This window comes from Paenibacillus motobuensis (assembly GCF_039521865.1).
In the GTDB taxonomy this organism is placed as follows: Bacteria; Bacillota; Bacilli; order Paenibacillales; family Paenibacillaceae; genus Fontibacillus; species Fontibacillus motobuensis.
The window spans coordinates 57,672-112,900 of record NZ_BAAACX010000009.1 but is presented as its reverse complement, the minus strand read 5'-3'; the positions used below and the strand labels follow the sequence as shown (position 1 = coordinate 112,900).

Annotated in this window: 71 protein-coding genes, 1 pseudogene and 1 other annotated feature (2 of these 73 cut by a window edge); of the genes and pseudogenes, 5 read left to right on the top strand and 67 right to left on the bottom strand. The window is 45.8% G+C overall.

Annotated elements, in window-relative coordinates:
• Nucleotides 1–22, bottom strand: a binding site (T-box leader) (it extends 213 nt beyond the left edge of the window).
• 461 nt (nucleotides 23–483) lie between these two features.
• The 10 genes and pseudogenes from ABD014_RS11170 to ABD014_RS11125 all read right to left on the bottom strand — a co-directional run.
• Nucleotides 484–1,397 (bottom strand): annotated as a pseudogene (locus tag ABD014_RS11170) (alpha/beta hydrolase family protein); the annotation flags it as partial.
• A gap of 229 nt (nucleotides 1,398–1,626) precedes the next feature.
• Nucleotides 1,627–2,577: a LacI family DNA-binding transcriptional regulator gene (locus ABD014_RS11165; protein ID WP_343860966.1), complete on the bottom strand. Its 951-nt coding sequence runs from the start codon at nucleotides 2,575–2,577 to the stop codon at nucleotides 1,627–1,629.
• Between the two features lie 150 nt (nucleotides 2,578–2,727).
• A complete protein-coding gene (locus tag ABD014_RS11160) occupies nucleotides 2,728–3,345 on the bottom strand; it encodes an NUDIX hydrolase (RefSeq protein WP_343860964.1) in 618 nt (205 codons plus the stop codon).
• A 354-nt stretch (nucleotides 3,346–3,699) separates the two neighbouring features.
• A complete protein-coding gene (locus ABD014_RS11155) occupies nucleotides 3,700–4,866 on the bottom strand; it encodes an NAD(P)/FAD-dependent oxidoreductase (protein ID WP_343860962.1) in 1,167 nt (388 codons plus the stop codon).
• A gap of 5 nt (nucleotides 4,867–4,871) precedes the next feature.
• Nucleotides 4,872–5,603: a methyltransferase domain-containing protein gene (locus tag ABD014_RS11150; protein WP_343860960.1), complete on the bottom strand. Its 732-nt coding sequence runs from the start codon at nucleotides 5,601–5,603 to the stop codon at nucleotides 4,872–4,874.
• Nucleotides 5,593–6,747, bottom strand: coding sequence for a type III polyketide synthase (locus ABD014_RS11145; protein ID WP_343860958.1), 1,155 nt, complete (start codon nucleotides 6,745–6,747; stop codon nucleotides 5,593–5,595). The genes ABD014_RS11150 and ABD014_RS11145 overlap by 11 nt, the downstream gene beginning before the upstream one ends.
• Before the next feature lie 180 nt (nucleotides 6,748–6,927).
• Entirely contained in the window at nucleotides 6,928–7,839 is a 912-nt protein-coding gene (locus ABD014_RS11140; protein WP_343860956.1) for an NAD(P)/FAD-dependent oxidoreductase, read from the bottom strand.
• Nucleotides 7,840–7,885: 46 nt separating this feature from the next.
• Entirely contained in the window at nucleotides 7,886–8,008 is a 123-nt protein-coding gene (locus tag ABD014_RS11135) for a hypothetical protein (protein WP_343860954.1), read from the bottom strand.
• A 267-nt stretch (nucleotides 8,009–8,275) separates the two neighbouring features.
• Nucleotides 8,276–8,677, bottom strand: a complete 402-nt coding sequence (locus ABD014_RS11130; protein WP_343860952.1) for an Rrf2 family transcriptional regulator — start codon at nucleotides 8,675–8,677, stop codon at nucleotides 8,276–8,278.
• Nucleotides 8,678–8,795: 118 nt separating this feature from the next.
• Entirely contained in the window at nucleotides 8,796–8,927 is a 132-nt protein-coding gene (locus ABD014_RS11125; RefSeq protein WP_343860950.1) for a hypothetical protein, read from the bottom strand.
• Nucleotides 8,928–9,165: 238 nt separating this feature from the next.
• Here ABD014_RS11125 and ABD014_RS11120 point away from each other — a divergent pair, with 238 nt between their 5' ends.
• Nucleotides 9,166–9,375 carry a hypothetical protein gene (locus tag ABD014_RS11120; RefSeq protein ID WP_343860948.1) on the top strand — a complete coding sequence of 70 codons (210 nt, stop codon included), beginning with the start codon at nucleotides 9,166–9,168 and terminating at the stop codon, nucleotides 9,373–9,375.
• On the opposite strand, the gene ABD014_RS11115 is transcribed toward ABD014_RS11120, so the two are convergent.
• From ABD014_RS11115 to ABD014_RS11095, 5 genes are all read right to left on the bottom strand, one after another.
• Entirely contained in the window at nucleotides 9,368–10,504 is a 1,137-nt protein-coding gene (locus ABD014_RS11115; RefSeq protein WP_343860946.1) for a Ger(x)C family spore germination protein, read from the bottom strand. The genes ABD014_RS11120 and ABD014_RS11115 overlap by 8 nt on opposite strands.
• On the bottom strand, nucleotides 10,501–11,589 hold the full coding sequence (locus tag ABD014_RS11110) for a GerAB/ArcD/ProY family transporter (protein ID WP_343860944.1): 1,089 nt from the start codon (nucleotides 11,587–11,589) through the stop codon (nucleotides 10,501–10,503). Before ABD014_RS11110 ends, ABD014_RS11115 begins: the two co-directional genes overlap by 4 nt.
• Nucleotides 11,590–11,594: 5 nt before the next feature.
• On the bottom strand, nucleotides 11,595–13,001 hold the full coding sequence (locus ABD014_RS11105) for a spore germination protein (RefSeq protein WP_343860942.1): 1,407 nt from the start codon (nucleotides 12,999–13,001) through the stop codon (nucleotides 11,595–11,597).
• 366 nt (nucleotides 13,002–13,367) lie between these two features.
• Nucleotides 13,368–13,685: a YerC/YecD family TrpR-related protein gene (locus tag ABD014_RS11100; protein WP_343860940.1), complete on the bottom strand. Its 318-nt coding sequence runs from the start codon at nucleotides 13,683–13,685 to the stop codon at nucleotides 13,368–13,370.
• A 313-nt stretch (nucleotides 13,686–13,998) separates the two neighbouring features.
• Nucleotides 13,999–14,328: a YolD-like family protein gene (locus tag ABD014_RS11095; RefSeq protein WP_343860938.1), complete on the bottom strand. Its 330-nt coding sequence runs from the start codon at nucleotides 14,326–14,328 to the stop codon at nucleotides 13,999–14,001.
• A gap of 502 nt (nucleotides 14,329–14,830) precedes the next feature.
• On the opposite strand from ABD014_RS11095, the gene ABD014_RS11090 reads away from it, so the two are divergent.
• Nucleotides 14,831–16,078 (top strand): Kelch repeat-containing protein, encoded by a 1,248-nt coding sequence (locus ABD014_RS11090; protein ID WP_343860936.1) that lies wholly within the window; start codon nucleotides 14,831–14,833, stop codon nucleotides 16,076–16,078.
• Nucleotides 16,079–16,329: 251 nt separating this feature from the next.
• Nucleotides 16,330–16,794: a hypothetical protein gene (locus ABD014_RS11085; protein WP_343860934.1), complete on the top strand. Its 465-nt coding sequence runs from the start codon at nucleotides 16,330–16,332 to the stop codon at nucleotides 16,792–16,794.
• Nucleotides 16,795–16,870: 76 nt separating this feature from the next.
• Here ABD014_RS11085 and ABD014_RS11080 read toward each other — a convergent pair whose 3' ends face one another.
• The 35 genes from ABD014_RS11080 to ABD014_RS10910 all read right to left on the bottom strand — a co-directional run bounded on the left by ABD014_RS11080 (nucleotide 16,871) and on the right by ABD014_RS10910 (nucleotide 44,383).
• Nucleotides 16,871–17,092, bottom strand: a complete 222-nt coding sequence (locus ABD014_RS11080) for a phage holin (RefSeq protein WP_343860932.1) — start codon at nucleotides 17,090–17,092, stop codon at nucleotides 16,871–16,873.
• A 1-nt stretch (nucleotide 17,093) separates the two neighbouring features.
• Nucleotides 17,094–18,002 (bottom strand): glycoside hydrolase family 25 protein, encoded by a 909-nt coding sequence (locus tag ABD014_RS11075; RefSeq protein ID WP_343860930.1) that lies wholly within the window; start codon nucleotides 18,000–18,002, stop codon nucleotides 17,094–17,096.
• A gap of 1 nt (nucleotide 18,003) precedes the next feature.
• Complete coding sequence (locus ABD014_RS11070; protein ID WP_343860928.1) at nucleotides 18,004–18,264, bottom strand: hemolysin XhlA family protein; 261 nt, start codon at nucleotides 18,262–18,264, stop codon at nucleotides 18,004–18,006.
• Nucleotides 18,265–18,351: 87 nt separating this feature from the next.
• A complete protein-coding gene (locus ABD014_RS11065) occupies nucleotides 18,352–18,816 on the bottom strand; it encodes a hypothetical protein (protein ID WP_343860926.1) in 465 nt (154 codons plus the stop codon).
• 120 nt (nucleotides 18,817–18,936) lie between these two features.
• Nucleotides 18,937–19,221, bottom strand: coding sequence for a hypothetical protein (locus ABD014_RS11060; protein WP_343860924.1), 285 nt, complete (start codon nucleotides 19,219–19,221; stop codon nucleotides 18,937–18,939).
• Between the two features lie 52 nt (nucleotides 19,222–19,273).
• Nucleotides 19,274–20,542, bottom strand: coding sequence for a phage tail protein (locus ABD014_RS11055; RefSeq protein ID WP_343860922.1), 1,269 nt, complete (start codon nucleotides 20,540–20,542; stop codon nucleotides 19,274–19,276).
• Entirely contained in the window at nucleotides 20,523–21,110 is a 588-nt protein-coding gene (locus ABD014_RS11050) for a YmfQ family protein (RefSeq protein WP_343860920.1), read from the bottom strand. The genes ABD014_RS11055 and ABD014_RS11050 overlap by 20 nt, the downstream gene beginning before the upstream one ends.
• Nucleotides 21,103–22,221, bottom strand: a complete 1,119-nt coding sequence (locus ABD014_RS11045) for a baseplate J/gp47 family protein (protein WP_343860917.1) — start codon at nucleotides 22,219–22,221, stop codon at nucleotides 21,103–21,105. The genes ABD014_RS11050 and ABD014_RS11045 overlap by 8 nt, the downstream gene beginning before the upstream one ends.
• Nucleotides 22,221–22,679: a DUF2634 domain-containing protein gene (locus ABD014_RS11040; protein ID WP_343860915.1), complete on the bottom strand. Its 459-nt coding sequence runs from the start codon at nucleotides 22,677–22,679 to the stop codon at nucleotides 22,221–22,223. Before ABD014_RS11040 ends, ABD014_RS11045 begins: the two co-directional genes overlap by 1 nt.
• Nucleotides 22,672–23,079 (bottom strand): hypothetical protein, encoded by a 408-nt coding sequence (locus ABD014_RS11035; protein ID WP_379340580.1) that lies wholly within the window; start codon nucleotides 23,077–23,079, stop codon nucleotides 22,672–22,674. The genes ABD014_RS11040 and ABD014_RS11035 overlap by 8 nt, the downstream gene beginning before the upstream one ends.
• A gap of 1 nt (nucleotide 23,080) precedes the next feature.
• Nucleotides 23,081–24,211: an XkdQ/YqbQ family protein gene (locus tag ABD014_RS11030; RefSeq protein ID WP_343860911.1), complete on the bottom strand. Its 1,131-nt coding sequence runs from the start codon at nucleotides 24,209–24,211 to the stop codon at nucleotides 23,081–23,083.
• Nucleotides 24,208–24,861, bottom strand: coding sequence for a LysM peptidoglycan-binding domain-containing protein (locus ABD014_RS11025; protein WP_343860909.1), 654 nt, complete (start codon nucleotides 24,859–24,861; stop codon nucleotides 24,208–24,210). Before ABD014_RS11025 ends, ABD014_RS11030 begins: the two co-directional genes overlap by 4 nt.
• A 17-nt stretch (nucleotides 24,862–24,878) precedes the next feature.
• Nucleotides 24,879–27,422, bottom strand: coding sequence for a tape measure protein (locus ABD014_RS11020; protein WP_343860907.1), 2,544 nt, complete (start codon nucleotides 27,420–27,422; stop codon nucleotides 24,879–24,881).
• A 180-nt stretch (nucleotides 27,423–27,602) separates the two neighbouring features.
• Entirely contained in the window at nucleotides 27,603–28,034 is a 432-nt protein-coding gene (locus ABD014_RS11015; protein WP_343860905.1) for a phage tail assembly chaperone, read from the bottom strand.
• A gap of 23 nt (nucleotides 28,035–28,057) precedes the next feature.
• Entirely contained in the window at nucleotides 28,058–28,468 is a 411-nt protein-coding gene (locus ABD014_RS11010) for a phage tail tube protein (protein ID WP_379340582.1), read from the bottom strand.
• A gap of 25 nt (nucleotides 28,469–28,493) precedes the next feature.
• On the bottom strand, nucleotides 28,494–29,951 hold the full coding sequence (locus ABD014_RS11005; RefSeq protein ID WP_343860900.1) for a phage tail sheath family protein: 1,458 nt from the start codon (nucleotides 29,949–29,951) through the stop codon (nucleotides 28,494–28,496).
• Nucleotides 29,952–30,143, bottom strand: coding sequence for a YqzN/YkzM domain-containing protein (locus ABD014_RS11000; protein WP_343860898.1), 192 nt, complete (start codon nucleotides 30,141–30,143; stop codon nucleotides 29,952–29,954).
• A 9-nt stretch (nucleotides 30,144–30,152) separates the two neighbouring features.
• Entirely contained in the window at nucleotides 30,153–30,989 is an 837-nt protein-coding gene (locus ABD014_RS10995; RefSeq protein ID WP_343860896.1) for a hypothetical protein, read from the bottom strand.
• A complete protein-coding gene (locus tag ABD014_RS10990; RefSeq protein ID WP_343860894.1) occupies nucleotides 30,986–31,492 on the bottom strand; it encodes a hypothetical protein in 507 nt (168 codons plus the stop codon). The genes ABD014_RS10995 and ABD014_RS10990 overlap by 4 nt, the downstream gene beginning before the upstream one ends.
• 1 nt (nucleotide 31,493) lies before the next feature.
• Complete coding sequence (locus tag ABD014_RS10985; protein ID WP_343860892.1) at nucleotides 31,494–31,883, bottom strand: hypothetical protein; 390 nt, start codon at nucleotides 31,881–31,883, stop codon at nucleotides 31,494–31,496.
• The gene (locus ABD014_RS10980) at nucleotides 31,883–32,239 is read right to left on the bottom strand and encodes a hypothetical protein (protein WP_343860890.1); all 357 of its coding nucleotides are present in this window, start codon (nucleotides 32,237–32,239) and stop codon (nucleotides 31,883–31,885) included. Before ABD014_RS10980 ends, ABD014_RS10985 begins: the two co-directional genes overlap by 1 nt.
• 12 nt (nucleotides 32,240–32,251) lie before the next feature.
• Nucleotides 32,252–33,316, bottom strand: coding sequence for a hypothetical protein (locus ABD014_RS10975; RefSeq protein WP_343860888.1), 1,065 nt, complete (start codon nucleotides 33,314–33,316; stop codon nucleotides 32,252–32,254).
• A gap of 15 nt (nucleotides 33,317–33,331) precedes the next feature.
• Nucleotides 33,332–33,727, bottom strand: a complete 396-nt coding sequence (locus ABD014_RS10970; protein WP_343860885.1) for a DUF2190 family protein — start codon at nucleotides 33,725–33,727, stop codon at nucleotides 33,332–33,334.
• Between the two features lie 25 nt (nucleotides 33,728–33,752).
• A complete protein-coding gene (locus ABD014_RS10965; protein ID WP_343860883.1) occupies nucleotides 33,753–34,934 on the bottom strand; it encodes a hypothetical protein in 1,182 nt (393 codons plus the stop codon).
• Nucleotides 34,897–35,310 (bottom strand): hypothetical protein, encoded by a 414-nt coding sequence (locus tag ABD014_RS10960; protein ID WP_343860881.1) that lies wholly within the window; start codon nucleotides 35,308–35,310, stop codon nucleotides 34,897–34,899. Before ABD014_RS10960 ends, ABD014_RS10965 begins: the two co-directional genes overlap by 38 nt.
• Before the next feature lie 47 nt (nucleotides 35,311–35,357).
• Nucleotides 35,358–35,495: a hypothetical protein gene (locus tag ABD014_RS10955; protein WP_343860879.1), complete on the bottom strand. Its 138-nt coding sequence runs from the start codon at nucleotides 35,493–35,495 to the stop codon at nucleotides 35,358–35,360.
• A gap of 60 nt (nucleotides 35,496–35,555) precedes the next feature.
• Nucleotides 35,556–36,572 carry a retron-type reverse transcriptase gene (locus ABD014_RS10950; RefSeq protein WP_343860877.1) on the bottom strand — a complete coding sequence of 339 codons (1,017 nt, stop codon included), beginning with the start codon at nucleotides 36,570–36,572 and terminating at the stop codon, nucleotides 35,556–35,558.
• A 3-nt stretch (nucleotides 36,573–36,575) separates the two neighbouring features.
• A complete protein-coding gene (locus ABD014_RS10945; RefSeq protein WP_343860875.1) occupies nucleotides 36,576–38,072 on the bottom strand; it encodes a phage portal protein in 1,497 nt (498 codons plus the stop codon).
• Complete coding sequence (locus ABD014_RS10940) at nucleotides 38,065–39,372, bottom strand: PBSX family phage terminase large subunit (protein WP_343860873.1); 1,308 nt, start codon at nucleotides 39,370–39,372, stop codon at nucleotides 38,065–38,067. The genes ABD014_RS10945 and ABD014_RS10940 overlap by 8 nt, the downstream gene beginning before the upstream one ends.
• Entirely contained in the window at nucleotides 39,359–40,255 is an 897-nt protein-coding gene (gene terS / locus ABD014_RS10935; protein ID WP_343860871.1) for a phage terminase small subunit, read from the bottom strand. Before terS ends, ABD014_RS10940 begins: the two co-directional genes overlap by 14 nt.
• A 291-nt stretch (nucleotides 40,256–40,546) precedes the next feature.
• Nucleotides 40,547–40,765 carry an acylphosphatase gene (locus ABD014_RS10930; protein ID WP_343860869.1) on the bottom strand — a complete coding sequence of 73 codons (219 nt, stop codon included), beginning with the start codon at nucleotides 40,763–40,765 and terminating at the stop codon, nucleotides 40,547–40,549.
• A gap of 136 nt (nucleotides 40,766–40,901) precedes the next feature.
• Nucleotides 40,902–42,200 carry a site-specific DNA-methyltransferase gene (locus ABD014_RS10925; protein WP_343860867.1) on the bottom strand — a complete coding sequence of 433 codons (1,299 nt, stop codon included), beginning with the start codon at nucleotides 42,198–42,200 and terminating at the stop codon, nucleotides 40,902–40,904.
• 43 nt (nucleotides 42,201–42,243) lie between these two features.
• Nucleotides 42,244–42,795, bottom strand: a complete 552-nt coding sequence (locus ABD014_RS10920; RefSeq protein WP_343860865.1) for a hypothetical protein — start codon at nucleotides 42,793–42,795, stop codon at nucleotides 42,244–42,246.
• Between the two features lie 280 nt (nucleotides 42,796–43,075).
• Nucleotides 43,076–43,423 (bottom strand): hypothetical protein, encoded by a 348-nt coding sequence (locus ABD014_RS10915; protein ID WP_343860863.1) that lies wholly within the window; start codon nucleotides 43,421–43,423, stop codon nucleotides 43,076–43,078.
• Between the two features lie 750 nt (nucleotides 43,424–44,173).
• The gene (locus tag ABD014_RS10910; RefSeq protein ID WP_343860861.1) at nucleotides 44,174–44,383 is read right to left on the bottom strand and encodes a hypothetical protein; all 210 of its coding nucleotides are present in this window, start codon (nucleotides 44,381–44,383) and stop codon (nucleotides 44,174–44,176) included.
• Between the two features lie 309 nt (nucleotides 44,384–44,692).
• Here ABD014_RS10910 and ABD014_RS10905 point away from each other — a divergent pair, with 309 nt between their 5' ends.
• Entirely contained in the window at nucleotides 44,693–44,941 is a 249-nt protein-coding gene (locus ABD014_RS10905) for a hypothetical protein (RefSeq protein WP_343860859.1), read from the top strand.
• Between the two features lie 92 nt (nucleotides 44,942–45,033).
• Here ABD014_RS10905 and ABD014_RS10900 read toward each other — a convergent pair whose 3' ends face one another.
• Both ABD014_RS10900 and ABD014_RS10895 read right to left on the bottom strand, forming a co-directional pair.
• Nucleotides 45,034–45,747 carry a restriction endonuclease gene (locus tag ABD014_RS10900; protein ID WP_343860857.1) on the bottom strand — a complete coding sequence of 238 codons (714 nt, stop codon included), beginning with the start codon at nucleotides 45,745–45,747 and terminating at the stop codon, nucleotides 45,034–45,036.
• Between the two features lie 171 nt (nucleotides 45,748–45,918).
• A complete protein-coding gene (locus ABD014_RS10895) occupies nucleotides 45,919–46,413 on the bottom strand; it encodes a hypothetical protein (protein ID WP_343860855.1) in 495 nt (164 codons plus the stop codon).
• Between the two features lie 114 nt (nucleotides 46,414–46,527).
• On the opposite strand from ABD014_RS10895, the gene ABD014_RS10890 reads away from it, so the two are divergent.
• Nucleotides 46,528–47,220, top strand: coding sequence for a Cthe_2314 family HEPN domain-containing protein (locus ABD014_RS10890; protein WP_343860853.1), 693 nt, complete (start codon nucleotides 46,528–46,530; stop codon nucleotides 47,218–47,220).
• Here ABD014_RS10890 and ABD014_RS10885 read toward each other — a convergent pair.
• The 15 genes from ABD014_RS10885 to ABD014_RS10815 form a co-directional block, all read right to left on the bottom strand.
• Complete coding sequence (locus ABD014_RS10885) at nucleotides 47,207–47,686, bottom strand: ASCH domain-containing protein (RefSeq protein ID WP_343860851.1); 480 nt, start codon at nucleotides 47,684–47,686, stop codon at nucleotides 47,207–47,209. The genes ABD014_RS10890 and ABD014_RS10885 overlap by 14 nt on opposite strands.
• Entirely contained in the window at nucleotides 47,683–48,048 is a 366-nt protein-coding gene (locus ABD014_RS10880; protein ID WP_343860849.1) for a LexA family protein, read from the bottom strand. The genes ABD014_RS10885 and ABD014_RS10880 overlap by 4 nt, the downstream gene beginning before the upstream one ends.
• A 23-nt stretch (nucleotides 48,049–48,071) precedes the next feature.
• Complete coding sequence (locus ABD014_RS10875) at nucleotides 48,072–48,854, bottom strand: HNH endonuclease signature motif containing protein (protein ID WP_343860847.1); 783 nt, start codon at nucleotides 48,852–48,854, stop codon at nucleotides 48,072–48,074.
• A complete protein-coding gene (locus tag ABD014_RS10870; RefSeq protein ID WP_343860845.1) occupies nucleotides 48,854–49,090 on the bottom strand; it encodes a hypothetical protein in 237 nt (78 codons plus the stop codon). Before ABD014_RS10870 ends, ABD014_RS10875 begins: the two co-directional genes overlap by 1 nt.
• 74 nt (nucleotides 49,091–49,164) lie before the next feature.
• Nucleotides 49,165–49,956: a hypothetical protein gene (locus ABD014_RS10865; RefSeq protein WP_343860843.1), complete on the bottom strand. Its 792-nt coding sequence runs from the start codon at nucleotides 49,954–49,956 to the stop codon at nucleotides 49,165–49,167.
• 27 nt (nucleotides 49,957–49,983) lie between these two features.
• Nucleotides 49,984–50,400: a RusA family crossover junction endodeoxyribonuclease gene (locus ABD014_RS10860; RefSeq protein ID WP_343860841.1), complete on the bottom strand. Its 417-nt coding sequence runs from the start codon at nucleotides 50,398–50,400 to the stop codon at nucleotides 49,984–49,986.
• 119 nt (nucleotides 50,401–50,519) lie between these two features.
• Complete coding sequence (locus ABD014_RS10855) at nucleotides 50,520–50,708, bottom strand: hypothetical protein (RefSeq protein WP_343860839.1); 189 nt, start codon at nucleotides 50,706–50,708, stop codon at nucleotides 50,520–50,522.
• Nucleotides 50,708–50,875: a DUF6906 family protein gene (locus ABD014_RS10850; RefSeq protein ID WP_343860837.1), complete on the bottom strand. Its 168-nt coding sequence runs from the start codon at nucleotides 50,873–50,875 to the stop codon at nucleotides 50,708–50,710. Before ABD014_RS10850 ends, ABD014_RS10855 begins: the two co-directional genes overlap by 1 nt.
• A gap of 12 nt (nucleotides 50,876–50,887) precedes the next feature.
• Nucleotides 50,888–52,309, bottom strand: a complete 1,422-nt coding sequence (gene dnaB / locus ABD014_RS10845; protein WP_343860835.1) for a replicative DNA helicase — start codon at nucleotides 52,307–52,309, stop codon at nucleotides 50,888–50,890.
• Nucleotides 52,287–52,622, bottom strand: a complete 336-nt coding sequence (locus ABD014_RS10840; protein WP_343860831.1) for a replicative helicase loader/inhibitor — start codon at nucleotides 52,620–52,622, stop codon at nucleotides 52,287–52,289. The genes dnaB and ABD014_RS10840 overlap by 23 nt, the downstream gene beginning before the upstream one ends.
• Entirely contained in the window at nucleotides 52,615–53,490 is an 876-nt protein-coding gene (locus ABD014_RS10835; RefSeq protein WP_343860829.1) for an HTH domain-containing protein, read from the bottom strand. The genes ABD014_RS10840 and ABD014_RS10835 overlap by 8 nt, the downstream gene beginning before the upstream one ends.
• A 21-nt stretch (nucleotides 53,491–53,511) precedes the next feature.
• Nucleotides 53,512–53,793, bottom strand: coding sequence for a hypothetical protein (locus ABD014_RS10830; RefSeq protein WP_343860827.1), 282 nt, complete (start codon nucleotides 53,791–53,793; stop codon nucleotides 53,512–53,514).
• Nucleotides 53,790–54,017: a hypothetical protein gene (locus tag ABD014_RS10825; protein WP_343860825.1), complete on the bottom strand. Its 228-nt coding sequence runs from the start codon at nucleotides 54,015–54,017 to the stop codon at nucleotides 53,790–53,792. Before ABD014_RS10825 ends, ABD014_RS10830 begins: the two co-directional genes overlap by 4 nt.
• Before the next feature lie 184 nt (nucleotides 54,018–54,201).
• A complete protein-coding gene (locus ABD014_RS10820) occupies nucleotides 54,202–54,909 on the bottom strand; it encodes an MBL fold metallo-hydrolase (RefSeq protein ID WP_343860822.1) in 708 nt (235 codons plus the stop codon).
• Nucleotides 54,906–55,229, bottom strand: partial view of a recombinational DNA repair protein (RecE pathway) gene (locus ABD014_RS10815; RefSeq protein ID WP_343860820.1) — the 3' portion only. Its footprint extends 720 nt past the window's final position; the window shows 324 of its 1,044 coding nt (coding positions 721–1,044); the start codon falls outside the window, past its right edge; it ends in the stop codon at nucleotides 54,906–54,908. Before ABD014_RS10815 ends, ABD014_RS10820 begins: the two co-directional genes overlap by 4 nt.

Here is a 55,229-nt window from a genome sequence, read left to right as displayed (position 1 = left end):
TTGTCCTCTTCATCGCATTTGGTAATTATTAATTAAAGTTCAATATAAGATATTCAGTAATATTCTGTCAATAACTCAACAACAACAGCTCACATTATTAAACAATGCTGCCCGTTAGTTCAATAAAAAGGAAGCTCCCGGCCTTCGCTTGGGCTACGTCCTCCTCATTATATTTCATTTCCAATTAGTAATTAAAGAACGTACGCGGGTAGCATGTAGTTCTTTAACAGAGGACTGATTTTAACCTAAGAATTAAGAAAATTCTTTATTTTCTTTTGCCAGATAATCAACGGGGTGTGTCGAACTTTCCTTGGTTCGACAGGAGAATTAGTAGAATTGGAAGGGAAAATGATGCTTTAGTATGATTTAGCAGAGAGACAATCTTAAACGCTTACTATCAAGAGGTGCTACCCCATCCGTTTTGTATAATTTCCTGAATAATAGCATAGTAACTATTCTCTAGCAACTCTTACCTTATTTGCTCTACGGCTTCAAATATTTATCCAAAAACTTGATCATTGTATGTAGAAATCGATTAAGTTCTCTTCGTTGGTGAAGCCATGTCCTTCATCATCCTTGACCATATACTCCACTTGCACGCCGCGTTTTTTGAGTGCTTCGACAATTTGGTCGGATTCTGCTTTGTTTACCCGCGGATCATTCGCCCCTTGAGCCACGAATAATGGAGTTACGATCTTATCGACGTGGAACACCGGCGAAACTTGCTTCAGCATTTCTTTGTCCTTTTCGACATCGCCGACACGTTCGTTTAAGAGATTTCTCATGGTCTCCCAATACGGTGGGATCGATCCCAAGAACGAGAACATATTCGATACACCTACATAATCAACAGCAGCAGCATACAATCCCGGCGTTTTCGTAATGCCTGTCAAGGTTGCGTATCCGCCAAACGAACCGCCATAAATACCAACTCGTTTCGGATTAGCAATCCCTTGCTGAATCGCCCACTTCACACCGTCAGTAATATCATCTTGAATTTTCAATCCCCATTGTTTATTTCCTGCATCCCTAGAGGACTTCCCATACCCCATTGATGCACGGAAATTCATTTGAAGTACGGCATACCCGCGGTTTGCGAGCAATTGTACTTCCGGGTTGAAGCCCCACATATCACGTGTCCACGGCCCACCATGCGGATTAATGATCAGCGGCAGATTTTGAGGCTTTTTATTTTTCGGTAATGTTAAGTAACCGTAAATCGTTAATCCATCTCTGCTCTTGTAAGAGATCGGATACATATCAGCCATCTGATCTGGTTTAAGCCACGGACTCAGATTACCTAAGGATGTTAACTCACCCGATACGCTATCGTAAAAATAATACATCCCGTAAGTCTTGTCATTCGAAACACTAACGATCAGCTTCGTCATATCCTCGATATGTTAGGAACTATATCGTTTGAAGTTGCTTGTAACTTGAGTCATAGAGTTCCTAGAATTTTCAAATAACAAGCTAAAGGCAAAATAATTATCTTGATCTTGCTGGTGCTATACCTGATTCAACAAATCTGCCAGTTAGCACAACTCGGCTGCCGATCATGCCGACAGCCGCGTTTCGCTCCCGCCGTCCCACCCTTAATAGATTGTGAAGAACTAGGCGAATTAGTTATGTAGTATGCCGTACAATAATTTGATATGGAATCTCTATCTTATCCTTAGATCTGTTAATTGTTAGATCAAAAGCTTGTTCTCCCACTTTCACTAATTGATGATCAACCGTTGATAAGCTCAACCCAATTCCAACAGGCTGGTTTTCTTGGCCGATAATCGCCAGATCCTCCGGGACTCTCAGCTGTAGGCTTCTCGCGTGCTGATAGATGCCTGACGCAACCTCGTCGCCGTTCGCGTAAACTGCAGTTGGTCTTGAATCTAAATGAAGCAGTTGTTGAGCAGCTCTTATCCCGTCATCAATGCTGTAGCAGTCCTTGATATGGTATTTCGACGGCAGGTCGCCAAAGATATTCTGATACGCTTTTATCGTCAGCTTCGTACTATTGCTCTCTTCTCCTCTTGCTGTTGTAAAAGCGACTTGGGAATGCCCTTTATCCTTTAACAATTGAAATGTATTTACATAAGATTCATATCGATCCATGTAGGCACAGCCAATCTCAGGATGATCCGAAAACTCGCAGGCCACGATTGTCCCATATTTGGTATAGGGTAGAATCGCATCCCAAGTGTTCGAACGAGAGGTAATGATGATTCCATCCAGTTGTTTATTTTTCAGCATATTTAAGTAACTGAGCTCTTTATCCGGATCGTACTTGGTAGGCAGAATCACCACGGTATAATCAAGCTCAACCGATCGGTTAAGTACGCCATGAAGCAATTGATCAAATGCTTGATTGTTGTTGTACGGCATGATCACACCGATACTTCTTGTTTCCTTGCGAATTAAATCGACAGCTAATCGGTTAGGGGTGTAGTCCAGTTCATCAATCACACGTTGTACAGCTGCTCGCTTCAAATCCGACACGTAAGGATGTTGATTCAACACCCTTGAAACCGTCGATACGGATACGCCGGCACGCTTTGCGATTTCTTTAATGTTTGCCATCGTCACCTTCTCCTATTTCTACTTCTACCTCTTACATCTGGCCTTTGGATCCGTGCCAAGCAAATCTATTATACTGAAAGCGAAAAAACCGCTGTTACAGGACTAACCAAAGCGATCAATATGGCCAATTCCCGGTTGTCCGATTATCGATTAGTCACACTCCACTTGTCCTTTCTTCTTGCTAAGACTAAAAGCCATTCTTATCTGGGATTCTGTATTCCTTTCAATAGATAGTTCATCAGGTAGATTATTTTCGTAAAAGAATTTAACTTCACTTGTTTCTGTACCTATCGCAGCTTGCCCACCAACAATTTCACACTGTATAAAAAGCTTATAAACATGATAAGGTGAAGGAGGATGTGGATGGAGTTTTTTGTCATGTACTGCTAACAGTCTTATAGCCCTCACATCAAATCCAGACTCCTCTTTTGCTTCCTTTACTGCTACTTCACTTGGAGATAGACCAATATCAGCCCACCCGCCAGGTAGAGCCCACTTCCCATCCATTTTTTCTCTTACCATGAGTATTTGATCATCTTTAAATATTACAGCTCTAATATCTACTTTGGGTGTGGCATAGCCAGTTTCATTTGCAAACAGGTCTTTGATTAGTTTCATTTCTGTACTTGTATACTTTGCCATCATTTCTACGCTGATATCACGTATCTGCTGAAATCTTTCTAAATCATATGGATCTTTTGAGTAGGTTAACCCCGCCTGTGCTATAGACTGTAGATGCTTTGCCCATTCAAGCCACTTATCTTCCAATTTTACCACCCTCAATATTTATGATATCGCAAATTTAAAGCAGGCGAATCGCCGGCTCTCTCCACGCTCTTTGGCGTCGCTTTAGCCGACCATCCCCATATATTCACACTCTTATAGCGTTTTATACCGACCTCCATCAACATTATTTGTGAGGATCTCCTCTTTGAATAATAAAGTATGAAATCCATTTCAGGTCAATATGACGTACAGTTGGTGTGATAACTAATTTCATTTGAACAAATTGATAAAAATGACATGTGTAAATGTCTTAAGCAACAAAAAAACCTCTCCCAAGTTCAACAAACTTAGAAGAGGCCATATAGAGGCGTATATCGTTCAATTGTATTTCAATCATCACTTCGTATAAAATTCCTGCGGTTCTAACGGCTTCAATCTTGTCGCTTGAACTAAACCGTTTGCCAGCAGAGGCGCAAATCGGGCAGCGCTTGGCAGAAGCTGCTGAACAGTAGGCTTGCTCATGAGCCATTGCAGCAGGCTACCCCATCTTAGAGGGCTGGCGAATTCCTGCCGGATCGCTTGCGTATAGCGTTGTTCCCATTCCAGCAAAGAAATGCTTCCCCGCAAAAAACTGTCCGCGAGCGGAGCGCATAATGCAGCCGAGCGCAGCGCCATTGACATCCCGTCGCCGCAAAGAGGAGCGATCATCGCGGAAGCGTCGCCTAGCCGAGGTAGCCCGTCCCATGGCGCTGGCTTATGCTGGAGATAGACGGGAGCAATGGCAGCTTGTGTATCGCGAACGGGCACAGCTGTTGCAAGCCGCTCGGCTAGTTTTTGGTTGCGCTGAATCGCCGCTTCCAGAATGGACAACACCGATTTGCCCGCCTTCGCAAATTCGCTACGATTAAGCAGCGCCGCAGCATTCACGCTGCCATCCTCGACCGGGCATAGTCCTAAATATCCACCGTGGAAGAAATACATCTCAATCACCGGCTCCATCTTTACGGCATAATGGGTTTTAACGCCAATGTAGGTTTGCTGGCACGAAGCGGCTGCATCCGGACGATGTCCATTCATTCGCATCCGCGAATTCGCTCCCCAGGCCGCAATGATAGACCTGGCATGGAACAGGTTCGAATCCGTTCCCTGCTTCGTTCGAACGGTATAACCTTTTCCATGCTGCTCAATTCCAGTAATCGTGGTCGATAAGTGCAGCTGTGCCCCAGTCTGCATCGCGGCTGTATGCAACGCCTCATCCATTGCATATCGGCTAAGTCCCCAGGCAACGCCAGGGATCGGAAGCTCGATTTTTCCACCCTGCTCGAAGATGAGCTGAGCCCGTTCAATCCGCGTCGGATGAAGCGACACAACCGTCTCGATTAATCCTAGAGCGTGCAGAGTGCTCTGGGCTTCTGGCGAAAGGAATTCCCCGCATACCTTATGACGCGGGAAGGCCCGCCGGTCGATCAAGGCCGTCTCCCACTGCTTCTCCGCGAGTGCCTTAGTGATACAACTTCCTGAGATGCCTCCCCCGAGAACGACGACATCCACATCATGCTCCAATTCGATCAGCTCCGTCCGCTTAAATATGAATCAGGCTTACCGATCACGACTGCATAACGGAACAACGGCCTCCAGGAGTACATGATCTGATTGATCCCCATTGCCTGCTTTAGGCGCTTCCAATCCTGCGAGCGGAAGCCTTTGGCCACGGACAAAGGGCCGTCATTCAAGATATACCTGTTCGATGAAATAGTCCGTGTCGCAAGCCATACCGCCATCCAAGCGATCCAGTGCCGATGGATATCATTCACGACAACGCCAAGCCGGGCCGCCCGCAGCATGCTTGCAACGGCATGGGGCAGCTCTTCCTCTGAAAAATGATGCAGAAGCTGTGTGCCTGTCACGATATCCGCTCTCGCCTCAGGGAGCGTAAACAAATTGCCGCGCATGACTTGAACCCGCGGCTCATCAAGGTACAATTGACGCGCTTCGGCACAAGCTTCTTCTGTCATATCGACCAGTGTGATCATCAAGGTAATGCCTTGCCGCGATGCCCACTGCAGAACGCGCCGATTCACGTCACCGGAGCCTGCACCGACGTCTGTAATGGACAACTGCTTCGGCTTGCCCGCCTCCCGCCACAATTGCTTAATTCCATATAGGGTTGGCGCGCTTGCCGCGAACAGCCGATTCAAGCGGCGAAGCTCCCGTAGTGCCTCACGAAGCTCCTCACCGCCATTTGTTAAATCGTCCATGAGCTCAGCCGCCGATGCCCGCCGATGAAGCTTAGGAAACATAATGCGCATTCTCCGTGCGGCGCTTGGATGGCACGCTGGAAGCAACATAAGTAATTTTGATCATCTCCGCCGTCAAACCTGGGCCGAAGGCTAACGCAAGTCCGGATGCCCGCTCCGTACCTTGCTCCTGCAGCTGTTCCCTCATCTTCTTCATGACGAACAAAATTGTGGCGGAGGACACATTTCCAATGTCTCGCAGGACACTGAGACTTGGCGCAACCTGTTCATCTCTCAGACCATATCTCGATTGCAGCGCTTCGACAATGCCTTTGCCTCCCGGATGAATCGCCCATAATTCGGAATGCTCGTCACCACCGAGATGCGCTACTTCGGCTGGAACATGTTCGCGAATCAATCTCGGAATATTCGGGGATAGATATAGGTCAAACCCATCATTGCCGATCTCCCAAATCATTTCATCAGCTCCCCCAGGCAGCAGTACCGATCTATCATCACCAAGCTGGTAAACATGCTGATGCTGCGAAGATGCCGCGCCGATTACGCAAGCCGAAGCCCCATCGCCGAAGAAAGAAGCGCCGAACAAAGCTTCCCGATCCCCGGAAGGCTGAATATGGAGGGTGCACAATTCCACACACACAATCAATACGTTCGTCTTCGGATCTCCAGACACCAGCTGCTTCGACAAACATATCGCCTTCATTCCGGCAGCGCATCCGATGAAGGTGAGCGGGATTCGCATGACCGAGGGCACAAGCCCTAGCTCTCGAATCAAGGCCGCATCGATGCCTGGAAGGAATTGCCCGGTACAGCTAACCGTGATCAGATGCGTGATCTGCTTGGCATCCATCTTCGCATCAGCTAAGGCCGCTCTCGCCGCAGATATAGCGAGGGGGACGGATTCTCGCTTATAGACCGCCATCCGTTCTGCCGTCGACGGCACTTTCGAACGATCTTCTTGCGGCATATAACGGCATACCGATGCTTCTTGCAGCAGATCCGGTTCGCATGTATACCGGCTCTCGACACCGCATTGCTTGAATATTCTTCTGGCCCAACGGGCTGAATCCGGGCTATTGCTCAGCGCATCAACAATCCGGCGTGCCGTATCAGCCTGATCCATTCGATAAGGCGGCAACGCGGTACCGATTCCTGTAATAGCAATCATTGGTCTTACAGCTGCCATAGCATCATTTCCTCCTTAATATACGTTAACGACTTCAACTCTGCGGTACTTTAAGTTCATTCCAAAGCCGTTCTCTTCAGCTTACCCATCTTTTGGACATGACAAAACCCAGCCCGTTCGGACTGGGTTTACCTAAAGGAGATATTTGTTTCCCCGACTACTAGCCGATGGTTGGATCATTCATTGTGTTTTCTGCCAAGCTTCCTGATTTAATTCTCCATTTATGGCTGCCGCAGCTACAGCCCCTGATGCGGCTGCCGCAATAGATTGATGCATTAGTGAAGATGCGTCACCCGCTGCATAAACGCCAGGGACACTGGATTTTCCAAATTCGTCGATTGCAATTACCCCCGTGTCCGATATGCGGCAGCCAAGGGACTGCGGAAATTCCGTTCCCGGGACCAGTTCCGACTTGAAGAAGATTCCCGTGCACGGAATTACTGTCCCATCTTCAAGCGCAACATGGTTCACCATACCCTCGCTGGATACAATGGCACGAATCGGCGTATCGAATAGCGGAATATGATGATCCCGCAATTCATCGCGTTCAGCCTCGCTCAATTCATCGGGGCCATTCGTGCATACGACAAACCGCTTCGTCCACCCCGACAACAATGGAGCGAAATGCATGAGTGCCGCTCCTCTGCTAATGACAACCAGAGGCTCATCTCTTAATTCCCAACCATCGCAATACGGGCAAACAAACGCACTCTTTCCGTAGACCTCGGCCAATCCCGGAATTTCAAGCTTGCGATCCTTCATGCCTACGGCAAACAGCAGCTTTTTGCTGACGATCTTCAGCCCTGTGGCCGTCTCCAGCAAGAAGTATCCGTCCTCACCCGAAATCGACACAACGGTATCTTCCACATGGGAAACCGAAGGATAAACGCGCAGCTGCTCCTTTGCAATACGTCGGAATTCACTCGGGCTAATTCCGTCCCGCGTCAAAAACCCGTGCGCCTCCCGGGTCACAGCATTGCGGGGACGTCCCTCATCAATGACAATCGTCTGTTTCCTCGCGCGTCCCAGTGTAAGTCCGGCGCTCAAACCGGCGGGACCTCCCCCGATAATTGCTACATCAACTTTATTCATGAATGTTAACCCTCCTCGTTAGTATGCTATTCGATATTTATAGTGACTACAGGCTAGATACGGCCTTCTCTGTCGTACATATGCTGATTTTGCAGATGGACAAGCACTTTGCCGAACCGGCCTCCTTGCCGGATTTCCACTTGTTCACCGCGATATCTAGCCAGTTCATAATCCGTCTGGCCCTTCGCCTACCTTCTTCGCTGAACCCTTTTCTTAAAATTTTTATGACTCAATTGGAAATCAACCCGGATACCGGAACCAATATGCCGAGGGTCTATAAGTAACCTGTTGTCAGCCATTGGGCTGTTGCGGCGGTGATATGAAACTGGCTGTGCTTCTGTTGTTACTGCTTTTATAATTCACTCTCCCAGTAATAATTCGATAATACAGATTTTAAAGATACTAGTTGTCTTTAATTAACTTAAAAAAAGAAATATCAGATGACTATATTATGCTCCCGCACAAGATCAGACATTTTCTGATTTCTCAACTGTTCTTCCATCTTCTCTTCTGCCGATAACACCACCTTTTGAATCGGGCATCCTGGTCCATGATCGAAACTGCAATCGAACAAGGAAGCCGAACCTTCAATCGCATGAATAATATCTAGGAACGAAATATCTTCCCAATTTCGTTTGAGTCGATAGCCGCCATTCACCCCCGTTATCGATTCAATCATGCCCGCCTTCACCAACTTGGTCAGTATTTTGGACAAATAGGTTGGAGACACTTTTTGTCGTTCAGCCAATTGCTGTACACCTATTGGTTTTTGGGGAGTCGCCACAGTAAGAAAGAGCATCGTATGAAGGGCGTAATCGGTAGCCTTGGAGAACTTCATTCATAATCACCTCAAACACAGACTTAATGAATCTATAATAACTATTATGTTTCATTACGTCAATTCTAATCCAAGAACCATAACGCTTCAATGCGTTGCTTCCCTACGTTCTCTTTTTTCAGTTGGGATCATCAATCGATATTCCCTTTAAAATCAGCTTGATCGCATTGACATGCAGGGCTGCATATTCGTCCCCGCTTAATTTTGGCATCGTTAGGCAAAGCTGCGTTGCTCCAGCCAATGTGGACATTACCCAAAACTCAACGTTTCGATATCTAGTTGGTTGCCATTAATGAATAAATCGGCAAATATTTTTAGTACGCAATACAAATTCTATTTCTCTATGTTTTGCAGCATCTAGGTAATATGTTGCAACTTCCTCAAAATCCACGCCCCAAAAGGGGTATGACCTAGCAAAGATTAGGGTTATACCTTCTTCTTCGGGGAATGCTAATTCTGAACTATCCTTAGGAAGAGGTATCTTGTAGATGACTATGGTAACCAGATTTATCGAATCGCATTCCTCCTATTACATGGCGGCTCTGCTGGTGGGAATCGGTCTCTTTTTAAGATTTCGTTATTTCATCAGCTATGCGGACAGAAAATTATCTTACGATGCCGCATTTGCAAAATATGGAGGCTACGCCTGCCTTCTGCTCTCCTGTGTCGTTATCATCGTCAAATTGATCGTTATTTGACATGACCTATTCGGCGTATAGACGTCTCTACTTGAACACTTACGTCTACGGTTCGAAATATATTATCCCATTCTTGTTCATGCTGCTTCCAATAAGCATACTTGTGCCGGCGTAATTCCTCGCCGAACTCAAAGATATCAAGCCCATACTCATTTTGAAGTTTTTGTATAATAAGATTCGCGTCGTGACGAATTTCATTATTCAGCATTTGCTCAATCTTTCTTAGATCTTCGGGGGTCGGATTCAGGGAGAGACCATCCTCACCAATATTTCCTTCCGCAATAATCCGTACCGTAAAGTAAGGCTTTCCATTTCGAATATGAGGTTTAATGATGGAACGCATATTTTTCACTTCAAACGTAGTGAAATGTTGATTCCCTTTTTCGTTAACTATCAGGTAATTCCCGGCTTGTACCGTTCCGACGACCCATTGGTGCGATCTCACATCATTGCTTTCCAGCCAGCCTGCGAACTTGTCTTTATTGAATAGCGCGCCTCCTTGCATAATGACATGATCTACCCGAGGATCCACTTTTATCAACAGACTATTACGATTCGCCCTGTAATTGACCGAAAAAGCGCCAACTGTTGAATTTTGAGGCATCTTTGAGGTTTTGTTGACCGATTCCTGAGTTAGCTTGCTCAAATAAACCCCAGGTACGGGGATTAATTTATGGTTGATGTCCAGAATATCCTTCGCTTTGCCAGGTGTCACAACGAGATTCGTCTTTCTGCGGAGTTCATGGTCCCGGAGGAACAGATCCATCGGAGCTGAGATTCCATCTTTTGCGAGCTCTTCACTGATTACGATCACTTGCAAATGCTCATAGAAAGGAACTCTGGCAACCTTGGTGGCCATCGAGCGCATACAATCAAAAATGGAGCCGCCCGTAACACTGACATTCCAGACTGGCTTTACGTCGGACGGGGGGCTCTTTCCGGATAAAGCTTTCGGTTCTGCGACCTGAATTGTCAATTCATACAGCCTCTTCCCATCTTTCTTCATTTCTTTGTCAATCGCTACTGCGAGTACAAAAATCCGATTCTCGATCTCTACCCGATCCCAGCAACCTGTGAGGAAAAAAACTAGCAGCAAGGCAATAATCGTCTTTAGAAAGCGATATTTCAAAGCCGTCTCCTCCTTCTGTTCACACCATACCCCAACCATAATACGGCGATGGCTAGAATATTAAGCGAAGCGCCGAACGCCCCGACCGCTTGGCTCCACATTTCAACCTGCAGTACATTTTGAGGCAGCACCGCTAGCAAATAGATGACTGGAATCAGCAAAATAGAAATGACGCGGTGTTCCTGAAGTCCGAGCAATTTGGCTAGAACCAGGCTGGCACAATAATGCAGCAGAAGCATAGTTGTCAAAGCGAATGGTACCCAACTGATCATCATGATCGATTCCAGGCGCTCTACGAAACTTCCTTGGAATTGAATGTTTTTCGCGATGGTCAGTGTCGGGAAATTCACATAAGCCACTTCCTTGGCGCCCAGTGCGCTCACACAGGCAATCACAATAAACACATAAATGAATATGATCGTACTGAACGCACCGAAAATGACACGGCTGGATTTTTTGGGCGTCTTCATAAAGGGCAGCAGAAACAATATCGTTTCAAATCCCAAAAATGAAAACGACGTGGAGGGTAAACTAGCAACGACCGGCCAGATCCCGTCTCCGAGAATCGGCAGATTATTCCCCAGATCCGCATCGCTGAACGTAAGAAGCAGTACAAGGACCAGCAAAAAGAAAGCGATCGGCTGAATAAACTGATTGAAGCGGGCGATCGCGTTGATTCCGTGCGTAATGATATAAGTACTGGTCAAGAAAGTACTGAGTATAACCACTTCAACTGGCGTATCATCCAACAGAAACAGCTTGGTAACGTCGGCTGAAATACGGGTGACCGTACTGGCAAATACTATGAAGTAAATAACGAACAGAAGGCATAGCATGATGCCCATAGGTTTGCCTATGAGTAACGGACTGTACTCAATCAGGCTTTTCTCTGGAAAGCGTTCACCGATCTTCGCCATCAATAGAGCCGAGCAGGCAGCTAGTATTCCGCTAGCGATAATTACGATCCATCCATCCACGCTGGCCTGGTTAGCAACTTGCTGCGGCAAGGATAATATTCCGACACCTACCATAGAGGAAAATAACAAGAATCCCATTTGTATATTTGTAATTTTGTCCTTAATCATCGGCATTACCACCCCTTTTTACGTTGGTCCAGCTTCAATCGCTGTTCTTTCAAAGGCTTGAGTACAGATGGACGTTTTTTCAGTAAAGGGAGCGGAGCGCGGATTACGGAATCTTTCCAATCTGCGGTATGGAAAGGGGCAAATGGAGACAAGTAATTTACTCCAAATGATTTTAGCGAGATGAGGTGTGCAATGATGATCATAACACCCAAGATCAACCCTAGAAGACCCAAGACACTCACGAAAACCATGAGCGGAAAACGCAGCAGGCGTATCGCAATCGCCCCGTTATAGGATGGAATCATGAAGGAACAAATCGCAGTTAGTGCCACAACGATAACCATGATAGGACTTACGATTCCCGCTTCCACGGCGGCCTGGCCGATCACCAGTCCGCCGACGATTCCAATCGTCTGTCCGATGAAGCCAGGCAGGCGCAAACCTGCTTCCCGCAACAATTCCAATGTGGCCTCCATTAGAAGTGCCTCAACAAAAGCGGGAAAAGGAGCATCGGCCCGCGAAGCGGCGATCGAAAGCGTCAGTTGGGTCGGAATCATACCGGGATGATAGGACAGGAGAGCAATATAGAGCCCAGGTAAAATTAAAGCGATAACCGAACCTATGATGCGGATGACTCGGATAGCCGACCCAACGAGCCAGCGTTCGGAATAATCGTCCATAGCCTGAAACAACATAGAGAAAGTAAGAGGTACCATCAACACAATAGGAGTTCCATCCACGACGATGGCAATTCTTCCTTCTGCAATGGCTGAGACCACTCTTACCGGTTGTTCCGTATATTGGACTTGAGGAAATGGAGAATACCAGCTGTCCTCAATCCATTGCTCGATCGTTCCGCTATCCAGCAGCTCGTCAATTTGGATTGATTTTATTCGCTGCTCAACTTCTTTTAGAATTTCAGGATTTACGATACCGTCGACATATACCAAGGCCACCTTTGTCTTGCTGTGTGTGCCGATGCGGGATATCCTTACCTGCAGACGGGTATCGGGATACCTTCTGCGAATGAGAGAAAGGTTGGTAGAAATGGATTCGACGAATCCGTCTCTGGGGCCGCGAAGAGTATGCTCGCTGGTCGGTTCTACGATGGAACGGTTTTGAATGCCTTCTCCAGAGAGTGGATAGGCAAATTCACTCTGATTAGTCAGCACGAGAACACTGCCGTTAAACAATGCCTCCAGCGCTTGTTCCAATTCGTCCAAAGCATGCTTTGGAACGGTATCAAACCTAGCTTCATGAAATAGTGAAGGAATGATTTGTTCTTGTACGTAGACATCATTCACAAGTCCTTCTATATAAACCAGAATCATTATTTCGTCATGAATCTCAATTTTGCGAAATACGATATCAGAATTCTGTTCAAGCAAAGCGCGTAGTTTCGTTTCCCACATAATGCTCCTCCCATGAAATGAGATAACAGTTAGTATGTCGCACGGAATGGAAATGTATTCAAAAAACAACTTTGCTTCTGATTATGCTCTTTTAGTTAAGATGATCAGTGGTAAGATTGTTATTCAGGAGCTGTCTCATAGACATGACGGCATCCAAGAACTCCTGGAACGAGATCTTCAAATAGCAATAAAAAAGTCGAACACGATTCGTATAGAATCGTGTTCGACTTTCCTCATTTTACCGCTAATTTTCACCTATAAGAAATAAATCACCTAAAATATCCGATTATACCAAAATTATATATTTTGGAAGCGCTTTATCCTGTTTGCAATATTAAAAAAATTCCTCATACTAATTTCCGCTGCTTAATCTGTCTTCTTGTTGGACTCAGGGTTGTTCTGCATACGGCTGAACATCAGTTCATAGCTGTTATTTCCGTGGTACAGAGATCGCTTCACACGCGAGATGGTAGCTGTGCTCGCTCCTGCATCCGATTCAATCTTACTGTACGTATTATTGTTATACAGCATTTTTGCAACTTGAAAACGTTGAACTAATGTCTTTATTTCATTAACAGTACATAAATCATCAAAGAAAGCATAGCACTCCTCTTTTGTCTCTAAAGTTAGGATGCCTTCTACAAATTCATCCAATGCTTTACCTTTTAATTCATCAATAAGCATTAATAGTCCCTCCTCGAGTCATGACAAGTTCCCTCTCTATGTATAACATAAGGCATAATCATTCGACAAGTTTCGTCAAATGCCATTTATCGTTATTTTATTATGCGTCACCCCGAATAAATTCTATTTTTGTATCGCCAACTTTCATATTCTACCGCAGAAAACGTGATTTTTTTGTGATTTTTTTGTGATCATTTGAATATTCATAATATCCTCTTTTGGGGACATCACTATTCATATTAATCCAAGCTAATCTAAATCACCCACTAGCCAATTTAAGGCCAGTGGGCTTTTTCATGTGAGTTGCTTGTACTTATAAATATACACCCAAAATGTCAACTATCCTAATCCACTGCCAATCCCCTGGAGAAGTGGCCATCTTAATTTCTCGACGATAAGCCTGGATTGCTGTCACGATCCCGCTGATCTCAACGTCGTCAAATTCATCAAATAAGCGGAGTGTAATTCGCTTGTGCTCATGAAACGATTCAGACAGCACTAGCTGGATCTGCTCTAATTCTTGAGTATCCAAGATCGGCTTTGTCTTCCTCTTACTCTCATGATCCTGCCGCTCAATTGCTCTTTTATGTTCCGGCAGGATAAAGCTTCTTTCCCAGAAGCCACCTTCAAGTAAACCAGCCATAGTCATCCCCCTTAGTACTTAGTCCAGTAGTCTAAATTACTTGATATTACTGGTTTGGGTTTAGGCATAGATGTATCCCTCTCCCACCCCTCCAGGATGACAATGGTATCAAGTCGGGGATTGTCTGGCCAGAAAATATACCTCTCCTGTACTAACACATCCAGAGCGGACTTAATATCCTGGTATTGTCGGCCTGTCGTGCGTTCTAATTCTGGTTTTGTTGGCATACGATTACGTTGACTCGAAAAATTATACAGGATCCGAAGCACCTTTCGTTCAAGATCGCTTAACATACCATCATCTCCATATAAGAACATATGTTTGTATTATATGCCTGGTGTGTGACTTTTATCAATATGAAAAAAAGACCACTCTTATTGAGTGAATCTTTACAAATTTATATTTCACAACATTAAATCACATATATAGGCATTATTGTTTGGACAATCCATGGGTTTATTTGTATTCTTCTTAGTGCAAATAATTTATAAGGAGAATACGTATGAAAAAAATATTTCTATCTATTATTTCATGTTTAGTTGTCGTTTTTAGTCTTGGAACGAATGTTTTTGCAGAAAGCGAAGTTGATAATCATTGGATAATGAAGAACGACCTTCCTTCGCCGCTTGCAGGTTCAGCAGTAGCAGAAGCAAATGGGAAGATTTATGTATTTGGAGGTATATCAGGTTCATTAACTGATATAAAAAGAACTGTTTATGAATACGATCCGATCAATGATTCATGGATCCAAAAAAATGATATGCCAGTTACTGCGGCAGCATCTACCGCCTCAACAGTAGATGGGAAAATATATGTGTTTGGTGGCTATACAGGTAATATATATACTATGACAGGAGGCTCTGTATTAAATAGCGCTTATATCTATGATCCTCAGACAGACACGTGGGAAAAGAAACAAAATATGCCAGTTACGAAAGCATGGGCAAGTGCAGTCTCATATGAAGATGATATCTACATAGTAGGTGGAATAATAGATTCAAAAGCTACGACTGTTGCTAGTGTTGAAGTGTATAACACTAAAACAGATTCATGGGCTACCAGAGCAAGCATGCCTTCTGCTCTACATGCGGTTGGCCTAGCCGTCTATAACGACAAAATATATGCAGTCGGAGGTGGTAATGGAATAACTTCATATAAAAATGTTCGTGAATATGATCCAAAATCTAATTTATGGGCCGATAAGGCTAATTTGATAAATGCTAAGGATGGATCAGGTACAGTTTCTTTTAATGGGGTAATATATAGTATTGGTGGTGGAACAACGAGTGGTGATTCACTTGGAAGTGTAGAAGTATACAATCCAATTACGGATACATGGAAGGAAGCACCAAATTTAAATGTAGCCCGCTCTGCATTCGGTACAGTAGTTGTAAACGGGAAAATATATGTTGTAGGAGGAGCCATATTCAATCCTTTTAAACCAACAAAGACAGTTGAGGAATTCACGTCTACAAGCGTACCAACAAATCCTACTGATCCAGAACCATCTGGTGACCGCGCAATTCTTACGATCATCATGACAACAGGTTTAGAAAAAGAATTCGACCTTTCGATGGAAGAAGTAAAAGCCTTTATTAACTGGTATGACGCTAAAGAAAACGGCATAGGGCCGGCTCAATATGGTATTGACAAGCATAATAACAATAAAGGGCCTTTTAGCAAAAGGGTTGACTATGTAATTTTTAAAAATATACTATCGTTTGAAGTAGATGAATATACAACGGAATAATTAAATGGAAGCCCGCCAACCAAAAGGTTAGCGGGCTTTCTACCGGTACTTCCGGATTGCATAACGGAAAATCCGTATATGTATTTCCAATATATCACTGTCGCTAACCACAAACAATATATTCCATGAATTTACATCATTTTGCCGCATTTCCCTAAATTAATCCATTTTTTATATATACAAAGCTAAATATATATGCTATGGTTTTTGTAGGTTGGCCGACCTAGTAGAATATTGGGAGGTTTTGAGGAATGAAGAAAAAGAAGGGGATAAAGATCTCCATCATGACCTTGCTCACAGTATTTTTATTATTGATTGGCTCAACATCAGTTTTTGCAGCTGTAATAAATTACGAGAGTGAACCTAATGATGGATTTACTACCGCAAATACAATGATTCATCTCAGTTATGGCGAAAATTATGGAAAGATAAGCAGTTATTCTGATATAGACAATTGGAAGTTCTATACTAAATCTAGTCGCAATCACTATGTTGGTATTGTACTTCCTGAGAATACAAAGTATACCTTTACAGTTTATGAATATAGTGCAACAGGTTATAAATTAATAACTTCATCAAATAATTGGGTAATGCTTCCTGGAGATAACACAACAACTGGACTTTCAAGAGAATATTATGTAGTTGTAAGTGCACCTAATGGGTCATATATTTCACCGGAATACTATCATTTATATTTTTATGATGATCTTCCCTAAAGATATGAATAGAACCTGAATGAGTAATAAAGAAAGCCCACCGACCATATAGGTTAGTGGGCTTTAATGTACGAACTTAAAGGTTATACCCAGAACTATTCGGCTTTGTTGGATTGGAGATAATCCCGAGTGTAGCAAGCAATCCAAGCAACACATCTGTTACAGCCAAGATATCATTCTTCATAACATCCGTTAGGTCAAACGCGCCAGTCAAATGACCAATGAGCTGAATGAGCAGCAGCCCCTGAGATACGATACTGATCCATAGTGCATAATTCCGCCATCTTTTCTTGTTCATATTATTGACCTCCTTGTTCGATGCGTTGCAATCTTTCTTCCAGATCACCAATTCTTTCAGAGGTACCTGCAAACAGTTTGAGGAAATTCGCTCTTAGTCTATTGACCACGATCGCTGTCTCTTCTCTTGTTATTGCCGCTCCGGGTCTCTTTCCATCGAAATAACCATTCGCCTTGGCTTCCGCCCAGTCTTTTGCAGCCCAATCACTGACTTGATTCACATCGCGCTCGCTCGCTTTCGGCTCCTCCTTCTTAGGACCGTATTTATTCCTTAGCTCAGCCTCGGTACCATCAAATTCATTCAGATCCACCTGTCCATTAATCCCGCCCACGATTCTCGAACCATTAGGCAGCGTGCCTCCGCTTTGACCGTCGCTATATTGCCAGAACTCCCATCGCTTCCATCCCGAGGCATCGGCGGGCGTCTGAGTGCTATATCGTGCTATCCAGAGTGGGTATTGGCTCAGTCCACTGAAGTTGCCAATGAACGCCGGATAGGTGTATAAGATCGGTGTAACACCAGTCAATCGTTCAATTTCACCTAGAAAAGCCTTCGCTACCGCAGTAGCCCCAACTGCGCTTAAGCTGTCGGACTTCGATTCGTAGTCCAGAACAGGAGGTAGGTCGAACTTGACCCCAGCGAATTGAATAGCATTGTAAAACATCCTGGCTGCAGCCTTAGCAGCATCTGGTGTGGTGACCTTATTGTCTAAATAGTGGTAGGCCCCAATCAGCAGCCCCGCTGCTTTAGCTCCCTTAGCGTTTTCAAGAAACATCTTGTCCACGCTGTTCTGAGTAGCCTTGATAAAAGCGAATGAGATCCCGTTTGCCGCCACCTTCGCCCAATCGATCTTGCCGTTCCAGTGTGATACGTCGATGCCCTGTGCATTGCCCTTTGTACGTGTTTGCATGCTAAGCCCCTCCTTGCAGTTTAATTACTGTTAAAATAGCCCCGACGACAATTGTAATGATCGACGCCGCAATAGTGCGCCATAGCCACTTCTGGGCGTCCTCGATCTTGTCCAGCCTGTGATGGGCCGATCGCGCTGAGGATAACGCCTCTACCGCCGTCTCATTGGCCGTGATCGCTCTATCAAGCTTCTCGTCCATGTTGTCCACCTTCGTTTCTACTATTGCTAACCGCTGAATTACTTCAGTTTGTCCCCCGTCCATATCCCTACCCCCTTACAAATAAATAGCCCCCGGTAAACAGAGGGCATAACAAAAAGCACCCCGCATGAGGTGCTTGTCTAGATTATTCTAATTGAAATTATAAATTCGGAAAATGAAAGTATATTGCATTAGAGCAAATTCAGTAGAATCTATTACATAGTATACTGATGCCCCGGGTGGAATTAAAATATTGTCAATAATTTGTGCGTTTCCAGGCCCGTAATTCTCGGCATAAACTCTGCCCGCATTAACAGAAGGGCTATAATTAATTTCCATTCCAAGACGATAATTAGCGACTTTGCTATCAGGCATAAAATAACCTGCTACAAGTTTGTATTCGCTCGTATTATTAGTCCACTTGAACCAATCCTTATCAGCGCTATCGGAAAGAAAAAGATTGAATTCTGAATTACCAACAAGGGTTATGGCGCTTTCCTTGGTATCTCCAATGCCTACCGCTGTAGGTGTTATCTCGCTAGCAAATGCAGATGACGACAATGTGAGTAACAACAAAGTTGTGAAAAGAACCGTTAAAACCTTTTTGAGTTTCATGGTCTTCCACCCTTCAAGATTTTTGGAACCGGCCGATTCGACTCTATTATACACAATATCCTAAATGTTGTAAATTAATTACTAGATTTAGTTGATTTTTGATATGAAAATACCCGCTACCTACGATGCGAATTCTTCTTCGACTTCTTCATAATTTTGCTCCAGATATTCGAGGTCACAAACCCCAATCTGGCCATTATTGTCCTTATAAATAAACTGACCTAAATTAACCACGGATACGCTTTTGGCATCCCTTATCAATCCTGCTCGCACCGTGCCATTAGGAGCATACTCGATATTTACTGACATTCCTGTAAATGCAATGATTGACTGAATCGTCTCTTTATCAGAGTCGGCGAATTCAATTGCCTCAACCTGATCCTTACTTTTAAATGTTCTAATCATCTTCAACACCCTTCACTTCATCTACATATTTCTATATTTCGTCTATTTGGTACTAAGCGTAATACAAAGTTCCATTTATGTGCCCAAAATCTGCTGGAAGGTCATATGTTGTTCCCGATGCCGTTAGCTGCGCACCGAAAACAAACTTAACCTCTGTGTTATCACTTAGCGTATCAGTAAGTACCCACCCCGCCCCGCCGCCAGATAGTTCTGTATATCCCAGCGCGGGGAAAAGAGCGTAAGTAAATCTTGCCAGATAACTTGCGTACATCCCAACGCTTACATTATAAATATATGCGTAGTTTGACGCCTTATCTTTTAGTGCGAAGTAGGACCGCCACTGCTCGTGCCTCATTAAGTAAAAAGATGAAGTGCTATCTGGTTTAAAGCTTACAAAACTAACTCCCGCCGGAAAGGTAAAAATCACCTCATCCCGATTATTTTGGGACGATGGAATTTTTGCGCTTGTAAAGTTTATATGGATAGACCCTTTTATGCTAACAGGTATCTGTCCAATCTTAGTTGCCAACTGTGCAGGAGTATCATTAGCTGATGCAGATACACCCTTATTTGTTATCTGCGTTGCTATAGCAGTCTTATCCGTTGTCGTTAGGCGTTCCAGCACCCCAGTAACTCCAAAAATAGTCTTATCCTTTGGCAAGTTATCTGCAATTAGATTTGGATCACCTTTTACCAAACCAGACCCGTTATGATACCCCGCTGCAATAGTCTGATTAGCCGTCCCGGGTGTAATTGTCTTGGCCCCCTGATTAGGCATTGTGCCTGTCAGTCCAGATGCAGATACATTACTAAACGTCTTCCCTGCTAATACATCACTAATTGCCGCATTACCGGTCGCTTTAATTACAGTGGCCATCTTACTAATAAGCGTGTCCCAACTATCATTCGTGGATGCCGTTACTCCTAAGGCAACAAGCGCGGCAACCACTTCAGCTTTCCGCTCATTGCCAGCTTGAAAAGCCTGGTCAGCCTTGGACTGAGCCGCCGTTGCCGCCGTATTTGCTGCATTCGCCGTTATCTGTGCCGCCGACGCTGCTTCAACAGCTACTTTGACAGCTTTAGGCGTAGCAGCCTTATCCTCTTCTGGGCTGTCTATAGCACTGGACAGCTGAGTAATGCCAGCTTGTGTCAAAGACGCAGGTGGGATATCGAGATCCTGTAGTTCTTCCTTAACCTCCCCTACCGCCTCATCGATCTTATCCCAGTTATCATTAAGCATCGTTTGAATATTAAATGTGTCGTCACCATCAGTCACAGGGTCTTTCTTTAATAAATTGAGATTAGGTGTATTGCTGGCCAACTGGACCACCTCCTGCAAATTTACTTAATGGCGTCTGCTCCATTTGATTGAGCGTCATTACACCATGAATGTCTCGAATGAGAAGATAGCTGAATTCATATTCAACCTTCAAATGCGCCGGCTTAATTTCCTCGATCACCATCTTCAGATCATCAAGATTCGGTGGAATGCCGATTGTATCAATAAATTTCACCGTGAAGCTCCACTCTGCAGGTTGAAATGTAACATCAACAGTTCCGCCATTGTATGCCTCAGCCACGTTCTTTACTAGCCGGCCAGAAAACTTCCCGGCACCACGAAGCTTTGATTCCACAACAGCCCGGCGTTGTTCTATTGGTTTCCCTGGTTCCGTTGCAATGCCGAGTTCCATTTCCCATCTGTCCAGTCCCCAAGTCGCTGTTCGGACGAAGAATTGATCTAGTGTTTCATTCAGAGCTTGGTATAGTCCGTCTAGCTCCGCGCCTTTAGCATTTAGATCTGCACGAATAACCCGTGAGTTCTCGTAATAAGCTGGCATATAAGAGAACATTTCTTTGCCCATGGGACTGCTAATTTTAAACTCACTCATACACTTCCACCGCCCCAAGAACAGCAACCTGACCTGGATTGATCTGAATATTGGTGTCAGCCACTCCATTGACGGTGAGATCCGAATAATCAATGATTGGTGGAATATCTAGTAGCACAGCTGCAATACGAGTAAACCGGACAAGCGGATCTGAAAAAGCGAGCTGCTTCAGATAGGCAGTGACCCCGCTCTCGATCTGAGCTTTAACCTCGTTAAGTGTTGGGCCAATCGCTAAAGTGAGCTGTACAGATATATTAACAGGTACTTCTTCTGCAGCCATGATCGTCACGATCGAACCCGCAGGCGCTTGCCCTTCACCTTGGCCATCCATTGTTGGATCAATATACATCTGTGCATTCTGGACGATCTCAGGACTTGCCGCACGCTTGTCCATGTCTAACAAGTAGATGCCTACGGTTCCGGGGCCTTTCCAAAGTGGCGAAACCTGAACACCACCTACCCCCGGCACTTCGTTTGCCCATTGGATATACTGTGCCTTATTACCACTCGTTCCTTGGTTGCGTACTCGGGAATAGAATCGCTCAAGAAGTGACTCGTCCGACTCAATATCCGCCCCACCCGTGACGGGTTCAAGATTTGTCACAGCCGAGATCCCACTAATCGGTGTAGACATAACATCGATTACCCCAGCAGGAACATTCCCGGCTTTCCCCGGAACAACTGCTCGAATTGGTGCTACACCTACACCTTCATCATTCAATGTAACCTCGGCAGCTGTTACATACTCTATCGATGATTCGCCAGACACTTCATCTGCAGGTGTGGCCACCCCCGTTCCAACGGGTACGGTTTTCCCAGGTGCCCCTGTAAACTGCACATTCCCGACTGCAGCAACAGCAGCCCGCCGGATCACCCCATGTTCTGCTACTCGGAGATCGAGATATTCCCCAAATGTCGTACTTGCAAACCCACGCTCAAGTACTTGCTGAGCCCAAATGGCTGCTTCAGACAAAAGGAATGCAACCGGTGCCTGGGCATCCCAAATAAAAGAGCCCTCGGATTTGTCTATATCCGCGGGCACTCGATCCAGCATGCGCTGCATAATTTCGTCTTCTGACTGCTCCTGCAAAAATAACGGAAGATTTGTCATTAGATCTCCACCCTACCTTCGATAGTCTCCGTCTCTTCCCGAACATTTTGAATCCTACATGAAAAATAACAACCGTCGCCAGACCAGGCAAAAACAAACCCATCGACATTGGCCGTCCGTGGATCTACAGTTAATGTCTCGGTGACGATCCGCTGGATCTCGCTCTCAATGACGGCCCTGCTGTATCCTCTGCCAATTAAATCGTCGAATTCTTCGCCATGCTCCCTGGAATATATCAGATGCCGATATCGAGGCGTTCGGATGGCCTTCTCGCACCACATTACCCAAGCTGCCGTTTCATCAACTGCAGCTACCTTACGTGTTGGAGTCATTACGAAATCACCGGCAGTAAAATCAAACCGCCAACTTCGCCCAAACGGTACTTCCTCCTCCAGCTCGTCTTCAGCCCGTGTCTGGGTCCAGTCGTCCTCAATTTGCTCTGGAAATAGATTAGCCACCGCTATTCACCACCCTACACATAACCACGAAGTCAGCTCCACCGTTAGTCGGGATCACTAGTACTCTTTCACCAGGCATCAAACCGTCCGCTAAGTTAACCCGGACCTCTTCAATCAAGGTAGGTTCAAAATCAAACCGAGTACGCTGCGAGGGGGTACCGACAGGCTCGTCCTCTGCATCAGGTTGAACGGTTGTCCCTACCAACCAAAATGCCGGCAAATGAAGGGTTGTGAGAAAATCAGCAACCAGGTAGTCCTGGATCTCATCCTTAAAAGTATCGAGCTTCAGTCCAGTCTCTGTTATTGTCCCAAGCTCTGCAGGAACACCAGAAAGGGCATCGCCAGCCCCTTTCGCTATCTGGTCTCTTAGTCCCCTTGCGATCGCCTGAAACGGATCCATATCAGCCATAGTTCAGGAAATACCTCCTTCTCACGTAATCTTGTGATGCTAAATTAAGCATCATATGACCGGGCTCACCAAGATCATGGCTAACACTTGTTACGATTAGGCTCATTTTGTTATAGATCACGGCGTCGCCGGCACGAATGATATTAAGATCAGGGCCAGAAACGGTGAACGTCTCCTGCACACCGCTTAGCATTGATTCTCCAAGTTTCTTGGCCGCCGCTGGCGTTTTAACGTCTTCATCCTGGACCATGCGCTGCAAAGTACCAAATTTATCGGTCTGGCCAGTTGTGATAGCCAGTATTTTGCTGGGTAGCTCAACCTTGGAATCAGCTTTGACCTTCGGCTTTTTACCTTTTTTCTTCGATTTCTTATCTACCTTGCCGCCATATAGCCTGCCGATCTCTTCGAGCGTCATTCCCTCAGGAATTTCAACATTACCACTACCGGCTTTCTTTTTAGATTTCTTCTTCTCTTTCCGGTCTTCTGTCCCGATCACCTTAACCTTGGTGATCGTCCCATCAAGAGTACGGCTTTGAGTGGTCTCTTCAATGGCCTCCAAGACGTAAACATCCTTATTGCTTCCAACCTTAAATAGCTCAAGACCTGCCGGGGTCATTCGTGGAATGTACATATCCCCTCCGGATTTAACCGTCTCCTGCAGATCAGCATTAATCATGTTATAAATCGGACGCGCACGGTAAACGGCCTTCTTAAGCTTCGTCCTGGTATCCGGCACCGTCGAAAGCTTAATCCCCCAGTCAGAAGCATACTTCTTAAGCCGCTGGCTTGCCGTTTGCCCTGAAGGTAATAGATACTCATCCTCAGACTTGGCTAAGTAAATGGTGCGGTCGTACACGGTCACTGTCATGTGTTTAGTCTCTCTGTTGGTACTATCACAATCCCATACAACACCTGGGTTTAGTAGATAGACCATACTGTTCTTACCATACGGGATACCGCTAACCCGGATGGGCTGGCCAGGCTGCAGATCCGGAAAGTCAGAAGTGACCTTCAAACGAATGTCAGCTTGGTACGAAATTTGATCCAGGGAATCTTTCAGAGAGATGCTCTCGATCAACTCCCGTAAATAGTATTTATCCTGATAAACTACCTCGTAGCTCATGTTGGCATCACCAGCTTCATTCCAGGCTTGATCTTGTTCGGATCCTTACCAATCGTCTTCTTATTCAAGTTATAGATCGATTGCCACTTGCTACTATTCCCCAGCTCCATCTTAGCAATCTTCGATAGGCTATCTCCTGACTTAACCGTATAGGTTTTGGAAGGTTTTTTGGTATCGGTGCGAGAAGTCGTTGCTTTCTTAGCAGCTGTCGTTTTCGATGCTGCTGCAGCAAGTTTGGTATGGACCTTCATCTGCCTCCACGTACGAGCTGTAAGGTCAAAGTATATGTCCCCCGGCTCGCCGCCTTTATAGGTCGTATCATGGGCCGAGATAAGCACCAATACATTAACCGGGCTATCCGTAATGATTAACCTAACTGGTTGCTTGCTGGCCGTCATCTTCGTCAGCATCTGCATCGCTTCGATAGGGTCCGGAATATCAGGACTATTACAATAACCCGGATCATGCTCAATGGGAAAAAAAGAAGAGAAGGTGATCTCCTTCACCCTCTCCCCACTCGGAAAATCGAACTCACCCAAAGATAGGATGTTGACTGTTTCGATTCCCTTGCTACGAGATATCTTTATTTCCTCTGGATTCACAGGAAATATGAATTCATTCCCCGCCGAATCAATCAAGTGGATCTTCATTTCAGGCGTTCGACCTCCTATTTAAGATTTTGTTCCGCTGACGTAAGCGACAATCTGATTTTGTGCCCTACTTGGTTTATTACTTCTTCAATAGGCAAGACTTCTTCCTTAGTAACATTCATATTGACCAAGCCGGGTGACATGGTCACATTAACTGTAACCTGCTGCTTCAACTCACTAAGAGGATCGACGATTCGGGAGATCTGTTCCTCTGGAATTTGAATAGGCTGAGGTTCATTCGTAGCTGAAGGAAACGTCGACAAATTAGGAAGCAAGCCCTTATCATACGTCAGAACGGGTTGGTATACATCTGTGAACTTATTGAACTCGGAACTTGCAAAATCACTGATAGTTGGTTGCTTCGTCAACGATTCAGGTTGTCCAAATATATCCGTCATGTCAACCCCAGCGATTTCAGTATTAGCGACCCAATTCCAAAACTTCTTCTTCATGTCATACCATTTAGGCTTGTCATTATCTACCCAAGCCCAATCAGTTGTTTCTTCGGGCTTCGGTAAATTAGATGCAATGGACTCCTTGCGCTGAGTGTTCCTTTCTCGTAACTCTGTAACTTTATCTAGGCCGCGGTTCATTACTTCTCCAGCAGCGATTCCAGCCCCTGCAGATAAAAGAGCAGCACCGCCGTATATTATTGAAGCTGATAACCCAAGTGCTCCTGCAGCAGTTTCGGCAGCTGCAGCTGCGGTTGCTGTACTCGCTGCCGTGGTAGCGGCAGTTGAAGCTGCCGTTCCTGCTGCTGCAGCTCTTGTTCCTGACGGCAATAACTTTCCTAGCCATCCGAATGTATTCGTAAACCAACCTACTACTGCGCCAACTCCGGCAAGTGCAAGTGCATCGAATGTAACTGCTTTGGCAGTATTGCCCCACGAAGGATCAGTCACTGCATCCTTATTTACATTCCACGCTGTTTCACCGAGCTTTTTAGCAATTTGCCCAGCATCAAAAGCGTCGAAGAAAGACTTAAAAAATGCTTCACCAGCAGTTCTTCCAGCACTAACATAAACGGATTCATCCCCGCCTCCGCTCTCATCAAACAGGCCAAGTGCGCCTAAAACGAATCCCTTTAATCCACCGCCTAAGGCTGTGCCGATCTTGGCTGATATATCAGCAATTTTCTGTTCTCCACCACTAGACCACCACTCTGATAAAGGTTGAGTTATAATCCGATCCCAAGCAATTCCGATCTTCCCGAAAAAATCGGCATTCTGAAAGGCTGGATCATTAGCAAGGTCGGTGAGAATTTTAAAAGCTCGTTGTCCCTTATCCAAGATAAAGGTCGAGACGTTCTTACCAGCGGCTTCAAACCACTCACCAATCGATGCAATGGTTTCCTTGTTTTCGCCGCGCCACTCACGAAACTTTTTAAGTGCTGGGCCAAGTGAGCTCTCAATACCATAACCCCAACGCTTAATCACGTTTTGGGTGAAGAATGATTTTGTGCCAAGCAAGAGGTTCTGAAGGTTGCCGGACATGTCTTCCATCATGCCATCGAACTTACCGAACGCCTGAGTAACAAGCGGCCACGTCTTGTCGATCTTCAAGCCGGAATCGGCCAAAGCTTCAATACCGGCTCTGGCATCCCCGCCGATCGCTCCCATCTCCTGCAGACGAGATGTCATTTCACCTACTGGACGGCCAGACTTAAGAGCGTCATAGAGTCGCCCAACCCACAAAGCAACATCACCGAATTCTTGCTTGGTTCCAGCGGCAATGTCACCGACCATCTTCAAGCCTTCGCCAGTAGAAAGTGCATTACCAGTAAAGACCTGCAGAACACGAGAAGCTTCATAAATATCTTCCCGTTTGTAAGGAGTTTTTCCAGCAAAAGCAGTTAACTCCTGAACACGCTGCGCCGCTGCTTCTGCGCTTCCGAGCATGACTTTAAATGCAGACGTAATACCTTGCTCCTGCATAACCATGTCGAGTCCGACGGTAGTAACACCAGCGACGCCACCGCCAACACCTAACAAAGCTAAAGGACTAGTCAGAGCGCTAGTGATTTTTTTGATTACTCCCGTTGCCATATCCTTAACTCTGACAACTATGTTATAAGGCTTACGGGCCATAGCGCTTAATGTGCTAGATACTTTATTGGCAGCGCTGGACACCTTATCAACCAACTTAGCTTCTGGCTTGGCTTTTGTTTGGTTGATCCTCTCAACTCTGCTCTTGATTTTACTGGCTGGTGATGCCGTCTTATCAACGAGATCAACTTCTGGATTAGCCTGAGTAGTATCGAGCGTGGCTAATTTGCTTATGACCTTCTTAGTTGGCGTTGCTGTTTTGTCGGCAAGCACCACTTCTGGGTTCGCGACTGTCTGATCCACTTCGGCAAGCTTAGAAATTACCTTTTTTGCCGGGGTCGAGGTTTTATCAGTTAAGATGACCTCCGGTGCGATCTTGGTTTTGCCTAGTGCTTTCGTTCGACGTTCTGTCTGTTCCAGTAGCTTATCCAGAGCTCGTACTGTCCGCTCGGCATCTTCCGCCCCCGTTGTATCAATGACAAGGTCAAGGCGATAAAACTCTTTGTTATCTGCCACGCTTACCACCTCTCCGATCTCCGGACGTAGTAGGCGATTTATTCATCGTCTCAATCTCATGTAGGGTAAAAGCCATCAACAAAGTACGCTCCCCCTTGGGTAAAGACCAAAAAGCCCCGGGACGCAAATGATGCCGTACCCACATGTGGTACAGCATCGTCGTCGTGCCCCCGGAGCGTATTAGTTTTTTACATCAGCGATGTCAACACCAAATCCGGAAAGCTCCAGAACTTTATCGCCTACGGCATCGAGTTCGCCGGCCAGAAGCATTCGTCGGACAACTTCCTCACCACCGGACAACTTCAAGTGACTCGTCAAACGATCGTCACCCCAGCCACTGAGCTCCAAGCCCTTCACTTCCAGAGTAGCGGTCGCTTCTTTGATCAACGCAGCATTGAACAGCTCACTATCAACCTTCTCGATAGCCTGCCCTTTAGTAGTCTTCCGGACCGTGCAACGCTCACGAATTGCGTCTACCTTGCTGGAAGTCAGCCCGCGTAGCGTAATACGCAAAGACAGCCGTTTAATAAAAACAGTCTCTTCCGGCAGATTTGTCGCCGTCTCGAAGAGACTGTCCAGGATTTCCTGTTCATTCAAATGTTCATTTGCCATTGTATATATTCATCCTCTCAAGTTTAGATTTCAATAGGGTCAAGCAGCTCATAATCTTCAAAAGTGAATGGCGTTTCCTCCCCCACTTCTTCGCCTGCAGTCCAGTTTGCAAGTTGTATCCTGTCAGGCATACAACGCATCAAACGGATACGCTCAAAACCGTATGCTTCGGGGTCGTCAAGCTTAGAGATAATATCGAATTTGCTGAAATCGCGCTGAATCATCTTTGACGATACTTTGTACCCGCTGATAGTGCCGGTTCCCCGTTTAGCACCAATTTTAAACTGCACCCAGCCATGACCAACCAGGTTGAGCTCTCGCTTATCAATCTCCACATTAGCTTCCAGATGGTTTATGTTCGTTTGCCATTCACCATCGATAAACGCCTGGGCGAATGTACCGAGTATCGCCCTGGTAGGATCCATTCCTGTCATTTCTGCCATTATTCCTCACTCCCTTCTATTCAACGTAAAACGTCCCGAAGATTTGTTCCATTACATCGGTCAGACGAGCGTTCCAGCGTAAGAATACCTGGTCAGGTTCCGGCTTCTTGGCCGGAGAAGAGCCATAATAATCCGGATCAAGTACAACGTCGTACCCTGTTCCCTCAATCACATTACTCTGAGCCAAAGTTCGCATGTACTCCTTGCAGGCACCGATCAAAGCAAGGCGGCCTTCCTCCGTGTTGTTAACCTTACCGATATAGACATCTTCAGCCGTCCGCTGCAGATCTCCATTGATAGCATCCATGACTCTGATAGTCCGGATCTTCTTCCAACTGTTATTCTGATCGACTTGCAAGGTCGTCAGCGTGTTCATTCCCCGTAGTACCTTGACCTTGCGGCCGTCGTGGATAAGCAAGAATACACCGCCGCGAATGGCCTTCTCTTGCTCAGAACGTGTCCAACGCCGAGTTACGTCATCAAATGGTGACTCGGCATAAGTTGTGGATTGACTAAGAGACTGACCCGCGATCAAGCCAGCAACCCATGACGCCACTTGTGCCGAATTGTATTCCTTATCCGCTAAGATAGCGCCGGAACCCACATTGACTATGCCTTCGTGATTACAGCCCGCACTGCGGTTCACAGCCTTGCTGACTGCATCGGTAGCCTTATCATCCGCTGCCGTACCGCCCAATGTAGCGATTACACCCTTGCCCTCGCTGCGTACGCGTTTAACCCAGGCTACAACACTGGATCTCAATGCTGGCTCTGTAACCCCATCGAGTGTCAGCACATGGAATTCTTGTCCCTCAAACGCAGCGAGCGCGGCCACATAGTCGGCATTTTTGATGCCTTCTATGCCGCTGTCCCCACTGGTAAACGATTCTCCGGATACATCTGCCAGTGTACCGTCGGCCAACTTTGTGGCAACAATCCATTTGTTATCTGCATCTTCATTAATCATTTGGACTGCAGTAGCAACGTTACCGTCGCCAATCGAGAAGGTACAGAGTAATTTCGCCCCTTCATACAACTTCAGTTCCTTAGTGCCAGCTACCGCAAGGCTATCCGCGATCGTCACTTTAAAATGATTGCCCCGATCTCCAGGATACTTAGCTGTAAGCTTTAATGCAGCAGTTGAATCCGTGTTGTTAACCGAAACGGTTGCTTCGGCTGTTGAATCTGATGCGATCCGGTAAGCAAGCAACGTCTTCGGGCCGCCCAAAAGGGTTAAGTAAAGCGTCGTAAATGCCGTAGCGCCGTCGCTATCACTCTCTGAAAACATCTCTTTGATAGCGGCCTCGTCTGAAACCTCCACAAACTGCCCAACCGGTCCCCAATGCGCTTTAACAGCAGCAACAACAATGCCGCGAGCTCCAGGTTGGATCGCTGTACCAGCAGCTGCCACAAAATTCATATAAAGACCGGGTAAGACCGGCATATCTGTCGGACTCCAATTTCCACCTGCCACTTAGTTCACCTTCCTTTCTAAAAATGACTTGACGAGGCTTTTCGCCTCAGTTACCGAGAGTTCCGAAGCTTTAACCCCATGTAAGGCCCCGACCAAAACTTCCGGACGGACAGAAAAAAGAGCCTCAGCGTTGGCCATAAGCTCTTTAATGGGATACTTCGATTCAATTTTCTTTTCTGGCTTATCCGCCATAGAAATCACCTACTTAATATTTGGTTTGTAACTCACGGACCGGATCAAAGGAACATCTTCCTGAGGACGAGCAACCATCCGAGATAGTGTCACGGTAATCTGACCCTCTCGGAGCCCATCGGCCCCAATGTTCGCCTTGGGATCCACTACTGTCAGATAACGCCGATCGGCAAGATCGAATGGGATCTTAATGGCGCTGCCTAATGCCGCTACTAAGGAAAATACCGCCGAATGTTCCGGCTGCTTCTCATTCCCAAGGACATGAGCAGTAAATCGCTTAGTGACCTGATAACTCGAAAAGGATAACGCCTTAACATCAACGTTAGTCACACGCCACATCACAGACGGGCGTACATAACCGATTGGCCAATATCCGTTGTATACGGTCCAGTTATTATCTATCACACTTGTTGTCCAGTCCGCCAGAGCCGGCACCCAAGGATCGCTTGTGATCTGACCATCGGTCCCGACCGGCTGCAAGGCCATGACAGCAAACTGCATGCCGCGAGTAATCGCATCCCATTCTTCGTCAACTACATCTTGTCCGGAGGACCCGAGGTAAACGCATGAAAAGACCTCGCCGGTCTCTGTTGTGAGCATCTGCTTGTCTAGAGCGGAGATGATTTTCTTCTCTAGCGAATCTACCTTTTCAAAGGTCGACCGGGAAACGTATGGCCATATCTCCACGATCCGGCGAAAGCCGATCCATGGAGACTCTTCGCTATCCTCGCCCTGAAGAACAATAGCATATGGCTTTGGACTGCTTTCCTCTGCTGAATGGGGTTCGAAAACATCCTTCAGTTCAGGGATAGCAGCTAGAAGTTTTTCACGAATGGCGTTTCTCATGGCGTCAACCACCATTTGATGAGTTTATCCCTCAATTTTATTCTGTACTTCTTCGCAGTCGGCAGAACAATTGCGCGCTTCTTTGTCCCAGGATGGTTAACGGATCTACCTAAAATTACGAATTTTCCGTCCTTAGATAACTTAGGCAACTGCTTTGATTTATGATCATTCACCGGTCCGCGCTTATCTTTATTCCATGTTTCTATAGGGATAGCAAGAACTTTCTTGTTATTTGCTCTGATCTTATGTGGAGGCGTTCCTTCCTCCAAATAATTCCCGTACCTTACACCATGAGCTAAATACACAAGAACTTTTTCTTTATTCTTAATCTCAATCCCCGTGTGAAGAGCACCTCTCGCTCCAGCTCCACCTAGTCGATCCTTCCACGGTGCGTTTAATTTCATGTACCCTTCTGCTTCCCTAGCCACATTGTCTGCAACAGCGTAAATCCCTGCTTGCTTCCGCTTCATGTACTCAATAGCACCTTGTCCAAAATCCCCCATATCACTTCACCCTTTCGAGATCTGCTTGAAAACCAACCGTCACTCCCTGCACAACCTGTGGTTGCACGGAAACGACTTCGAACGTCTCGCCTAAAGCTTCGAAACGATCCGTTACATTGGGACCCGCTTTAATGTCGGCATGTTCGTCGGCCAGCAGGCTGTACATTTTATCTGTCTGCTTCGTGCCGGCCAGAACGGATATGTTCTGCGGTATCTGAGAGCGAGAAACAAAAATCCGGACGGTAACGGGAGGAAGATCCTTTTCGTTCTCCTCGTACCCGCCACCCTTTCGTATCTTCTCCTTGCGGTGGATGGTGATAGTCGTCGGGTTCTGCGATATATTCCAGGCAATGTGTTTACGTCGTGTAGCAACAAAGTCCGTTATCAGCATCACAGTACCCTCGGTGGACAAACCTTAATCATAAACCCAGTAGCATTCTTACCAGCTGCAGCAGTCTCCATGTCGGCATATTGTTTGGCCATGGCAAGCGCATGACTAAGCCGGTCTTTCAAGGATGTAAGATCGTACTTCTCGGTACCGGCTGAATAGCTCTCAATATCACCCTGAAGTAATCCCGCTTTTTCCATCCATCCGACAGAAGCAGCGCCGTGTAGACTGTCCGCCTCCGTCAGCAGCAGATCGATCTCTGCGTCGAGGAATCTCGTATCCGCTTCAGTGCCGTCGGCCGGGATTACCTCATTCAATAGCTTTCTCAGCCGGACACGAAGCGCAATGGTAGGTTCCATCCATATCCCTCCCTAAGCTTTGCCCGGGAAAGTGATCTCCTGGACGTTCTCGTCAATTGCAGCAAAGACCCCGCGCCATACGTCGCCAACGACCTGCGCTTCAACCAAACGGGTCAGGTCACCCATGGTCGCCTGGATTTGCAGGGCTTGCTTGACGAGCTCCTTGAATCCACGCTTAGGGCGGATTAAATATGCTTTTCCGGCAGGAACACCCGGATAGGTATGGGTCTTTTTACTGACTACGGCTTCCCATCCATCGTAATAGATAATATCCGTAATCCCAGATAATGCCCGGTACGGCGTCGCCTGAATTGTAAAACTGGACAGTGCATCATCAATGTCTTCCTTGTCAGCCGGATTTGCTAAGAGAATGTTCCCCGGGCGCTTGGCCGTCCGGGCATCCCGCAGCGCAGCTCGCAACGTCTCCCGCATACTTAAAATGAAGTGAGAACCGGTTGCATTTGTAAGGGTTTTTCCCAACTCATCCACGTATACAGGCGTCGTCTTATTCCCCGCCTTATAGTTGTACTTGATGATCGGACCAAGATGTAAATGGTTCAGCAACGCATTATGTGCTTCCCCAAACGCCTTATTGAGCAGTTCAAAGTTAAATGTTTGGTTGAAAAGCTGCATTTCCTTCGTGTACTCGAAGCCTGCGGTATATCCTTTGATTCTGGCGATCGGACCTTCCTCAGCCTGTAGGCTGCCGAATTTGACTTCTTCGCCCTCCAAATGTTCAAGGAAAATCACGGTTCCGTACTGCGCCCATTTTGCCTCGAACTCCTTAGGAAAGTTCGGATCCGGCATATGGTCATAGATCGGTCCATAAAGGGTTGGAACCTCTTCTTTTCCCAATTCAACATCCAGAACGACCTTCTGGATGAGTTCCTTCCTGCTGTTTTCGGATGTAAGCATCTCACCAATCGGCTTATCAAGCTCATAAGTCTCCATCTCGCCGTTTACTATCCTCTTCGTCACTTCTTCCTGCCGACCATCTAACAGAAAAGGAACCTTCATCTCGATGGTTCCTTGGCGACGTTTCTCTTTAATTGTCTCAACGCTGTGTACTCTTGCCATTGATTATCAGCCTCCTTATAGTTGCGGTCCCAACAGGAACCAAATTACGTTATTAGCGTCTTTGGCAGCAGTGACGCGACCAACAAGACGGTTGTCAGTGGCGGTCTCGGTCAGTTGGTTCTTGGCCGCATCCCAATAGATTGGCGTACCAACTGTAAATGCCTGTGTTTTTTCGATTTGGTCAGCTTCAAATTCCGCCTGCTCGATGTTAAGGATAGCCTCATCTGTTTCCCCTGTCGTTGTACTGACTGATTGCATAGCAGCTCCAAAGAAACCGTCAAGCAAGTAGAATTTTTGAGCTTCGATAGTTGTTTTAGCCGGAACTGTTACACGAACAGACTTACCGTCACTGACTTTAGCGCGATATGATTGATATGTGGTGCTTGGCACCGATTGACCTTTGTAAGGCATATAAACCCTCCTCAATTTGATTAATTTAGAATGATGCTCGTTTAACCCGCATGTTTTTTGGAGCATCCGTTTTACCACTGCTTGATCCCGTGCCTGCAGGTTTATCCGTGTGAATGGCATCGACCATGCCTTTAACCACCGGATCCGCTAGGAAGGCGTCCATCTCGCCGGCAATCTGTTCCTTGGTCGCATCAGGAGCAATCCCCTTCGAATGATAGGCCCACAGCTTGCCGAGTGCCGTTTCAGGATTCTGCAGATCCTTCCGGACCGCCTCAGATGTTACTTTTGTCGTCATCATTTCACCGACGATTGCATCCCTGCCGGCTCCAGCTTCCTTGTCAGCTGCTGCCTTTAAGGATTTGAACAATGCATCAACATCCATTTCACCGCTAACACCCAGGATTGTCTGTGCCTTACTGGCAATATCCAAAGCGCGCTGAACTTGTTTAGCAAACTCCGGTGTCAGCTCTGCAATTACCTGGTCATCCGTCAACCCCATTTCCCCGGCAAGGGTACCAATCGTAAAACCTTTCATGCCATGCTTCTTCTTAATTTCTGTTATAACTGTAGCCCATTCCACTTGCTCATCATCTCCCTTCATTTCTCCTGATGGGCCTTCCCCATCTAAATCCCACATCTCACCGCTGGCAGCAACAATTCTTGTCGGCATACCCATGCGGTCAAGTGGCGTCCAATCAATGCTAAGAGGATCATATCCGACAACCTGCGTCTCGCCAGAAACATTTTTTAGAGCTGGGCGTCCGTAGATGCTTACCTGCTTGATCCGCTTGCCCTTGATCCAGCGTTTCAAATCCTCTTCCTTCTTGTCGACAATCCCGCGGAAATACGCTGCAGCTTCCGTCATTTTGGCCCCGATCCAGTGAGTTGCCGGATCGATAAACTGGTTTGATACGTCTTCTGGGCGCTGATGCCCCTTAAATCCGGCCAGCGTACGCGTATTGACGGTGTCGACAATGTCCTTAAGTGCCTTATGGGTGTAATTCCAGCCGCGCTTCGACTTGCCGACTGGGACTTCAACGACCACTTCCAGAGGATCACTGTCGCCTTGTTTGAGCAAGTCAACATCCACCCCGGGCGCGGCAGGAATATCATTCACGCTCATTTCTCCCGAGATACCCGCGAACAATCTGAATAAGTTCTTATCTTCCTCAGCTGCCATCTCCCCGTAAATCCGTGAGCTCCACATTTTCTCGTTCACCCCCTCTCCGTGCTAAATAAACGAGTCCTCGACTGATCGCTTCGATTGCCTGCTCCTCTGGAGTCTCATTCCCACCTTGATCATGTAATGCAGCAAAATGTAAATGTAATAACTCATGAACCAACGTCAGTTCCATGTCATGACGTTCGATTGTCTCCGGAGGATAGTCAATAGGGTCAAGTATGTTTATGGCTGCCATACGCTTTGATAGTTGCCATGAACACTCGCCACATACGCCCTCTAGCGTCATATCGCGATCCCGCTTGATCTTTGTAATAACTATCCAATCCTGCAGCCTGAGAATCTTTTGCCACCCTGCGCATTTCGCTCGTAGCTCCTCCTCAGTTAAAATAACTTCCTGCAATCACCTCACTCCTTTCGGACAAAAGAAAAGACGCCATAATCTGGCGCCTACTCTTCATCATTTTTATTTGTATCTTTACCACCATCCAGCAGCTGCAGCTTTTCCCTGGTCTGTTCCTTGCGCATCTCCCGAAGTTCTTCCTCGGTCGGAATCAAAGGGATCTCAATCTCGATACCACCATCCATGGTCATGCCTCCTAAAATAGCAATCTACGAATCTATCATATATCACTACCAGCAGGGAATCTATGCCACTTCGGAATATACGTTCGTGTACCAGTCTTCCAGATCCGGATGTGACTGTGGATTCTTTGTCCATTCATTCAGCCGCTGCATAAAGTCGTCTGTATCCTCATGAACGGAAATAAGAACACATAAACAGTTCGGATGTGCTGGCATTGGAGGCTCCTGACCAGGCGGCCAGACTCCCTTACCAAGCCCATGGTCGGCGTTGGCCAATTCATCACATATATCAGGAACCGGATGTGAGCCGGAAAGAACCCATTTCATGCCCTTGTAACTCGGGCTTACGCTGGCAGCAGCGATCGTGCCTTCTCCGAATGCAGCTGCCGTCTCTGTCCGGACAAGCCGAAGAGCTTCATAGGAAATATCCTGTGGAATCCGGTTGCCCATTCGTTCCATCATCTCAGGGTAATCGACTGCTAAAGTCTTCTTGCCACGGCGCACGTATTTTTCGAGCTGTCGGGCCGTTTCTACCGGATCCTCGCCTGTTGCGACGCCGTCCTGGATGATCTCCGTCATGGCTTTACGGTATTTTTCATCCTTCTGCCATATTCGGTCAGATAAGTGTAGTCCTCGCTCAGTTCGCGCCCAGCAAGCTTCAACCGCTTGCTTATTAGCTCGAAAAAACGACCGTTGCACCGGCTGCTTTGCAAGCTTAGTCTTGCTGATCTGCGACATGGTTACTTCCATGCTGTAAGTAGAGCCGGCGTCGACTGCCTTAACGATATCCTTCTGCAGGAGCTCCGTAAGTGATTCGCCAATACCGGTTTGTCTCAGTGAGTCCTGGAGTGCTACCATATAACGCATATTCATCTCGCTGCCAGTCCCCAAGCGTTTTAGTCGTCGGATCTCCTTGGCCACCTTATCTGCAGCACGGATGTATATACTTCGTACTGCCTGATCTTGGCGAAGTCGGAGATCGACGTATTTCTTGCGACTAGCAAGTGCAAACTTGGCATAAGGGCCTGCAATCAGTTTCAGCTGCTCGAGGATCTGCTGCGCAGATGGCAATCCTGCCATGACTTACACCTCCAGTTCCTGCTTTTCTTCGTTCAGCCCTTCACCATCCTCTAAACGAGCGAGGAACAAGGCAGTTTGAACAATCCGCGATTTCTCACCTGGGACATCTTCATCATCCGTTTCGAAATCTTGCATAGTGTCGATCCAGGCTTTTAAGAAATCAACGGCAGCTTCAAGACTTATAAAGCGACCAGCAAGCGCCTTGTCCAACGCTTCGACGATCGTCTTGATCTCTGTGGCCACGTCCTTACTATCCCGAGGATCGATCGTTTCCCAGATCAGCTCCGTCTCATAGGTGGAAAAGGAGATGTTCTCTGACTGCGAGATCATGGCCAGAACCATCCGGCACATGAGTTGCCAACTGTCAGTAAAGGCCATTCGCTTACGTTCAATCTTCTGAATAAAGACTGGCATTTGCTCCTGGGTCGATGCCAACGAGGAAGGCGTATGAACCCCGAAGACAAATTCAGGCGTTTCCGAAGCGCTAATGATGCAATAAAAGACGAATTCCAGTAGTGCGGTAGCGTCGCCTGTAGCAGATTTGGCCTCAATAAAATCTGCATCCTCATCCGGTTGAAAAATCAGCATTTCATGCCCATTCAGGTTAATTGTTCCGCCATCCTTTGCAAACTTGGCCGGATCATCAACACCGAAATTGTTGCGAAGAAAAGCCGCTACGTCTTTAAGCTTTAGCTTAAGGCGCGGCGTACTGTGCATCTTAGAACCTTGAATCGCATGAAGGAATACATCATGATACACCTTAAAAAATGGCTCGACTGCTTCCAAGTCGGACTTGCCGAAAGCCATGGTTTCATCCGCTTCATTTTTAAAATGGACAATTGGAATGAAGCCCCATGGATTGGGAATCTCTCCTGCTTCCAAATCAGGTGGCTTGTCCCCTTCGATTTCGATCAATCGGCGATCCTTGTTGATCCGCTGCTTGATAGTAGCCCGCCTCTTAGCTCCGGAATCATCAGTCCAGGTGCTAGTTGATTCGAGGATATATTCGACCGGCTCGCCCGTGATCGGATCCCGATTAATCCCCTTGACTTGTTCCGGTGGAATGATGTTATATACGATCCGCTTGCGCTCTTCCGGATAGAGAGGGTTGTTGTTGTTCTCTCGAGTCAACCAAACAAAGCAATCCGCTTCCCTGATCGCATTAAGATGTGTCCGTTGCATTCGGCTGCGGTTCTGCTTGAAGAACTCCTGCAGGCGCTCTTGGGCATCAGCATCTGAACTCTTAACGTCCGGCAAACCCATGAATCCGACTGTTGAATTGATGATCTTTTTCGCAAAGCCAGCTCCAAGCTTATAGTCTTCGGCTGTGTTGTCATATAGCTTCCGGGCAAACTCATAGTTAACCCGAGTTGTATTAAGCGTATATGTCCCGCCAATAGTACCACCGGTTAGGCTCCAGCCTAGGCCATTCATCAAGTTTACAATCCCGCCCCGCAACCTGGACATCTCGCCGCTGATCTTTCCCCATATTTTAGCCATATATTCTACCTCCTCTCAACAAAGCTGCACCAATAGGATCAATATCCGATCCAAACAGAATCGTATTTACAAAGTAGCGATCGGCGTCCATTTGGTGGTCATTTTGCTTCACCGGCTTGTCCTCGCCGCGGGCAGCTGCTTTCTCATCCCACACATAACTTGAAAACTCTCGGAACGTCTCCACGCAGCAGTCATTGTATTTAATCAGGCCCTGACCAAGCGCCGAAGCAACATTTCGAATACCATCAACGACAGCATTATCAGCTTCCGTAACAGAGAACTTGCCCCGCTTTCGGATCGTCGTGATGAAGCTCGCTGCAGAAGGGTCAATGATAACTGAATCGATCCTAAGATCACCCACAAATTCCTCAAGATCATTGCAATATTGCTCGTCGGTCTTCTGGATCGCCGTCTTCCGGCCGTCATAGTGGTATTCTTTAACCTTGTACCAAACACCATCTTCACCGCGTCCCCACAGACCGAATGTCGTCGGGTTCTTCGTTCCGTAGTCACAGGACACATAATAGCGGGTATAGTATCGATCTTCAGTCGGAACGACGTGCTTCTCCTTGTCGAACATGTCGTAAATGACGCCCTCGGCCATAACCCACAATCCGAGGATATAACGCTTATAGAACACACCTGAGAACATCAGCCGGAAGCGTTCCTTAACCTTTTCCGACAACGACAAATTGTCCTCCATTGTAAAATGCAGGACCAGAATGCGTTTTTCCTTTGCCTTGTCTATAAACTCCACCTTGAACCAGTGATACGGTCCACCAGGATTACAGTTAAAAAACAGCTTCGCTCCGTGGCCATCTGTCTCAGCAGAACAACGACCAATAGCCTGATCAACAAATGACTTTGGAAACAAGGCTACTTCATCCAGGTAGGCGCCCGCTGCCGTCAAGCCTTGCAATGTGTCCTGGCTGGCTTCATTACTGGCCCCGAACAGGTAATAGGTGTTCGACCCAATAATGACATGGGGATTTTCGGATCGGTGGTAGTGGTACTCAATTCCCTTAGCTGTAAGGATCTGAAACATTGGTTCGAGAACGTTACGTTTAAGAGCTCCCATTGATCTCCCAGCAATAATAAAGTTCTGGTTGCGGTGCTTAGACAATGACCATGTGATGAATGAATCAATACAAGCGATGGTCTTGCCTGATCGGATTGCTCCCTCAGCTATGATCATGTCATAGTCTTTGTAGCGACTGTTATCTGTCCACCACATCAGCAGCTTCTTTTGTTTCAGACTGAAGGGCTTGAATTTGAATGAAGTAATCTTACGCCTCTTCATCTTCGTTCACCTCATCAGCAAACACATCCGCAGCTTGAGCATTTAACGCCTGTTCATAGCTTTGAACCTGCTCATGCGGATCTCGATCATCGTCACCGCGCATTCCCTTAATCTCTAATTCTAGTTTTTCAATACGAAGGGCCTTCTCTTGATCTAACAACCTATCCTTTAATAGAATGGCCTTAATCTTCTTGTCTTGTACTCGGGTCAACGCTTCTTCCAACTTGATTATGTCATCGATCGGACGAAACTCTGTTTCCTCAATCTCAGACTCGACCATTTCAGTACGAGTAACTGGTATCGTCTTAGTAATTCCTGACTTCTCATCATGGACCGTCATTACATCTTTTATGCCCTTCAGTTCACTAAGGACGCGCCGCTGCTTCTCAGTCAACCCATTCATGAGCTTGCCGATCCGCTGCAGCATACGGCGCTCCCGAATCGTCAGTAATTTAATAGCTTCATCTGCCTGCTGGATCGGATCGGTATCAACCTGGTCAATCAGCTCCTGCTCATCCTCTTCAAGGGCATCCATCCAGATTGTTTCATATTCACCGGTTGTGACTGCCTTTTTGTTGCCTTTCGGCCCACCGGGGCCACCCTTATTCCCCTTCGCATTTTGGTTACCAGGAGGAGCACCGCCACGATTGCCAACAGCGTTCTTGTTCCCCTTGGGAGCGCCACGACGTGGAGCGTTCCCTTTCGATTCAAGTGGAGCGCTCCCTTTCAATTCAGCATCCCAATTGTCCAATGACTTCCACTTTCGAATTTTACTATCACCAACAGATAGAGCGGCGGCAATGTCCTTTAGCTTCATCGTCCCGCCGCTCTCTATCCACATTTGCTTAGCCTTGTCCCGATCTGGACTGCGTTCTCTGGCCATTACATTACCACCACCCCCGAGTTTTCTCTAAATATTAAATTTACGGACTTCGGAAGAAGAAATATAAAAGTCATATAATAGTTTACACGCCTAATATTAGATATTATCTTATAGGTGAATCAAAGGGGGTGAACCATCTATGGACTTCAATATTTACGTCGAACAAATAAGCCCAGGCGATTGGAGAGTTTGTCAATCGCCTACGCTATATCCGCCCAGCGGGAAGATTTCAAAAACATCTTATCCTACTCAGGAAGCGGCGCTAGAAGCCAAGAAAGCTGGTAAGTTGGATTAGCACAATCCATCCTTTTGAAGCTCAATATCCAGCTCTATTAACTTTCTCAAATCATCAACAGTTTGAATCTCAATGCGGCCGTCCTGAAAGTCTTTTACCCAGCGAGCAATACCGGCCTTTACAATCTTCCGATATTGCTCCTTCGACTCCAAGATACCTTCCATCACCGCGAGCTCATGCTGCAGCAAGATGTCCTTTTCTTCAGGTGTTCCCATTGTTGTTCCCCTCGGCTTTCCGTTATGATGGAATACGAGATAGCGGATGTCAGCTAAATGCCGCGCGCGGCGGACCGCTATCTCAGCCGGGGGATACCCTGGTCGAAGGGGAGGACGTTACAGCGTCCTCCTTTTTCTATGCTTCGGTTTCAACACGGGAAAGAAGCACGGGCTCAATGCCCGTCACTGCTTGGTACCGTTTCTTAATGACGTCACAGAACTTCGGATCGAGCTCCATTGTTCTGCAGATACGCCCGAGCTGGTCACATGTCATAAGCGTGGATCCGCTACCACCGAACAAATCAACTACTGCGTCTTCACGCCGGCTACTGTTCCGGATAGGAATAGCCAGCAGTTCAAGCGGCTTCTGTGTCGGATGAACGTATTTGCTCACATCTCCCCGCGATACCTCCCAGACCGATGATGGCTCTGAGGATTCCCCGGGTAGACCAGAACGCCACACCGTAGACTGCTGGCGATCTCCATACCAAGCAGGTGCCTTGCCCTTCATGTGTGCATAAAAGACTGGCTCATGTTGCCAACGGTACTGCGACCAACCGAAGGAAGCTGAATTCTTAACCCAAATGCATTGGCTGCGGACGACAATACCGGCAGCGTTCATGGCATCCTCGAACTCTCGCTGATAGGAAGAAGGATGAAATACATAGATTGCTGCTGTCGACGCCATGATTTCGGAATATCTTTGAAAAACGGCATTCAAAAAGCCCGTAAATTCCTCTGCGGGCATGTCGTCGTTCAATATACTACTCCGGCCATCTGCAGCAAGACGCTCTGAATCACTCTCGACAGCCACATTGTATGGTGGATCCGTCACAACCAATTCGGCCTTTTCCCCTTCCATCAACCGGGCGATGTCTTCCGGATCCGTAGCATCACCACACATCAGCAAGTGAGGACCAAGTTGCCAAACATCGCCGCGTTGCGTCTCTGGCTCATCGATCTGCAATAATGCTTGCTGCACGTCGAAATCATCTTCGACAACCGGCGGATCAATATCCGGAATATCCGGCAGGCTGCTGATTAGGTCTGAGATCTCGTCCTGGTCGAAACCGGATAAAGAAAGATCTGCTCCATCCTCCTGCAACTCGTCCAACAACCTGGCTAGTGCTTCATTATCCCAATGGCCAGAAACCTTATTCAAAGCCAGATTAAGTAGTCGTTCCTGCTGATCATCCAGGTCGACGACCGAAACGACTAACTCTGATTGGCCAAGTTCATTCACCATGATCTTATATCGCTGATGACCTCCAACCATGTTGCCGGTTCGCTCGTTCCAAACAATGGGCTCAACGTAGCCGAAGGATAGAATGGAATGCTTCAGCTTCTCGTATTCCGGATCGCCAGGCTGCAGATCGACACGAGGGTTATAGGCAGCTGCGTTGATTTGATCGATACTGATAATTTGAATATTCATGCTGATTCCTCCAATAAAAAAAGCACCGTTAGGGTGCTTTAAATTAAATCGCTCCATTATTTCTCAAATTATTCATTGCTTGCGGATTATCCTCTTCTATGCTATAAAAATACACTTCGTCAACGTGGTTCTCTATATCCCATTTCACAATACTCCACTCATTCGTGGTTATCAGTATGACTTTTCTTGACTTTGTATGTGCAAGTTCTTCAAGAAATTCTTTATATCGCTTAGAATCATCCAACACTGTCTGAACAGGGAAGAAAACAGTAAAACAATTATCGTTCCCTTTGTGATTTTGTCTTGTTGTAGTGGCATAACTGTTAATAATAACAGTCATCCCCCTTAACTCATAAGTAGTCGTTGATGTAATCGAGGTCGGTAAAAGCTTCTTATTAAAAGCCCGGTTAACCAAATCAGGAAATCTTGACATAGATGACGTTCTGATGATTCCTTTGTCAAATGTCTTATTCAAACAAGATAAAACAACCCTTAATTTGGCGTCATTATCATAACCTTTTACCAATAGAATTCTTTTGGTGTCATCATTCAAAAATTTATTCACTGCTTCAATGGCCTTTTGCTCATCACTCACTTCACTCGCCTCCCTCTCGTCGATAACTTATACTTCGACAAAAGAGTATGCTTCCCTGCCTCCTACAATTTATTTCTGTAGCCTCCTTTGTGTTGAGTTGGTTTTGGTATATGCGCATGCAAAAACAGGGCCGTACAGCTAAGCTACGGCCCTCTCCTGACGTTTTCAGATGTTGTTGCTGTAATCGGACACCCAGAACATATGTGCATGAAATCGTCTCCTGAACCGCAATATTCGCAAAAGAAAAAGCACCCGAAGGTGCTGTAAATTACAATAAAGTTTATATTGCGAGATGTTCTACAATTTTTCTTGTAATAACGTTTCTTAGTACTTGGTGAATATCTTCTGGGATTACATCTTCGGTAAGAGGGTAACCGGCATTATCTTCTGAGATCCTAACTTCCTTAATATCATCAATCGTAATCGAGAGTATTACCCTGCCTACGTTTACCAAGTTCACAGTTACCTTCCATTCTAGTGGACTTAGTCCTACTAGCTCGCTATTCGAATGTATCCCGTACGGTTCCACCTTCAACTCTGATAGAACCTCCTGTAACGCTTTTGTGATCCTACTTTTCTCTTCTACGTATTCATCAACAGTACTTTTTAATTTTTCGCGCCAATCCATTTTCTACACCTCCCTCCTTATATCAAAATTCGACATTAGGAAGGATTTCCCTGCTTAATCCCAAACCATTCTCTCGTCTAACGCATCCTCATCTCCAGCAGCCATCAATATCCAGCATGTTTCGCAAAATGATGCTCCTAGGGTTGTCGGAATTTCAGGATCAGGCGCATTACATATTGTACATTTATCAGTAGTCGGTTTCTTGGTCTTGCCCGTCTTACAATTTGCCAACATCAGAGATCACTCCTAATAGCCTTATAAATACACTGCTGCTTACTACAAAACTGCTTCGTACCTGTCCATGAACCCCATATACAACCTTTACACTTCCTCGGTTGCTTCGGCTCCGATCGTGGCTGCTGCAGCTTATTACGTTTCCCGGCCATGTCTTCGCTCACCTCTATTCCTAGGTGCTGCTTCTGATCGGGCATATGTCACTTTGACCAACCATCGGAAGATTTTCATTCAATCACGCTCCTAAATAAAAAAGCCGCTCCCTGGAAGGACCGACTTCGAATTATATATGTAGTTCATTCGCACAAAGAGATCCGCTAGATCATTGCGTCCGTAACGGCCGCCGCAAAAACGCTTCGCTCTTTGCTATAAAAGCATCTGTACTTAGTAACTAGATACGTATGACAAGACCATTCTAACGAGCTGCTGAAAATGAAGTCAACAAGCTTTATTGTGATAAGCGTCCATTATGCTCACCTTTTCTGGTGAAACATGCGGCTAACTCACTATTTCGAATTAACTCGGATATAAGCAGCCAGTAAGTTGACCCATTACCTCTTGTTCATCCATGTCTATAGGACTCGACCACGCCACAGGCTGGGCTTCATTACTGCAGAATGGACAATTCAATTTCATGCCCTGCGCTCGTTCCTTGTCTACCAAGAATGATGCTCCACACCCTTCATAGTCAAGACACTCATGCTTCTCAAGTATTCGTTCTGACATGATTTCCCCTCCGATAACCAAGCACCTTCTAGGACGAAAAAAGCGAGAAGAGTTACGCCCCGGTAAAATGCCGCATTCATGCGGCCGTGCGTTTCATCCCGCCTTTTTCTATGCTCCTAATGTATCACGGAAAATCCGTCACGTGGTGCTCAACTTATGTTCAAGTTATGGTCAGATTGTAGTCAAAATATTCTTGTGATGATGAGTTATCGAACAACGTGACAAGGCATTATAGTAAATCAAAGACCATCTTTACCATATTTTATGATACAATAAACAATAACAACCTTGAAAGTAGGAGGAAATACTATGATTCATCATTTTAAAAAGGACATTATTGTAAGAATAATATCATTATTATTAGCTACGGTGGGAGCATACTTCATTTTAAATTCAGCTAATATGGGAGACGATAAGGTATTTGAATTTATTAAAAATGTTGGTGGTTCAGTGGACTCCGAGGATATAAAAGTTCATCTGGAGTCCTATATCATTAGCTATCGCTTATTTGGAGGAATATTATTTTCTATAGGTTTATTTCGATTATTGCAGAAGTAATTAATATAGTAACGAGATAGGGGCTGTCCAGAAAAACTACTGGCAGCCCCATTATTTTTTACTGTAATCGTCGTACTAGCTTGACAATCCGTTTAATAATAAACTACTTGGAAGCATACTCCAACTGGCTTGTAAGCTGATCCGTTTCCAACGTAATCATCAAAAAATAAATCCTTCTCCCATATCTCAAAACTATACACATCTAAAATTGGTCGAGCTGTAACCTCAGCAGAACTCTTTCCAGATGGAATAGATACTGTCTGTGAGTCTGAAACATTGAATGAACTTGTTACCGAAAAATTAACACCTGCTGATACTACTGCTGCACTTATATTAACAGAAGCACTAAAACTTGCACTGATGCCCTCCGAAACGGTCATTGTACCACCAGGAGCTGAATAAATAGATCTTCTAATTACATTAGACCCACACGCTTTTGTTGGGCCAGAAACTTTCTTGATGTAAAAATCATTTCCCGCTAGTGGAGAAATAGAAGATGTAGTTTCATAGGCTTGGTTATCATTAATGATCGTGTTAATTGGGAAAATTAATTCTATTTCTGCATCAGGTGAGGGAAGAGTGAATCCCTGAGATTCTGCATATTTTTCTGTATCTTTAATCGAAACAATTTTCTTAATTGGATTTCCATTTTCATCATATTCATATCTAATATCTCCATCGTATTCTGAACAACTAATAACATCATTTGTTTCTCCTAAGTGTGAAGACCCATAATCAGCAGAGACAGTTCCAATAGATGAAAAGATTAAGATAATGGCGGCAAAAAGCATAACTATTTTCTTCATTTTTAAAATTCCTCCTTTTTCCTTGTAATACCTGTATTATCCATTATATTGATATAATTGTAAAGTTAAAAAATGCTATCTTTTGATAATAATAGTATTGATCTTGTCGTAATCTAGGAAATAATCGTTCATTACATTTGTACGTCCCCTTTGTTATATGTGATCTATTAACTAATTAAAACTTGCATTATCATGTTCGAAAAATCCCATCAACTTAAGAGAATTGGCCATGCTCTTCGTGCCATCGTCAATCTTCCTCCGGATCGTGCTGTCAGATAGGCTGCGCCGGAAGAAAAGCAACGTCTCCTTATATGAGTACCCTTGAATGTAACGATATTCAACTGCCCGCTGTTCATCAGGGTCCTGAATAAGTCCCCACGCCCTAAAAAGTTGCTTGGTATAGAAACTGTATTGCTGATATACCCAGCGCTGTTTCTCAATCATAATCGTTGCGTTTGCTGTCTTATCGGCATGAAGATCTTCCTGATCGATGCGACGTGACACTTCTCCATCAATGGCCACCTGCCTCAGCTCCTGTTCATATCCTTCAAAGTCCTTCATCAAGGAAATCATACTTGTATATTTGCCGAGCAGGAATTTAGTGCGCTGGATCTCCTGCTCAGATGCCTTCGGGAAAAGTTCCCCCTGTTCCCATGCCATCGCCATTCCCCTCATTCCCCTTTGTATGCTATATTTGAATGAGAATGAAGGAAACATTTACCGATTGACCCCCGCGCCCGGCCAGGTTATGGGGGTTTATATTTTTTTGGAGGTAATCAAATGTATGACATTTCTTTTCCAACTTCAGAAGAAATGGAGCAATTAAGAACGTTGTCAACTTACTTCAGATTCCGCGATTCAGATTTAATTCGTCCAGAGTTTACAGCTTTAGATGAGGAGTTCACTGAAATTAGCACCTGGGCACGTATATTGGCCCAACGTCTAAAGGAACTGAATTTCAGTTACATAATGGCCTCGTTTTATTACCAGAAGAATATCCCAGATGAACCTTACTACGATAATTTAAGCAACAAGTATTTTCCTCATTTTAATGAACAACAACAATGGTCTAACAAAGCAGGATTTGAATACTACTCCGAAGTTTTACTTTTTAAAGCTTTCTCTGCCTTGGACACTATCGCTCACATAGTCTCTATAAATTACGGAATAAAAATGAGAAAAGTATCTTTTAACAAAAACTTGATAAAAAAACTACAGGAAATAGATCCCCTCAGATCTAACAGACTAAATACTATTATTGAATCAGACAGATTTATTGAGTTTAAAAAACTTAGAAATGATTCGACACATAATATTTCACCTGGGCAGATAGATTCAGGTATAACTAAGTATCCAAACGGTTTGGTAGTCTCTTCAATTGGAAATTACACACCCGCTTCAAAAAGATACCTAACAATGACTTCACTTAAGGATACTGTCTTTGAAATTGTGGAAATTATTAAGCTAAACTAGAATACTCCCAATTCCAGAGTCCTTGCATGCCTTTCGCTTCGATCGGCTCCGGCAGCTGTTGAACATCGGATAGCTCCCAGGCGTAGCGACCATCTGTGTAATCCCCAAAAATTAATTCTTTATTTTCTTTTAGGTATCCGAACCACCCCTGAACTCTCCCGTTTGAGTAATGTAATTTAACGGGTGGTATTTCCACGTCCGAATCTGTAAGTCTTTCAATTTGACAGCACTCAGTTAGATTGGCTACGGCAACCACCGCCCCTATCGGCAGGTTGTCCGCCGTGTAGCCGTATTTGGCAAGTACGCTTCGGAATGGCTCCTGCTCGCATATTCCCCGGTCAATCTTTTTGCCAGCATGTATTGCTAGTGATCCGCGGTAATTAGTCCGCCAGCTGCGTGTTTCAAACTTTTTCTCCCCTAACGCGATCAATGTTGCCCAGGGTTGAATGATGGTAATGGCTTTCATGGCTTACCTCCTAAGTTCAATCCATACCGAGCTTGTGACCTAGAGAACTCATCCGTAGAAATGTCTAAAATGTTCTGAAGGGCTGCCTTCATTCTGGAAACGTCATTTCTTCCGTAACCCTCAGATTTTTTTAAACCCTCCTGTTCAATTACTTTGATTGTTCGAGGACTATCACTCTTGGTGATATAACCTTTCTTCTCCAATACCTCAAGCAACTGAAACGCTGTCGAAGCGGATTGATAATGCATATGATCGGCGATCTCTCGGACCGTAGGTGGATAACCATTTTTAGATACAAAAGACTTTATGAATTGCAGAACCTCGGCTTGGCGGCGGGTCAACGGTTTATGATGATTGTTCATAGTCAATGATCTCCTTCGAAGAACTATTTCTTCCGTCTCTTTCTTTCACCAATTTTTAGATATATGTCCGCCATAATTATGCCGGTCTTTGTGAGCTCAGCATCATTATGGAGCAAGCCCTTTTTATTCAAAACCGAAAGCTGGCTTTGCTTGATCATGATTAAATTGTCTAAGCTAATATTACGTCTGTTCTGATCTGCAAAGAGAATTACATGACCCTTCGGAATTGGACCATGCTTTTCTTCCCAGATCACCTTGTGCTTATGTCGCCATCTTTTGTTCCAAAGGCCTTCATCCGAAACTTTGATGAGCGTATATCCATCCCGATCGATGCGCTCACTACCCACGGGTTTGTAATTCAGCGCCTGCTGCCCCTTCTTAAATGAAGTCCGGTTGCCTCCAACATTGTATAGTCCCTTTGTTCCTTTGTTGGGAGGATCCTGCCCTTCAGAACCTCTCAATCCGCTCGACAATCCTCGATTGTGCTTCCATGCTTTCATTTGCTTGGTCGAGATCTGCAGATTAAACTCTTTATTGACAAGTTCAGCAAGTTCTTGGTTCAAGCGACCATCAACATTTCTTTGGATAAATTCTTTTTGTTCTTGAGTGAACAAACCCTCATCACCAGTTATCCGTTTCCTTGGGACGTCACTTCTTATTTTGTTATTAGCCTTGAAGTTTTTAATTTGACTTTCAGAGATTTCAGTTTCAAACCTATAATTAAACAAATCAACAATTTCAGAGTTATACCTACCTTGTGCTATCTCACGAATATACTGTTTCTGTTCATTCGTCCAGCGATGCATTAGCTGCCACCTTCAAGCATTTTAGGAATCTTAGTGTCCGCGTTCATTCTATCATCCGCAAGCCTTCTTGCCTCCAACACAAGAGAGCCATTGGCAATAATTTGTGAGGCAACGTTTGTCACTGCCTTCGCTCTGTTGATTTCATCAGCCAGTTTTTCTCCATTCAGATCCTCATCGCTTAACCTCTCAAGCTGAGCGAACAGGTGATTATTCAAGTCTCCTAAAGTGTTTTTCATCCTTCATCCCCCACAAGATCATATGTTCGGTTAAAGGGCCGCAAAGGGCCCTTCGATTTTTACTGTCCTACCGTTTACGCTGCTCCATTGTCCTTCATCATCTGCTTGACCTTATCCTTATACTTGCGGTACTTGGTATTAAGTTGACTGCTCGGAATACCTAGTTCCTTAGACAACCCTAACCATGTGGAGCCATCTCGACGTTTCTTAAGTAAGTCTGCGAAATCAAGATCAAATTCCGGGAAGGTTGGGCGCTGCTGGAGAATGAACTCCTCGAGTTGTTCCTTGCTGATCTCAACCTCTTCACCAGCTGCTTGATCATCCTCTGAGATGACATCGTTCTGATCAGATCCCTGCTCATCAGAAGATTTGTCTTCTTCGAAAGTCATTTCCCCTGGTTCGTCATACTTGTCCATTGCGTTAAGTACCTCTTGTTCATAATCATCCAGCTCGCCTTCTGCAGGAGGACCTCCATCCTGTTCTCCGGATTGTTCACCAACTTGATCATTATCCGCTTCTGCATCAGTTTCATGTACAGACCCATCTTCGGCGAATAATTCAGTTTGATTATCGTCCTTTTCCTCAGCTGGCTGCTGAACAGAAGTAACCACTCCTGAAGCATCTGCAGTAACATGGCGACCACCGGTATAAGTCTTATACATATCTTCTTCGTCTTCATCAAAATCCCAAGCGACCTGTGGATCACCTAAGAAAACATTAATCTTCTCACCTTGGTTAGTACTAAGAAACATAAAATTCTCTTGAACTACTTTTAACGGAAGTGTCAGCTTAATTTCAACGTCCGAATCACCAACTTTGATGCCTTTGCCCATTGTTGCTGTGAATTTTGCGAAATTCTTTACCATACCCAATCACTTTCCCCTCATGATTTTTTATGATAATTCCTTAATTTTGACTTCAATGCGTGGTCTTGCACTATATCGCTTCCGAGCGAACACCTCAACGACCTGACTGTCATCTCTCCAGATGATTCCTTTCAGTGCGTCCTTGACACCTTTTAGATAATTGTCGACGTCCGGCTTAGTTGTCGGCTGAATTTGTCCTGCCTCAGCCATTACCGCCCGCTTTTTACTGAAGCTCTTTGGTGTTGACCTGTAAACCGTTAGCACCATCCCGACCGGTCCCTCCAGCGGTACTTTTGGAGCGTACTCCGTTGCAGCCAAACGGACGTAATCTTTATAGTCCCGAGACTTAGCAGGATCATAAGCTTTTGGGAACCCACCTGCCGTACTAAACTTTGGCCGCCCTTGGGCAACCGGCTCGCCGTATACGGTAAATTGAATTACCATAAGGTAATCCCTCCTTCTTTGCATCACCTGGTAAAACAAAAACTTCACCGATTGGCTGACCATCATCGTCGTAAATGATATCCCATGGAATGTCCTGATAATACGGATCGACTAATGCATTATCTCGCAATTCGATTGCCCCCGATCGTGAGGGTAAGTTCGAATTCTTCCATGCCCTCTTTAATCTCTGCCGGCGGTACCGTTGGAAATTTGTCTACCAACTCTGGCAAGTCTGGCCAGCGCCCCGATCGCATATAAGTGTGCCGCATATACTCGTACACGCTCCACTTGCTCCAAGGAGTACTCATTACGCACCTCTCCTGATGACTCTTTTCTTGAGACCACCTTTACTAACCAATATCATCTCTGACGGCGTATCCTGTACAACTAACCAATTTTCAGGTACAAGCTTCCAGGCTTTCATTTCTTCTTTTTGCTTACGTGTTGGCCTTGTTGGCCGTGTTTGCTTCCCCATATCCTTCCTCCCTTACGCCCAACGGCGTTTATTAATGTCCGTTACCTTGTGCTGCGGCGGTGGCTGCGGTCCCGGATCCGTATGAACCCGATCGTAATTGACGAATTTATTAAATTGCTTCAGGAAGACTAGTTCGACCGTTCCTACTGGGCCGTTCCGCTGCTTGGCGATGATAATCTCGATAATGTTTTTCTTCTCAACGTCCTGGTTGTAGTAATCATCACGGTACAAGAAGGCAACGATATCGGCGTCCTGTTCGATGGAACCCGATTCCCTAAGGTCGGACATCATTGGACGCTTGTCCTGACGCTGTTCGACTCCACGACTGAGCTGTGATAATGCGATAACCGGCACTTCCAGTTCACGGGCAATTAACTTCAGTGTACGGGAGATCTCTGAAACCTCCTGCTGTCGGTTCTCACCCCCGCGTCCTTTGCCTAATCCGGCAATCAGCTGCAGGTAGTCGATGACAATTAGTCCGAGACCTTCCTCTTTCTTAAGACGCCGGCATTTTGCCCTTATTTCATGGACCGTGATACCTGGCGTGTCGTCAATCAAAATATTTGTTCCGCCTAACACTCCAGCTGCATCGGCCATCTTTGTCCAATCTTCAGCGCCCATATCGCCCATCCTAAGATTGCTTGCATCGATGTGGCCTTCGGCGCTGACCATCCTGGTAACTAACTGCTCAGCGGACATTTCCAAACTAAAAATTGCAACCGACTCTGAAATTCGTGCGGCGACGTTCTGGGCGATGTTCAGTGCGAATGCTGTCTTCCCCACGGAAGGACGAGCAGCGACGATAATCAGATCGTTCTTCTGCAGACCACCAAGGATTGCATCGAGGTCAGTATAACCAGTCTCAATCCCAGTGACCTTCCCAGTTTTGAAGACTTCGGACTTCTTCTCAGTCGACTCGATAACTTCGATCAAGACATCGTTAATCCGCTTGAAATCTTTCTTCGGTGCCGTACGATCAGCCAGGGTCGTCGCTACATGTTGAGCCGATGTCACAAGACTTTGAAGATTTTCCCCGGCAACGGCAGCCTGAATACCTGCCCAGTTAGACTGGATATAATCCCGGACCACGAACTTGGACTGCACCTCAGCAACGTATGATTCAATGTTTTTGGTTTCAGGCACTGAGTGAGCCAGTTTAGAAAGGTAAGTCACATTGCCTATACTCTCCAGCTCGCCGTGGTCTTGCAGGCAGGAGGTTAATGTCACCAGATCAATCGGTTGCCCTTCGTCAGACAAGTCCCGCATGCGCCGAAATATTACCCGATGTGGTTCGTGAAAAAAAGCCTCCGGCGACAGTGCCTCCGCCTGTTCATATACTGCAGGCTCGATCAGAATCGAACCGAGAACAGCGCACTCAGATGCCAACGAATGCGGCATGGGCAAAGCAAATTCAGCAGCGGCCAAGTTTTGCATGAATGGCCTCCTTCCAGCCTGGTGGCGGCGGACAAGCTTGCTCCCGTGCTCGCTTGCGATTAGCGAAATATTCATCCGTTGCAGCCTTCATCCGGTCGCGCTCAATTTGCTCCCCTAGGCTCCCGCGAATCTCCGCGATGTTCGGCGGATACTTACTCGTCCGGATGTGCTCTTCAACATTCCGAACAGCAATATCAAAAGGGAAATCATGAAGGTATTTCAGGTGTCGATCGACGCTCGTCTCACTAGCATCAAAGTTCGGGTAATTTTCAACCAGTATCATCAAGAGTTTGGCAATCTCGCCCTTACGCATGCTTGTTATCCTCCTCTTGCATAATCCGTCTCAAGTTGTCGATTTGTTCTTGTTTCTTACTACGATAGCCCTGTTGTGGAGATGGTCCAAGGGCGACCGGGCGGTTCGGCCACGCGCCATCGGTTATGGAGTCGTCCACCTGCATTTTTGCCCACTCGTCAAGGCAGCGAGGGATGCAGAAGGCCATGCTATTGATTTTGTCCCAAGAGTGCTTAGGTTTATATTCAGCGAAGGATTTATCAATACTCCGCTTCACGACCTCCAGTGGAATGCCGGTAGCAACGAGTTGTTTGATTTTCTCGAAATCCCCTGTCGAAACATTAAAACCTGAACCTCTCTTCTGACAAAAGTAAATCTCAACCTCATGAGCAAGTTTTAAAATGGTTTCTGGGTCAACAACAGCAACAGCATTATTTATCTCTGTAATATCTTTATTAGATCGGCAGTTTTCTGCCGCGAGATCGGAACTTTCCTGCCTATCTCTATCGTTCAGATCGGCAGAATATTGCCTATCATCCTGACCAGAGTGGTAGTTTTCTTCCGATCTGATTTTAAATTTCTTGGAGTTTCGAACCGTAAAGATAAGTCCATATGGCGCTCTGGTGACTCGTATGTATTGATGATCTTCGAGCGTTTTTATCCATGATCGAATCGTCCGATTTGAAACTCCAAATTCTTCTTCCAAATCACTAACTTTGATAGGCTTATTCCCAAGGACGATGCCCCAGACAATACCGTCCTTTTCGACTTCCTTCGTCGTGGAGCTGATGCACCAAAGGAACAGCCAAATTGCTGATCCTATCTTTTTGTAATGTCTATGTTCCAGCAGTCCGGAGTACATCGGAAAAGGGTAACTGCCTTCGGGCATATGCTCATCCCCCTACTTACATCAATCTCGAACGATCTTAACGAAAGTCCCTTTTACACCCTTATGAGTGGCAGCTGACTGCAATCCTTCTGTGAGTGATTCAATAACCGCCCCTAGTATCGGCCCATAGCCAGTAGGCTTGAGATCATATCCGATCAAAGAACCAAGTGTATATGCAACGCTCATAACAAAATGGGCATGTTGTTCAAAACCCGCCTCCTTTGCTTCATCATTTTTCTCGGTAAGAAATTTAACGATTTCTGTTGTTTGTGCTAATTTTTCTTCCTGTGTCATCGTACTCATATCACACGCTCCTTCATAATCTTTTCTTTCCACGCCTTGTCACCCAAACACCGGCTAGGAATAACCTCAAAGTGCCGACGTCCCTGAACAAATGAAACAAATTTCCTTGAACTGCGTTCGTAGTACATGCCATTTAAAGGAGAGCTTCGCACTGGTTGTTTGAAAGATTTCTCTGCAGGTTGTTCCAGATCAAACAAATCTAGTTGAACAACACTCTCATCCATGCTCATGCCCCCCTATCGTCTCTAAGAAATACAATCGGATACTTAACCTTTACAACCGTCCATCCAGGATACCTTAGGGCGAAGTATGCCCTAGTCTCCCGTTTAAACTTCTCCTCATCAGTCCGCATTAGTTTCCAAATTTGCTTGCCCATCATGCTGCGCAAGAGTGGCTTGTCATCCTGAATCATCGGTCAGCCACCCGGACCAGTTTACCGGTTGTCTCCATAATCTCTCGCTTAAATCTATCAGCATCGCTATTACCGTCTGATAGATGCAACAGCCAAATCTCTTGCACCTTGCTGATGTCATTAGCTCTCAAGAAGCCTTTTACATGCTCTAGTCCGAAATGAGAGCGTAGCAGCCGTTTCTTTTGTCCTGGATGCAGTTCCCCTGAGGTCACCCGCTGATTAACAATATCAATTGAATAATTGCACTCAACCATGATGTGTGTCAGTCCTGCGAATCGGTATCTGCAATAGTAGGTGTCAGTCAGAAATACAAGCTTATCTCCTGCTGTGTTAGCCAGAACGAACCCTAGCGGTTCCGCAGCATCATGTTCGATCTCGAACGGCTTAATTGTCCATGTGCCGATCTCAAATTGACTGTGTGCCTTAATAGGCTTCAAACGGTGTCCTGAGAGACCCAGGGCGTCTGCCGTCCCCTGACTTGTATATATAGGAATGCCTGCTTTCATTACATCTTTAGCCGCCTTGCTATGATCACCATGCTCATGACTGATGAGACATCCGGAAATGCCTGACATTTTGAAATTAAGAGCCTGCTGTAACGACTTAAAAGGAAATCCTGCCTCCAACAGTAGGGACGTTTGCCCATCGGTAATCCGATAGGCATTTCCCGCGCTGCTGGAACCAAGACATTGAATATCTATCACCAGTCTTCCGGCCCCCCTCCGTCTATTGGAGGGATATCGTCTGAATCTATTTCAAAATCCATTTCGCGTTGTTCAGTAGTCGTACGAGTAGAGGATTCATCCTTATCGGAGTCACCTTCATTTCCTCCTGAAGGCGTGATATCAATAATATCCCTATTCGCGTTAGCACTAATCTCATGTTCAATCTCTGCTTCGGCAAAATCACTCTCCATCTGTTTCAAGCGTCGATAATCATCATCGATTTTTTGACTATCGATCGTAATATCACTATGGGCCGCACGGTAGACGGTTTTCCAACACATCTTCTCGTACCAACCTTC

Coding starts and splice junctions, on each gene's coding strand:
- ABD014_RS11165 (WP_343860966.1), bottom strand. CDS start 2,577: ATGGCAAACATTAAAGAAATCGCAAAGCGTGCCGGCGTATCCGTATCG.
- ABD014_RS11150 (WP_343860960.1), bottom strand. CDS start 5,603: ATGTTTCCTAAGCTTCATCGGCGGGCATCGGCGGCTGAGCTCATGGAC.
- ABD014_RS11145 (WP_343860958.1), bottom strand. CDS start 6,747: ATGGCAGCTGTAAGACCAATGATTGCTATTACAGGAATCGGTACCGCG.
- ABD014_RS11140 (WP_343860956.1), bottom strand. CDS start 7,839: ATGAATAAAGTTGATGTAGCAATTATCGGGGGAGGTCCCGCCGGTTTG.
- ABD014_RS11135 (WP_343860954.1), bottom strand. CDS start 8,008: ATGAACTGGCTAGATATCGCGGTGAACAAGTGGAAATCCGGCAAGGAG.
- ABD014_RS11130 (WP_343860952.1), bottom strand. CDS start 8,677: ATGAAGTTCTCCAAGGCTACCGATTACGCCCTTCATACGATGCTCTTT.
- ABD014_RS11125 (WP_343860950.1), bottom strand. CDS start 8,927: ATGTCCACATTGGCTGGAGCAACGCAGCTTTGCCTAACGATGCCAAAA.
- ABD014_RS11120 (WP_343860948.1), top strand. CDS start 9,166: ATGACTATGGTAACCAGATTTATCGAATCGCATTCCTCCTATTACATG.
- ABD014_RS11110 (WP_343860944.1), bottom strand. CDS start 11,589: ATGATTAAGGACAAAATTACAAATATACAAATGGGATTCTTGTTATTT.
- ABD014_RS11105 (WP_343860942.1), bottom strand. CDS start 13,001: ATGTGGGAAACGAAACTACGCGCTTTGCTTGAACAGAATTCTGATATC.
- ABD014_RS11100 (WP_343860940.1), bottom strand. CDS start 13,685: ATGCTTATTGATGAATTAAAAGGTAAAGCATTGGATGAATTTGTAGAA.
- ABD014_RS11095 (WP_343860938.1), bottom strand. CDS start 14,328: ATGGCTGGTTTACTTGAAGGTGGCTTCTGGGAAAGAAGCTTTATCCTG.
- ABD014_RS11090 (WP_343860936.1), top strand. CDS start 14,831: ATGAAAAAAATATTTCTATCTATTATTTCATGTTTAGTTGTCGTTTTT.
- ABD014_RS11085 (WP_343860934.1), top strand. CDS start 16,330: ATGAAGAAAAAGAAGGGGATAAAGATCTCCATCATGACCTTGCTCACA.
- ABD014_RS11080 (WP_343860932.1), bottom strand. CDS start 17,092: ATGAACAAGAAAAGATGGCGGAATTATGCACTATGGATCAGTATCGTA.
- ABD014_RS11075 (WP_343860930.1), bottom strand. CDS start 18,002: ATGCAAACACGTACAAAGGGCAATGCACAGGGCATCGACGTATCACAC.
- ABD014_RS11070 (WP_343860928.1), bottom strand. CDS start 18,264: ATGGACGGGGGACAAACTGAAGTAATTCAGCGGTTAGCAATAGTAGAA.
- ABD014_RS11065 (WP_343860926.1), bottom strand. CDS start 18,816: ATGAAACTCAAAAAGGTTTTAACGGTTCTTTTCACAACTTTGTTGTTA.
- ABD014_RS11060 (WP_343860924.1), bottom strand. CDS start 19,221: ATGATTAGAACATTTAAAAGTAAGGATCAGGTTGAGGCAATTGAATTC.
- ABD014_RS11050 (WP_343860920.1), bottom strand. CDS start 21,110: ATGAGTGAGTTTAAAATTAGCAGTCCCATGGGCAAAGAAATGTTCTCT.
- ABD014_RS11045 (WP_343860917.1), bottom strand. CDS start 22,221: ATGACAAATCTTCCGTTATTTTTGCAGGAGCAGTCAGAAGACGAAATT.
- ABD014_RS11035 (WP_379340580.1), bottom strand. CDS start 23,079: ATGGATCCGTTTCAGGCGATCGCAAGGGGACTAAGAGACCAGATAGCG.
- ABD014_RS11030 (WP_343860911.1), bottom strand. CDS start 24,211: ATGAGCTACGAGGTAGTTTATCAGGATAAATACTATTTACGGGAGTTG.
- ABD014_RS11025 (WP_343860909.1), bottom strand. CDS start 24,861: ATGAAGATCCACTTGATTGATTCGGCGGGGAATGAATTCATATTTCCT.
- ABD014_RS11015 (WP_343860905.1), bottom strand. CDS start 28,034: ATGGCAAATGAACATTTGAATGAACAGGAAATCCTGGACAGTCTCTTC.
- ABD014_RS11010 (WP_379340582.1), bottom strand. CDS start 28,468: ATGACAGGAATGGATCCTACCAGGGCGATACTCGGTACATTCGCCCAG.
- ABD014_RS11000 (WP_343860898.1), bottom strand. CDS start 30,143: ATGGCGGATAAGCCAGAAAAGAAAATTGAATCGAAGTATCCCATTAAA.
- ABD014_RS10995 (WP_343860896.1), bottom strand. CDS start 30,989: ATGAGAAACGCCATTCGTGAAAAACTTCTAGCTGCTATCCCTGAACTG.
- ABD014_RS10990 (WP_343860894.1), bottom strand. CDS start 31,492: ATGGGGGATTTTGGACAAGGTGCTATTGAGTACATGAAGCGGAAGCAA.
- ABD014_RS10985 (WP_343860892.1), bottom strand. CDS start 31,883: ATGCTGATAACGGACTTTGTTGCTACACGACGTAAACACATTGCCTGG.
- ABD014_RS10980 (WP_343860890.1), bottom strand. CDS start 32,239: ATGGAACCTACCATTGCGCTTCGTGTCCGGCTGAGAAAGCTATTGAAT.
- ABD014_RS10975 (WP_343860888.1), bottom strand. CDS start 33,316: ATGGCAAGAGTACACAGCGTTGAGACAATTAAAGAGAAACGTCGCCAA.
- ABD014_RS10970 (WP_343860885.1), bottom strand. CDS start 33,727: ATGCCTTACAAAGGTCAATCGGTGCCAAGCACCACATATCAATCATAT.
- ABD014_RS10965 (WP_343860883.1), bottom strand. CDS start 34,934: ATGTGGAGCTCACGGATTTACGGGGAGATGGCAGCTGAGGAAGATAAG.
- ABD014_RS10955 (WP_343860879.1), bottom strand. CDS start 35,495: ATGGATGGTGGTATCGAGATTGAGATCCCTTTGATTCCGACCGAGGAA.
- ABD014_RS10950 (WP_343860877.1), bottom strand. CDS start 36,572: ATGGCAGGATTGCCATCTGCGCAGCAGATCCTCGAGCAGCTGAAACTG.
- ABD014_RS10945 (WP_343860875.1), bottom strand. CDS start 38,072: ATGGCTAAAATATGGGGAAAGATCAGCGGCGAGATGTCCAGGTTGCGG.
- ABD014_RS10940 (WP_343860873.1), bottom strand. CDS start 39,372: ATGAAGAGGCGTAAGATTACTTCATTCAAATTCAAGCCCTTCAGTCTG.
- terS (WP_343860871.1), bottom strand. CDS start 40,255: ATGGCCAGAGAACGCAGTCCAGATCGGGACAAGGCTAAGCAAATGTGG.
- ABD014_RS10930 (WP_343860869.1), bottom strand. CDS start 40,765: ATGGGAACACCTGAAGAAAAGGACATCTTGCTGCAGCATGAGCTCGCG.
- ABD014_RS10925 (WP_343860867.1), bottom strand. CDS start 42,200: ATGAATATTCAAATTATCAGTATCGATCAAATCAACGCAGCTGCCTAT.
- ABD014_RS10915 (WP_343860863.1), bottom strand. CDS start 43,423: ATGGATTGGCGCGAAAAATTAAAAAGTACTGTTGATGAATACGTAGAA.
- ABD014_RS10910 (WP_343860861.1), bottom strand. CDS start 44,383: ATGTCAGAACGAATACTTGAGAAGCATGAGTGTCTTGACTATGAAGGG.
- ABD014_RS10905 (WP_343860859.1), top strand. CDS start 44,693: ATGATTCATCATTTTAAAAAGGACATTATTGTAAGAATAATATCATTA.
- ABD014_RS10900 (WP_343860857.1), bottom strand. CDS start 45,747: ATGAAGAAAATAGTTATGCTTTTTGCCGCCATTATCTTAATCTTTTCA.
- ABD014_RS10895 (WP_343860855.1), bottom strand. CDS start 46,413: ATGGCGATGGCATGGGAACAGGGGGAACTTTTCCCGAAGGCATCTGAG.
- ABD014_RS10890 (WP_343860853.1), top strand. CDS start 46,528: ATGTATGACATTTCTTTTCCAACTTCAGAAGAAATGGAGCAATTAAGA.
- ABD014_RS10885 (WP_343860851.1), bottom strand. CDS start 47,686: ATGAAAGCCATTACCATCATTCAACCCTGGGCAACATTGATCGCGTTA.
- ABD014_RS10880 (WP_343860849.1), bottom strand. CDS start 48,048: ATGAACAATCATCATAAACCGTTGACCCGCCGCCAAGCCGAGGTTCTG.
- ABD014_RS10875 (WP_343860847.1), bottom strand. CDS start 48,854: ATGCATCGCTGGACGAATGAACAGAAACAGTATATTCGTGAGATAGCA.
- ABD014_RS10870 (WP_343860845.1), bottom strand. CDS start 49,090: ATGAAAAACACTTTAGGAGACTTGAATAATCACCTGTTCGCTCAGCTT.
- ABD014_RS10865 (WP_343860843.1), bottom strand. CDS start 49,956: ATGGTAAAGAATTTCGCAAAATTCACAGCAACAATGGGCAAAGGCATC.
- ABD014_RS10860 (WP_343860841.1), bottom strand. CDS start 50,400: ATGGTAATTCAATTTACCGTATACGGCGAGCCGGTTGCCCAAGGGCGG.
- ABD014_RS10855 (WP_343860839.1), bottom strand. CDS start 50,708: ATGAGTACTCCTTGGAGCAAGTGGAGCGTGTACGAGTATATGCGGCAC.
- ABD014_RS10850 (WP_343860837.1), bottom strand. CDS start 50,875: ATGGGGAAGCAAACACGGCCAACAAGGCCAACACGTAAGCAAAAAGAA.
- dnaB (WP_343860835.1), bottom strand. CDS start 52,309: ATGCAAAACTTGGCCGCTGCTGAATTTGCTTTGCCCATGCCGCATTCG.
- ABD014_RS10840 (WP_343860831.1), bottom strand. CDS start 52,622: ATGCGTAAGGGCGAGATTGCCAAACTCTTGATGATACTGGTTGAAAAT.
- ABD014_RS10835 (WP_343860829.1), bottom strand. CDS start 53,490: ATGCCCGAAGGCAGTTACCCTTTTCCGATGTACTCCGGACTGCTGGAA.
- ABD014_RS10830 (WP_343860827.1), bottom strand. CDS start 53,793: ATGAGTACGATGACACAGGAAGAAAAATTAGCACAAACAACAGAAATC.
- ABD014_RS10825 (WP_343860825.1), bottom strand. CDS start 54,017: ATGGATGAGAGTGTTGTTCAACTAGATTTGTTTGATCTGGAACAACCT.